The organism is Mesorhizobium sp. WSM4935 (assembly GCF_029625735.1).
In the GTDB taxonomy this organism is placed as follows: Bacteria; Pseudomonadota; Alphaproteobacteria; order Rhizobiales; family Rhizobiaceae; genus Mesorhizobium.
This window is the reverse complement of the sequence record NZ_JARTVR010000020.1, coordinates 1-55573: the sequence shown is the minus strand read 5'-3', so window position 1 is coordinate 55573 and position 55573 is coordinate 1. Positions and strand designations below refer to the sequence as shown.

Sequence of the window (55573 nt, the reverse complement as noted above, 5' to 3'; positions counted from 1 at the left end):
CCGAGCGACAGCAGCGCGACGCCCGCCGGGAAAAGCAGGCAGGGCAGGGTGGCGCGGCCGAGGCGGGCCCTCTGTTGTTTGCGCGCGGCGCCGGAACCGACGCGGGCATAGCGCTCTTCGCCGCGGATCATCACCTCGAGAGCGAGCAGGAAAAGGCAGCACACCACCAGCACGGCGGCCAGCATGTTGGCGGCCGGACCGTTGAAGGTCGACTGGAACTGGTCGACGATCGCGGTGGTGAACGTGTCGAAGCGGATGAAGACATAGAGGCCGTATTCGGCCAAGAGATGCAGGCCGACCAGCAGCGAGCCGCCGCAGATGGCGAGCCTGAGCTGCGGCAGCACGACGCGCGCGAAAACCCGCCACGGGCCAAGGCCAAGCGCTGCGGCCGCATCTTCCAGCGCCGGGTCGAGCCGGCGCAGCGCGGCCGCGATCGGCAGATAGAGAAACGGGAAATAAGCGATGACGGAGACCAGCACGCCGGCCCAGAGCCCGTGCAGGCCCGGAATGAAGCTGATCCAGGCATAGGAGTGCACGAAAGCCGGGATGGCGAGCGGCGCGACCGAAAGCCAGGACCACCAACGGTTGCCCGGCAGGTCGCTGCGCTCCGTCAGCCAGGCCAGCGCCACCGAGAGCACGATGGCGATCGGCACGGCGACAGCGACGAGGAGCGCGGTGTTGACCAGCAAATCACCGACGCGCGGGCGGAAGATCAGCGCCACCACCGTGTCCCAGCCGGTCTGGATCGCGACCCAGACGATGAAGGCGAGCGGCAGCAGCGCGATGAGCGAGATGAGAGCGGCGGCGAGCGTGATCCACGACGTGGACCGCCGCTTCTTCATCCCGGACGCCGGCAGTCTTGCCGGGGTCATGTCGATCGCCGACTGCATCAGGCGCGCCACCATGTCGCCGACGCCGCATGGCGGAAGCGATCTGACAGGCCGCGTAAGCGGCTCGAAGCGCAGCCGATCGTCATTCGACGAAGCGATCTCCAAATAAAAACGCTCCCGCGGAAGGCGAATTGCCGCGGGAGCACGGTCGTTCGCCCTTTTAGGACGAACGCGAACTAAAGCAAGCCGGCTTGCGTCATCAGGTCGATGACCTTCTTGGAATTCAGCTTTGCCGGATCGACTTTCGGCGCCTGCAGATCGACCAGCGGCACCAGCTTCGGGTTGGACTGGGCATCCTTGCCGACCGCATATTCGTAGGACGTACCGTTCTTCAGCACGTCCTGGCCGCCCTTGCCGGTCACCCACTTCAAGAACGCCTGGGCTTCCTTCGGATGCTTGCTCGAAGCCAGCACGCCGCCGCCGGAGATCGAGACGAAGGCGCCCGGGTCCTGGTTCTTGAAATAGTGCAGGCCGACATTCTTGCTGTTCTCGCCGGTCTTGGCCTGATCGCCGATGTAGTAATAGTGGTAGATCACGCCGCCATCGATCTCGCCGGCATTGACCGCCTTCATCACCGTCGAGTTGCCCTTGTAGGCGGTGAAGTTCTCCTTCATCGCCTTCAGCCAGTCGGCGGTGGCGGCTTCGCCCTTGAGCTCGAGCAGCGCGCTGACAATGGCCTGGAAGTCGGCGCCGGACGGCGAGGCGGCCCAGCGGCCTTTCCAGCTCGGATCGGCGAGATCGAGCAGCGACTTCGGCAGCTGGTCTTCCTTGAGCTTGTCCTTGTTGTAGGCGAAGACCGTGCTGCGGGCGGCGACCCCGACCCATTTTCCGCTCGAAGGCTGGTATTCCTGCGGAACCTGAGCCAGCGTATCGGCGTCGACCGGCGCAAACAGGCCGGCAGCCTCGACCAGGGCCATGGCCGGCGAATTCTCGGTCAGGAAGACGTCGGCCGGCGAAGCCGCGCCCTCGGCGACGATCTGGTTGGAGAAGTCGCTATCGCCGCCATTGCGCAGCGTGACCTTGATGCCGGTTTCCTTGGTGAAGCCTTTCGCCCATTCCTTGGCGAGGCTCTCATGCTGCGCGTTGTAGACGACGATGCCTTGATCCTCGGCCATGGCCGGGCCGGCGATCAGGCCGAGCGCCAGCACGGCGCCGGCAAGCGTGGAAAGGGCAATTTTCATGGGCATCGTCCTCAAAATTGGTGACAAGGGTTCGGGCACGGCTGCACCTACCAATACCTGATTGTTGTAGTCAACATTGTGACCCTGCTTCAAACGGTCGCCGCGCCGCAAACTTTCGTGATTTTGCGGCAGTTTGGCTTGGACATTATTTCGCCGGCCACGTAACAAACCAGGGCCGAAGCACGAAATCGGGGGAGTGGACTCTGTGACCGGCAAGGACGAGGCCGAGCTCTCAGGGCTGTTCAGGGCTGCGATCGCGGGCGATGAAAGGGCCTATGCCGACTTTCTGCACCGGATTGCCGCTCTCATTCGCGGCTTTGTCCGGCGCAAGATCGTACAGGGCGGGGTCGACCCCGAGGATGTCGTGCAGGAAACCTTGCTGGCCATTCACGTCAAACGCCACACCTGGCGCGAGGATGCGCCGGTGCTGCCCTGGGTCTATGCGATTGCCCGCTTCAAGCTGATCGACGCGTTCCGCCGGCGCGGACGGCGCATCGAGGTCGAGATCGACGAGATCGCCGAAACCTTCGCCGAGCCGGAGGCGGAAACGGCGAGCCAACGCGACATCAACCGGGCGCTCGACGGCCTGCCGCCGGCGCAGCGCTCGGTGGTGTCCTCGATCTCGGTCGACGGTCATTCGATCGGCGAGACGGCGGTGAAGCTCGGCATCAGCGAGACGGCGGTGCGCGTGTCGCTGCATCGCGGCCTCGCCGCGATCGCCAAACGATTTGGACGACAGTGATATGAGGACAGAGGATCTCATCAAAGCGCTCGACGCCGACGCCCGGGACAAGGCGATGCCGCTCGGCAAGGCCTGGTGGCTGGCGGTGGGCGTGGCCGTGGTGATCGCTGGGGCAGTCTTCTTTGCGACCATCGGGCCGCGCCCCGACATCATGCCCGCCATGCACACGATGCGCTTCATGTCGAAATTCGTGTTCACGCTGGTTCTCGCGGCCAGCGCCTTCGCGCTGATCCGCGCGCTGTCGGTGCCGGGCGCTTCGACGAGGCGGAGGATGGCCTGGATGCTCGCCGCGCCGCTTCTGGTCGCGCTGGCGGTGGTTCTGGAGCTCTTCGTCGTGCCTGAGGCCGATTGGGGCAAGCGGCTTATCGGTTCGAACATGATGATCTGTATGAGCTTCATCCCGCTTATCGGCATCGGTCCGCTGGCGGTCTTCCTCGGCATGCTGCGCTACGGCGCGCCGACGCGGCCGGTGTTGGCGGGCGCGGTGGCCGGCCTGCTCGCGGGTGGGCTCGCGGCAACCTTCTATGCCGCGCATTGCTTCGACGATTCGCCGCTTTTCGTCGCCACCTGGTATACGATCGCCATCGCCTTCCTGACGCTGCTCGGCGCCATCGGCGGGCGGCTGTTCGTGCGCTGGTAGGCACCGCAGCGATCCTTCGGTACAGTTTTGGAAACAGTACCTTAATCATGCCGGCAATTGTTTGCCGGTTAGCGGAGCGGTCGCCGCCGCTCGCTGCGGCGAGGTCGACGAGATCATCGCCCGGGCCGACGCCGCCTGCTATGCCGTCAAGACGGCCGGTCGCGGCTGCGTTCCGCCGCGCCCGACGAAGCTTCGCCTGACGATGTTTCGAAAGACGGCGTGCGCCTTTGCCGCTCGCAGCGGCATCCTGAGCCGCTGCGAGGACGTTCAAGCGGAAAAATCAGCGCGTCGGCACCGGATGGTCGCCGCGATAGTCGTAGAAGCCGCGGCTGGTCTTACGGCCGAGCCAGCCGGCTTCGACATATTTCACCAGCAGCGGGCAGGGGCGGTATTTCGAATCCGACAGGCCCTCATGCAGAACCTGCATGATCGACAGGCAGGTGTCGAGGCCGATGAAATCGGCGAGCTGCAGCGGCCCCATCGGGTGGTTGGCCCCCAACCGCATGGCGGTATCGATGGCATCGACGGTGCCGACGCCTTCGTAGAGCGTGTAGATCGCCTCGTTGATCATCGGCAAAAGGATGCGGTTGACGATGAAGGCCGGGAAATCCTCCGAGACGGTGATCGTCTTGTCGAGGTGCTTCACATAGGTCTTGGCCGCCTCGAAGGTCTGATCCTCCGTCGCAATGCCGCGCACCAGCTCGACCAGCTTCATCACCGGCACCGGGTTCATGAAGTGAATGCCAATGAAGCGCTCGGGGCGGTCGGTCTGGGCGGCAAGCCGGGTGATCGAAATCGACGAGGTGTTGGTGGCGAGAATCGCTTCCGGATTGAGCTGCGGACAGAGCTGCGCGTAGATTTTGCGCTTGACCGTCTCGTCCTCGGTCGCCGCTTCGATCACGAGGTCGGCGGCGGCAAGATCAGCCATGTCCGGGGCGGCCGAGATGCGCGCCATCGCTTCATTGCGCGCCTTTTCATCGAGCTTGCCGGAGCCGACCTGGCGGGCCATGTTGCCACTGATGGTGGCGATGCCTTTCTCGATCCGGTCGGCCGATATGTCGTGGATCAGGACCTTGTAGCCGCCCAACGCCGAAACATGGGCGATACCGCCACCCATCTGGCCCGCGCCGACAATGCCGATCGTCTCGATCTTGCTCATGACCCCAATCCCGTCCGGAGCAATTCCGCTTGAACGCTCCTGCTTGTTTGTTCCTAGCAATTCCGATGCAAACCGCCGGAATGGCTCAGACCTTGGCGGCCTGCTTTTTGTGCAGTGCAAACTAAAAGGGCGGGGCGACTTCGTCTACCCCACCCTTCGGATTTTAATATGCCAGAACTGACCGCGTCAAAGCGCCTTTTGCAGCTCCGGCAGGATGACGAAGAGATCGCCGACCAGACCGTAGTCGGCAACCTGGAAGATCGGCGCTTCCTCGTCCTTGTTGATGGCGACGATGACCTTCGAATCCTTCATGCCGGCGAGGTGCTGGATGGCGCCGGAGATGCCGACGGCGATGTAGAGGTCGGGCGCAACCACCTTGCCGGTCTGGCCGACCTGCCAGTCGTTCGGCGCATAGCCGGCGTCGACCGCGGCGCGCGAGGCGCCGACCGCGGCGCCGAGCTTGTCGGCGACCGGCAGGATGACTTCCTGGAACTTCTCCGAGGAGCCCAGCGCGCGGCCGCCGGAGATGATGATCTTGGCCGAAGTCAGCTCCGGACGGTCGTTCTCGGAAAGCTTGTTCTCGACGAAAGAGGACAGGCCGGGATTGGCCGCGGCGCCGACCGTCTCGACCGAGGCGGAACCGCCTTCCGGCGCCGCCGAGAAGGACGCCGTGCGCACGGTTATGACCTTCTTGGCGTCGGTCGACTGCACGGTCTGGATGGCGTTGCCGGCATAGATCGGCCGCTTGAAGGTATCCGGCGAGACCACCTCGATGATTTCCGACACCTGGGCGACGTCGAGCAGCGCCGCCACGCGCGGGGCGATATTCTTGCCGGCGGAGGTCGCCGGCGCGATAATCGTGTCGTAACCACCCGCAAGCGACACCACGAGAGCCGCGGTCGGCTCGGCTAGGCGCTCGGCGAGCTCGTCGGCTTCGGCGAGCAGCACTTTGCGAACACCTTTCAGCTTGGCGGCGGCATCGGCCGCGCCCTTGGCGCCCTTGCCGGCGACCAGCACGTCGACATCCGAGCCGATCTGGAGCGCGGCCGACAGCGCCTTGGCGGTCTGGTCGGAAAGGCTTGCATTGTCGTGTTCGGCGATAAGCAGAATTGCCATTGTTTTATCCCTGACTTTCGTCTTCAAGGCTCCCTGAAATCCGGTCAGGCCGAGCCGAAAACGGTTGGTTTCGAGAACCGGAGCGGAGCGTACATCTATACGTGAGCACCGGAAGCGCAGAAGCCAGCCGTATGCAGGCTGGCCTCATCGGATTTCCTCAGAGCACGCCGGCTTCGTTCTTCAGCTTCTCGACGAGCTCGGCCACCGACTTCACCTTGACGCCCGCCTTACGGCCGCCCGGCTCCTCGGTCTTGATCACCTTGAGGCGCGGCTTGACGTCGGCGCCGTAGTCGGCCGGGCTTTTCTCGTCGAGCGGCTTCTTCTTGGCCTTCATGATGTTGGGCAACGAGGCATAACGCGGCTGGTTGAGGCGAAGGTCGGCGGTCACGATCGCCGGCATCTTCAGCTCGACGGTCTGCAGGCCGCCATCGACTTCGCGCGTCACCTTGGCCTTGTCACCGGCCAGCTCCACCTTGGAGGCGAAGGTGCCCTGCGACCAGCCGAGGAGTGCGGCCAGCATCTGGCCGGTCTGGTTGGAATCGTCATCGATCGCCTGCTTGCCAAGGATGACGAGGCCGGGCTTCTCGGCCTCGACCACGCCCTTCAGCACCTTGGCGACGCCGAGCGGCTCGGTCTGCTCGTCGGTCTTGACCAGGATGGCACGGTCGGCGCCCATGGCGAGCGCGGTGCGCAGCGTCTCCTGCGCCTGCTGCGGACCGATCGAGACGACGACGATCTCTTCGGCCTTGCCGGCTTCCTTGATGCGGATCGCTTCCTCGACGGCAATCTCGTCGAACGGGTTCATCGCCATCTTGACGTTGGCAAGCTCCACGCCCAGTCCGTCGGCTTTCACCCGGACCTTGACGTTGGCGTCCACAACCCGCTTCACGGGCACAAGGATCTTCATTTTCCTGTCACCTCTCCTGAGATAGTCGGGGCGCTATAGCAGCGTGCGCCCTGTCAGAGTTGTCGAAAGCCGACATTATGGGCGGAATATCCGCCCAGCGGTGCCGTTTCCGTAGTGGCGGTAAACCGGCGCGTCAATATCCCACGAAGCACCCAAATCGGTTCAGTCCCGGGGCGTCGCTGCTCCACGGCCCCATTGCGAGGCCGGCTGCGCCGGATCGCCCGCAGCCGGCTCGACGGGGACAGGCGGCTGCTGGATCTTCGGCGTGGGGTCCGGCTCTCCGTCGGCGCCGGCCAGCAGCGGCACGCCGCGGCTGCGCAGTACCAGAACCAGGATCGATCCGGCGATGATGCCGCCGATATGGCAAGCCCAGGAGACCTGGTCCTCGTCGCCGCCCACAGCGGCTCGCGCAAACATCACGACCTGGAACAGGATCCACAGGATCAGCGGAATGAAGGCCGGGATGCGCAACGGAATGCGGGCAAAGGCCAGCACCCAGACTTTCACCCGGGGATAGAGGATCAGATAGGCGGCGACGACGCCGGCGATGGCCCCCGAGGCACCGATCAGCGGCACTTGCGAGTCCCAGGCCACCAACCCCTGGAAGAAGGCGCCGGCGACGGCGCAGGCCAGGTAGAAGATCAGATAGCGGAGGTGGCCGAGCGCATCCTCGACATTGTCGCCGAACACCCAGAGAAACAGCATGTTGCCGCCGAGATGGAAGATGTCGGCATGCAGGAACGAATAAGTGAGGTAGCTGAGGCTCTCGGGGATGACGACGAATTCGGGCGACAGCTCGACCTTGTCGTGAACCACCGATGGGATGAAGCCGAGACCGAGAACGGCGGCATTGGTGAAGTTCTCACCGCCAAGCGTGGTCGCCAGATAGACCAGCGCATTCGCCACGATCAGGCCGATGGTGACATATTGCAGGCGGATATGGCGCAGCCTGTTGGTGTCGTAAAGCGGGATGAACATCGGGCCTCCCCCGCCTCCGGATTCAGCGGTTCTTGCCGGGAACCCATAGCACGTCGGCCATTCCATTGTCATTGACCGCACGGGCGGCGACGAACAGGAAATCCGAGACGCGGTTCATGTATTTGAGCGCCTCGCGGTTGACATGCTCGGCCGGATCCTGCGCCAGCGCCACCATCAGGCGCTCGGCGCGGCGCGCCACGGTGCGGGCAAGGTGGAGCGCGGCCGCGGCCGGCGTGCCGCCGTTCAGCACGAAGGATTTCAGCGGCTGCAGTTCCTTGTTGAGCGCGTCGATGTCCTGTTCGACGCGATCGGTCTGGACGGCGACGATGCGCAGCGGCTCGAAGTCCAGGGGCTTGCCGTCGTCCGGCACGGCAAGATCGGCTCCCAGATCGAACAGATCGTTCTGGATACGCGACAGCATGGCGTCGATCGCGGGATGTTCGGTGGCGGTGTGGATGCGGGCCATGCCGATGCAGGCATTGGCCTCGTCGACGGTGCCGTAGGCGTCGACGCGCAGGTCGGATTTCAGCCGCCGCTCGCCGGTGCCGAGCCCTGTCGTGCCGTCGTCGCCGGAGCGGGTGTAGATCTTGTTGAGCTTGACCACGCCATCCTCCTTAAGCGACTTTCCTGATACGATTGCGGCCGGAAAACCGTCTGCACCTTCTCCTGGAGTCGCTGAGCCCGCGCTATTTGCGCGTGAAATAGACCACCAGCAACAGCAACGCCAAGGCCACGGCCTGCAGCATGATGCGCGCCTGCATCAGCTTGTTCGAGGTGATGCCCGAGCCGCCGCGCATCATGTTGATTAGGCCGCGGACCAGCACGATCACCACGGCGGCCATCGCTACGATGGCAAGGATCTTGAAGACGATGAGCATCTGGCTGGCTCCGGTTCGGGTTCGGTCAGGCGCGCCTGGCGAGCACGCGATAGAGCAAGGACGCCGGCAGGATGCGCTTCAGCGCCACGCCGATCCTGGCCGGCAGCGTTACCACATAATGCGGGCGCGGGCGCTGTGAAAGAAGCGCGTGGCGCAGTGCTGCGTGCACGATCTCCGGCCCAGGCTTCAGCTTCGACACGCTGCCGCCGGCCTGAAGCCTGGCGAGTTGCGCCTGATAGTCGGCGCGGTGGACGGAATTCTCGACATCGATGTTTTTCAAGAACCAGGCGAGGCCATTGCTGGCGATCTTCGACGTCACCGGTCCCGGCTCGATGAGCGAGAGGTGGATGCCGCTGCCTTCGAGCTCCTGGCGCATGCACAGCATCAGCCCCTCGATCGCGTGCTTGGAGGCCGAATAGGCGCCTCTGAAGCGGACCGGCGCCAGCCCGAGGATCGAGGAGCAGTGGACGAGGCGGCCGTGCCCCTGGCGGCGCATGACCGGCACGATGCGCCGGGTCAGGTCGTGCCAGCCGAAGAAATTGGCCTCGAACTGCTCGCGAAGCGCCGCGACCGGCAGGTCCTCGACGGCGCCGGGCTGGGCGTAGGCGCCGTTGTTGAACAGCGCGTCGAGCCGGCCGCCGGTGCGCTCCAGCACTCCCTCGACCAATGCCGCGATGGATTGGGGCTCACGATAGTCGAGATAGAAGGCCTCGATGCCGTCGGCCTCGAGCGCGGCGATATCGCCCGGCTTGCGCGCCGTGGCGAAGACCCGCCAGCCTTCCGCCTTCAGCGCCCGCGCGCAATAGGCGCCGATGCCGGAGGAGGCCCCGCTGACGATGACGGTGCGCAACTCTTCGGCGGCGGGGCGCGTTGTGGGACCTGGGGTTGCCATTTGCCGCAATCACTTCCCATATTCGCGGCGTTGACACAATCGAGCGGAGCGCGGGCCCTTGCTGCGGAATATCGTCGCCCTCAAGCGCGTGCTCTACGATGCGATCGGCCATTTCACCACCGATGACGGCTGGGCGATGGCCAGCCATCTGGCGATCACCTCGCTGATGGCGCTGTTTCCGTTCCTGATCTTCGCCACCACGCTTGCCAGCTTCCTGGGCGCGCGCGCCTTCGCCGACACGGCCGTGCACCTGGTCTTCGACACATGGCCGGAGCAGATCGCCAAGCCGATCGCGCATGAGGTGCAGAATGTGCTCACTGTCCGGCGCACCGACCTTCTGACCTATGGCGTGCTGCTTGCGGCCTATTTCGCATCCAACGGCATCGAGGCGCTGCGCACCTCGCTCAACCGGGCCTACCGGGTCACCGAGACGCGCGGTATAATCCACCGCCGCGTGCAAAGCATCATCTTCGTCCTGATCGCCACCGCCTGCTTTCTCGCCATCAGCGTGCTTCTGGTGTTCGCGCCGCTGCTTGCGCGGCTTGCGGAAGCGCATCTGGAATGGATCAAGCCCTATATGGGCACGATCACCATCTGGCGTTACGTGATCGCCTCGACAGTGATCGTCATAGGGCTGTTCTCGGTGCATATCTGGCTGCCGGCCGGCAAGCGCCGGTTCGTTTCGATCATTCCCGGCATCGTCTTCACGCTGATTGCATGGCTGGTCGGGTCAACGATCTTCGCCACCTATCTCGACCATTTCTCGTCCTATGTGACGACCTATGCCGGCCTCGCATCGATCATGATCGCGGTCGTCTTCCTCTACATCGTATCGGCGATCTTCATCCTCGGCGGCGAGCTCAACGCCGCGATCAGCCGGTATCTGGAGGCGCGGGCGAGGGTCGGGTGAGTCCATATCGGCCGGATTGGGGAATAGAGGAAATGAAGAATTGAAGAATTGAAGAATTGAAGAAATGAAGAATTGAATAACTGAAGAAATGAAGAATTGAAGAAAAAACACAGCGCAAGTTATCGTCGCCTTCCTCAGTTCCTCAGTTCTTCAATTCCTCAATTCCTCAATTCCTCAATTCCTCTTCCCTTCCCCTGCCCCGCCGTCGCCAGCGCGACGCCAAGCGTCGCGATCGCCATGCCGGCGATCTGCACCAGGTTGAGCTGCTCATTGAAAAGCACCCAGGCGATGACAGCGGTTACGGCCGGCACCAGGTAGAACAGCGAGGCCACCTTCGACATCTCGCCGTCCCTGATCATCACCATCAACAGGAATATGGCGCCGACCGACAGCACCAGGACCAGCCAGGCCAGGGCGAAGATCAGTTCGCCATTGACGGTGACGGCGCGCGTCTCGAAGAGGAGCGAGCCGACGATCATCACGGCGGAGCCGCCGACATACTGCCACATCGTCGCCGACACGAGATCGCCGCCGGAGGCATAGCGCTTCTGCCAGATGGTGCCGGCGCTCATGCCTAGCACCGAGACGAGCGAGGCGGTCAGCGTCGCGGGCGTGACGCCGCCGCCTAGCATGCCGAGCTTCGGCCAGAGCACGATGATGACGCCGAGCAGGCCCACGGCAAGGCCTGCCCAATGGCGCGGCAGGATCGCTTCGCCCAGGAATTTTCCGGCGAGCACGGCGGTGATCAGCGGCTGCAGGCCGACGATCAGCGCCGAAAGGCCGGCCGGCATGCCCCGGTGAATCGCCCAGAAGACGGCGCCGAGATAGATGCCGTGCATGAGGATGCCGGCCACCGTCGCGTGCAGCGCCTCATCGCGCGTCGCCTTGCGTGAGCCGAGCAGAACGGTGAGGCCGGCAAACAGGATCGCCGCGATCACGAAGCGGATGGCAAGGAAGGTGAAGGGTTCCGCCCAGGGCATGGCGTAGCGCGCGCCGATGAAGCCTGTCGCCCACAGAACGACGAAGGAGGCGGGAATGAACCGCTTGATGCTCTGCATTGAGGGGAGGCTGCCGGGGGTGAACGGTTGATGACGGCAATTGCTCTAATGCCGATCAATCCCGCAAGCAAAACGAAACGGTTGATCCATAAGCTAAGTCGAATTCAACAAACCGTGCCAACTGGGGCATGGCGCATCGCCGCGCCATGGTGAGGCATGTTTTTGCATCTGGACACGACCTGGCTGTTGTTCGGCTTCGCGATCATAGCCGGCTTCGGCTTCTTCTTCGGCACGGCGCTCGACGCGATCATGAAGGAGAGCGGCTTCGGCCCGACCGGCAATACGCTGCTGTTCATCTTCGGCTTTTTTGCCGCGGTGGTGATAGCCAACAAGCATGGCATCAGCCTGAGCGATCTCAAGCTGGCGGTTGCCTGGGGGCTGGGCGGCGCCTTTTCCTTCATCAGCGTGCTGGCGCTGATCAAGGCCGGGGTAGCGCGCCTCTAGCCAACGCGCCGATATTCAGGTGAGGCCGGCCTGCGAATAGTGGCCTCCTGCGCTTCCGGTGCTCACGTACCTCAACTACGCTCCGCTCCGGTCCTCGGGAAGTCACCGCTCTCGGCCCGGCCTGACCTGAATCTCAGCGCGTTGGGGCCAGCTCAGAACCAAGCAAGCGCCTGACGTCCTGCGGCGACATGCCCGCGTCTCGAAGCGCGGCAAGCCCGGTGTCCTTGAAGCTCTTGGATAGTTTCCGGCCATCCGGCCCAGGAATCAGGCGGTGGTGGAAATAGCGCGGCGGCGAGAGGCCGAGCAGTTCCTGCAGCAGACGCTGCACCCCGGTCGCCGCATAGAGATCCTGGCCGCGCACGACATGGCTGACGCCCTGCAGCGCGTCGTCGACGACGACGGCGAGATGGTAGCTGGTCGGGATGTCGCGGCGGGCGATGATGACGTCGCCCCAGGCCTGCGGTTGCGCCTCGATCGCCCGCGTCGCGGACATCGTCTCGTCGTTGAACTCCGTCCATGACAGGCCGGCCGTGACGCGCGCCATTGCCGCCTCGACGTCGAGCCGCCAGGCGAAGGGCATGTTCTCGGCGATCCGCCGCTTGCGCTCCCCGGCCGGCAGAGCCTTGTCGAGCGGCGGGTAAAGCGGCACGCCGTCCGGATCGCGCGGCCAGTCGCGGCCGCCGGTCTCGGCGATGAAGGCACGGATCTCGCCCCGGCTCATGAAGGCCGGATAGACCAATTCCTCGGCGATCAGCCGGTCGAGCACCGCCCGGTATTCGGCAAAATGTTCCGACTGGCGGCGCACAGGTTCTTCCCAGCGCAATCCCAGCCATTCGAGGTCGCGGAAAATGCCGGCTTCGAATCGCGGCGTGCAGCGGGTGATGTCGATATCCTCGATGCGCAGCAGCAAGCGTCCGCCCGCTTGCGCTGCCATCTGTTGGTTCAGCAGGGCCGAGTAGGCATGGCCGAGATGCAATTCGCCGTTGGGGCTCGGCGCGAAGCGGAATGTCAGGAGCGTCATCTTTCAGGCGGCATTCGGGTTGAAAGGCGCTTTTGCCAATTGGTACTAAGCCATCAATTGCCACTTCGCAGGCGCCCTGGGAACAAGAACGTGCAACGCATCGCCTCGCTCGACGATATTGCGGCAGGGCTCGACGCCCTCTGCCGGATCGATCCGCGGCTGGAGACGGTGCGCGGCAAGGCGGGCGAGGTGCCGCTCCGGCTGTCGGAACCGGGGTTCAGAAGCCTTGCTTCCATCATCGTGTCGCAGCAAGTTTCCCGCGCCAGCGCTGACGCCATTTTCGGCCGACTGGTCAAGCTGGTCGATCCGCTGACGCCGCAGGCAATCCTCGCCGCCGGCGAGGACGTGTTTCGCGAGGCCGGGCTGTCGCGGCCGAAGCAGCGCGGCCTGCTCGCCGTCGCCGAAGCGGTGGCCGGGGGGCTCGATCTCGATCACCTGTGCACCCTGGACGCCGGCGAGGCGATCGCCGCGATGACGGCCGTGCCCGGCATCGGCCCATGGACGGCCGAATGCTATCTGCTGTTCGCCGCCGGCCATCCGGATGTGTTCCCCGCGCGCGACGTCGCGCTGCAGACGGCGGTCGGTCACGCGCTCGGCATCGACCCGCGTCCGCCGGAAAAAATGCTTATCCGGCTGGCCGAATCATGGAGCCCCTGGCGGGGTGTCGCGTCGCGGCTTTTTTGGGCCTACTACCGTGAGCTGAAGGGCAGGGACGCGGCGCCTCCCGTCGAAATGGCCGAAAAAGCATGAAAATCATGCGTTTTTGAGAGTCTCGGCGAGAGACAATCCGCTTCACATCCCTGTCATGTCGGGCTTACAGTATCCGCGCCGTTCGGTTTAGAACGAAGGAGGCGAAGGACGTGACGGTTGCCGTATCTCCGGATGGGCTTCCCGCGCTGGTGCTGAATGCGGACTACCGCCCGCTCAGCTATTACCCCCTGTCGCTCTGGTCGTGGCAGGATGCCATCAAGGCTGTGTTCCTCGACCGGGTCAACATCGTCGCCGAATACGAGCACGCCGTCTCCTCGCCGACCTTCTCGATGAAGCTGCCGAGCGTGGTCAGCCTGAAAGCCTATGTGAAGCCGTCGCGCCATCCGGCCTTCACCCGCTTCAACGTGTTCCTGCGCGACCGCTTCCAGTGCCAATATTGCGGCACGCCGGAGGATCTGACGTTCGACCATGTCATCCCGCGCCATCGCGGCGGGGCGACGACCTGGGAGAATGTCGTGGCCGCCTGCTCGCCCTGCAATCTTCGCAAGGGCGGCATGATGCCGGCACAGGCCAAGATGTGGCCGCTGCAGAAACCCTATCAGCCGACGGTGCACGACCTGCATAACAACGGCCGCCTGTTCCCGCCCAACCATCTGCATGAAAGCTGGATGGATTATCTGTACTGGGATGTCGAACTGGAGCCTTGAGATCGTTCGAGAATTCGGGAGGCAGGCCGCCTGAAGCAAGTGTCTCCGCTTCCGGTGCTCACGTGCTTTAAGCACGCTCCGCTCCGGTTCTCGACGCTCGCTTCATCCGACTCAGCCTGCCGAATTCTTTGAACGATCTCGCGCTGGCGCTTTGGTCCTGGCTCAATCCCGCGCGAGCGCGCTGCGGAAGGCGACGGCGGCGAGGACCAGGCTGGCGATGGCATTCCAGCCGGCGAGCGACAGGCCCAGGATGCGAAGCGCCGCCTTGTCGCAGGAGGGCGGCACGAATTTGTCGAGCGCGTCGAGCACGCCCTTGCCGCCGGTATCGACCGGGCCGGCGCCGGCGGTGCAGTCGGCCGGCCCCGGCCACCACGCCCATTCGACGCCGGAATGGTAGACGCCGAGATAGAGGCCGTAGAGCATCAGCAAGCCGCCGATCCCGAGCAGCCCGCGCGTCACCCAGGCCGGCGCGCTGAGCATCGAGGCGATCGCCGCCATCGCCATCAGCGGCACGCCGATATAGTAGGGCGTGCGCTGCTCGAGGCAGAGATGGCAGGGGATGTAGCCGCCGATATATTGGAATGCGAGCGCCGAGCCGACGGTCGCGGCCATGGCGACGGCGAGAAAGAGCGCCGCGCGCGTGCGCTGGCGTCCGGTGTCGGCATTCATGGTCGCGGTCATCGATCGGATCCGTTGTTGCGTCGCTATCCGTGGGCGTATCTGACGAGAATATAGAGCAAAATCAGGGCAGCGGCGCCGGCGCCGACAATCAATCCCAAGCGCTTTTCGATGAACTCTCTGATCTCTTCGCCATAGCGGCGCAGCAGCCAGGCAAGCAGCAGGAAACGCGCGCCGCGCGCCAGGATGGCCGAGACGATGAAGACCAAAAGATTGACGTGAAGCGCCCCGGCCAGAATGGTGACCACCTTGATCGGCGGCAGGTGCGCGGCGCCGGATGTGACGAGCAGCACCAGCATCAACCCGGCGCCTGACGACTGCCACCTCTCGAACGTGGCAAGGCCGCCGAAATGCTCCAGGATCGGGCGGGCTATCGTATCGTAGGCATAGTAGCCGATCAGCCAGCCGGCAATACCGCCCAGCACGGACGCAGCCGTGGCGGTCAGCGCGTAGCGATAGGCGCGTTTGGGGGCCGCCAACGCCATGGGCAGGAACAGCACGTCGGCCGGTATGAAGAACACCGAGCTTTCGACGAAGGCGATGAAGGCCAGCCACCATTCGGCGGATTTGCGCGCCGCCAGCGACAGGGTCCAGTCGTAAAGTCGGCGAAGCATCGGCTCTCCTAATGCAGTTGGCGCAATTCCTGACGGAAAACCGCAGCGCACTTTGCTCTAATCAATGGCACCCGAGACGCCTGGCGGTTTTGGGCAACGGCAGGCAGGAAGACAAGGACCCAAAGCGCCGCATCCAGCTTCCGGATGCGAGGCGCTCGAGGCTTCGCCTGTCTAGAAAGATTTTCCGCAACGCACAATGTCTGCGTCGCCACGAGGCCGAAGGGCGGGGTAATGCCGTCGGCTGCGCGTGCAAATCCGCAACAGCCCAGTTGACGAACACCCATCCGCCCGTATAGTCCGCGCCCATCCAGGCCGCCCGGCCTGAGCCCCTATGGCGGAATTGGTAGACGCGCTCGACTCAAAATCGAGTTCCGCAAGGAGTGCTGGTTCGATCCCGGCTAGGGGCACCATTCTTCGCTCTGCGAGCTTCGGGTGGCAGGCCGCCCTTCGCGAGCTTCGGGTGGCACGCAGAAGCGCCCTACCGCATATTCCCCGTATGCCCCTGCGAGTAGCGCCCGGGCTGCGGCCACACGGTGAGGCCATGCGGCTCGGCGCCGACGCGGATCTTGGTCACCGCGCCGCTCACCGTGTCGATCATATAGACCTCGCTGTCGAAGCGGCCGGAGAGCCATAGCTGCCTGCCGTCGGCGCTGACATTGCCCATGTCGGGGCTGCCGCCGCCGGGGATAGGCCACTGCGCGACCACTGAGCGGGTGGCGAAGTCGATCACGGTCACGCTGCCCGGGCCCTTGGCCTTGCCCTGTTCCATCTTGTGCGAGCCACGGTTCGAGACGTAGAGGCGCTTGCCGTCGCGGCTGACGACGAAGCCATGCGTCCCGATGCCGGTCGGGATGAAGCCAATTTCCCGAAAACTGTCGCCGTCGACCAGGAACACGCCGTCATTCATCATGTCGGCCACGTAGAAGACCTTGCCGTCGGGCGAGAGCCGGATGTCCTGCGGCATGCCCATCCTGGAGAGGTCGAGATGGCCGAGCACCTTCTGGTTCTTCAGGTCGATCTTGGCCAGGCCGCCGTCGCCATACTCGCAGGTGAAGATCGCATAGGAGCCGTCGACAGAGAAATCGGCATGGTTGATGCCGGGGCAGGTCGGCGTCGGCAGGCTCGATTTCAACGCCATGGTGTGCGGGTCGCGGAAATCGAGCTGCTTCATCGCCTCGTCGACGACGATTGCGGCGCTGCCGTCCGGCATGAAATACAGATTGTAGGGGTCGTCGACCGGAATCTGCTGGCCGGGCTTGGCGGTCATCGGGTCGATCGGCGTCAGACTGCCGTTCCTGCCGGTGCCGTTGTTGGCGACCCACAGCGTCTTCAAGTCCCAGGACGGCACGACGTGCTGCGGCTTGCTGCCGACCGGGAAGCGGCTGACCTCCTTCAAGGTGACGGTGTCGATCACCGAGACGGAGTTGGACGATCGGTTCGGCACATAGACACGCGGCAGCGCGCCGGCCGTGGCGGGGTTCAGATGGCCGGCAGTGGTCTGGCTGTAGAGGTTGACCGGGGCGGGCGGCGGGTCTGAGCAATCCTCCGGGCAGGTGTTGGCCAGGGCTCGAGCCGGAAGCATGGCGAGCAGGACAAGCGGCGCACAAAAGCGGGCGAGGCGCAGGACGATATCGATCATCTGGAAGTGCTTTGTGGTGAGGGCCGGCCGGGTCCGGGCGCCGCTAGCCATAGCCGGTGTTTTGCCGCCCATCTAGCGTCTTTTCAGCAGGCTCCGCATGCGGTTGCGCAGGATGCGCGCCATGTTGCGGGTCTCGCGGTAGAGGTGCAGTTGCGAGGCGGCCTGACGGACCGGCCGGTCGGCGTCCGGCGTCAGCCCGATCACCAGCGTGCCCATCGGCTTGCGCTCCGCCCACAGGCGGCTCATCACCGGATGGTCCGGAACCGCGCAGGAATCGGTCATGACGATGTTGGGGTCATCGAGATGCTGCTTGGTCACCTCGATCATCAAAAGCGTGCCCGGCGAATAGGCGGAGAGCGTTTCGTCATAGGCCGTCTTCCACGTATAGGCGACACCGGCCTCGACGAAGACGATCAGGCAGGCGATGGTGCGGCCGTCGAGCGTCAAGAGGTGGATGCGGCACATGTCCTGCTCGGCCAGCCTGTGCACAGCCTCGCGGGCGAAGGCGGCGCGGTAGCGGTCGATCGCCATTGCGGTGCGTTCGCGGCCTTTCCAGCCGGCCGCTTCCAGTGTCAGGAAGCTTTCGATGGCATGGCGGATCTCGTCCGGCCCGCGCGCCACGATGTGCTCGAGCCTGCCTTGATCGGCAAGGCGCCGCTTCAGGCGGCGGAATTCGCGATAGTGATGCGCGCGCAGCGACGCCTTGAGGTAGTCCTCGCCGTCGGCGTCGCTCTCGAGCACCGGGCGTTCGACCTTGCCGGTGGTCACCAGGGTCAGGCCGCGGCTGTCGGCAAAGGAGGTGAGCAGGCTCGCCACCGGACCGTCCAGGCGCATATCGGGCAGCACGAAAACCCTGGGCAGCTTGAGATGCGGCCTCGACAGCATCGAGAAGAAATCCTCGATGACGCCGATCGGATCGTCGCGGTCGACCAGCGGCGTGCCGAGCGGGCCGAACGGGCTCGCCCAGGTGCGCATCACCGGAATGCCGAGCGGGATCGCCGGCCGCTCGACCGAGAACGGCACCAGAAGGCGCAGCCGGTTGCGGTACTCGTCGCCGTCGCGGATGACGGCCAGCCGCACCTCGCGGTCTTCCAGCCGCGGCATCGCCGGCGCCAGGAAGCGCGGGTTGAAGAAGACATTGGGCTCGATCGTGCGGGCGCTGAGATAGTCCAGCTCCTCGACGAGGTCGAAGCCGGCCGAGGCCGGATAGATGGCGAGCTTGCGTTCCGGCCTGTTGCTGGCGAAGAGCTCGATATGGGCCGGGTCGGCCTCTCGCGCCAGGCCGGCAAGGTTGGAGACCATGGCGCCGGCAGGGCCGCCGCTGGTCTCTTCGAGCAATGGGACGGCGGCCATCAGGCAATTTCCTTCTTTGCAGGCACGAAGATCGCCATCACGATGCCGAGCTTGCGCCAGACGGTGAAGGAGAGCGCGCTGGCCTCGAACACCATGGCGAGGCTGGTGGCGATCGCCGCGCCCCAGAGGCCGAAGAGCGGGATGAGGATCACGTTGAGGCCGATGTTGAGCGCAAGCGTCATGGCGTAGACGGCGGCGCAGATGTTCTGGTTGCCGCTCATGGTGAGCAGGCTCTCGCAGGGGCCGACGGCGGCGCGCGCGACGACCCCCAGCACCAGCAGGAAGAGCAGCGGATAGCCGGCGGTGAATTCAGGACCGAACAGCACCAGCATCGGCTCGCCCAGCGCCAGCACCAGCAGCGCCATCAGCAGCGAAGGCCAGAACGTCCAGGAGACGGTCTCGCGGGCGAAGGCGGCGAGCCGGTGCGGCTCGCCATGGGTGAACTGGGCGTAGCGCTGGGCAACGCCGGCCTTGACAGCGAAGTAGACGAAATGCACCAGCGCCAGTGTCTTCACCGTGGCGAAGTAGACGGCGACGTCATTGGGATTGAGATAGGCGCCCACCATCAGCACGTCGGCGTTGGTGAGCAGGAAGAAGAAGCCCTCGACCAGGAAGATCGGCAGCGAGACGAGGATCCAGTGGCCGAAATGCACGGTCCTCGGTCCGGTCGGCACTTTCTTGTCCATGCGCGAGGTGACGGCCATCAGCTGGCCGAGCGTGGTGACATAGGTTGCGGCGATCGAAGCGAAGATCGCGGTCTTGGCGTCAGGCACGTAGTGCAGGCCAAGCAACAGCGCCATGAACAGCAGGATCAGCACCGGGCGCACCAGATAAGTGGGCGACAGCGCCAGCAGCGCCCAGGAATTGGCGCGCGCCAGCCCTTGGAGCAGATCGCCGAGCGCGATCATCGGCAGGCAGATGACGCCGAGGATGAAGGGGATGATGTAGTAGTTCTCGATCCAATTCGAGGCGAGCCACACGCCAAGCGCGCCGAGGCCCGCAACCAGGGTCGAGGCGGCGAGCACGAAAAGGCGGCTCGCCTGCACGATGCCGCGCAGCTCGGCCAGCATGCCACGCTCGCGATATTCGGGAATGAAGCGGATGACCGAGGTGTGGAAGCCGAGGCAGGCGAGATTGCCGACGATGACCATCGTCACCCAGACCAGCACCGAGATGCCGTATTCGAACGATCCCATCCAGCGCGCCATCAGCACCTGGCTGACAAAGGCGATCAAGGCACTGATGATGCGGATGGAAAAGGCGATCAGCGACATGCGCCCGGCTTCACCGCGCTCGTCGGCGGTGAACAGCACGGCGTCGATGCGGCCAAGCAACGGCCGCATGCGCAGCGCCCAGCGCTGCGGCAGGAACCGCCCGGCAGTCGTCGCCGCGGAAAAGCGCACCCAAAACTCTCCGTTTTCCGCCTCTTTCCAGGGTTTCGATCTATCGGAAACACCTTAAGAAACGGTTGGGTGGAGAGCTTCCCTTCTCCCCGTCGCTATACGGGGAGAAGGTGCCGGCAGGCGGATGAGGGGCGGAGCCGGCTTTCGAAGTTAGCGTGGGAGCACTCCTTTGCGGAAGGATTCCTTCTCGACAGAAAAGCACCCCTCCTCGCGCGCGAGCGGCGGCCAGTCGCAATCGCAGGCGCCGCCCTCATCCGGCCCTTCGGGCCACCTTCTCCCCGTGAAACGGGGAGAAGGAAGGGCGCTTCTCATCAGCGGTGATGCCACCAATAGTCCCAGTATTCGCTCGGGCGCTCTTCCAGGCCGATATCGCGTCTCAGGTAATCGTCCTGAGGCGGCAGAAGGCGGCGCCGGTTCCGCAGGGGCGAAAGCAGCGCCGACAGGGCCCGTCGCATGTAGCCGCGCCGTGGCGGGACGATATCCGCCGCGGCGGATACAGCCTCGTCCTCTGGCACGGCGTCAGGTCCGCCGGCGACGGGACTGATCTGCCCGACATGGTCTGTCCGGTCAGCGATAAAAGTAGGGGTCGAGGACCCGCACCTCCGTGATCTTGTCGACGGGCAGCGAATTCTTCTGCGCCGTGCTGCGGATCGCCTCCGGCGAGGGCGCGTCGTAGATGCAGAAGCTCTTCGACTTGTCTGGCGAGACGAAGGATTGCACCCAGGTGACGCCTTTTTCCGCATTGCGGGCGATGACGCCGCCCATCGCTGTGGCGCCGGCATCGTTCATGGGTACGTTCAGGCCTTCCGGAAATATGCGTTCAACCAGATAACGTGGCACGATCGTCGTTCCTTTCGTGATTGGATTCCAAGTCTCCACGCAATTCCGGACGGGCGGCTATAGCGAAGTCGCCGAGCCCAACCGCTGCGCATTTTCCCGGAATTGCCCTGTGCTCGTTTCGAGCAAGGCCGATCCCACCATGTCCGCAAACACCGCGCATCGGAGCCATTCCCTATATTGGGCGGGACGATTCCCTATCTTTGGAACGTTTTATGTGGAAGATGGCACCCTAATGTGTGGAAAGTCACATTTCTGTGCCGTTTCCCAAGCTATCGCGGCGGCGGCCCGCCACGATGGAATTCCGATTTCGCGAGAGAGCGATGATGCTTCTGGAACGGCAGCCGCAGCTGCAGCAGATGGACGCCTTGCTGGCGGAAGCAACAGCGGGCCGCGGCCGCGTCGTGGTCGTTTCGGGTGAGGCCGGCGCCGGCAAGACGGCGCTGGTCGAAGCGTTCGCGAGCCGGCTGGACGATGGCCTGACCGTGCTTCGCAGCGCCTGCGAGGACCTGTCCATTCCGGACCCGCTGGGGCCGCTTTACGATCTGGCGCGCAACGGGCAGTGGGAATTGCCGCGGGACGACCGCCAGGTACAACGGCTGCCGCTGTTTTCGGAGGCGCTCGACGTCTTCGAGGCCAAAGCCCCATGCCTGCTCGTCATCGAAGACCTGCATTGGGCCGATGACGCGACGCTCGACTTCGTCCGCTTTCTCGGACGGCGTATCGCGAACAGCCACATATTGCTTCTCATCACGGCCAGAACCGATCGCAGCGAAGGACAAATGCGCGTGCGCCGGGCGCTCGGCGAGATCCCGGCCGGCAATGTCGTGCGCATCGACGTTCCGCTGCTCAGCGAAAGCGCGGTGCTCTCGCTGGCCGAAGCGGCCGAGCGCGACGGCAACGCAATCTACCGGGCGAGCGCCGGCAACGCCTTCTTCGTAACCGAGCTGCTCGCTGCCGAAGGCGATGGCGCGTTGCCGGCAAGCGTGCGCGACGCCGTGCTGGCGCGCGCCGAGAAACTGTCGCCGGGCGCCCGCTCGATGCTCGACGCGGTGTCGGTGTTTCCGCGCCGCGCCGACGCCTGGGCGCTCAGCGGCCTATGCGGAATTGCCGCGGCGGGCCAACTGGCCGAATGTGTCTCCCATGGACTGCTCGAGGATTTCGGCGACGGCTATGCCTTCAGGCACGAGATCGCCCGCACGGCCATCGAGATGGCGCTGACGCCAAGCAAACGGCGCGAATACAATGAGCGCGCCCTGGCAGCCTTGCGGGACAATCCGCAAGTCGCCACCGCGAGGCTGGTGCATCATGCTGTGGAAGCGCAAAACCTGGACGTGGTGCGCGAACTCGCGCCGGTCGCCGCGCGCGAGGCTTCCCGCGTCGGCGCGCATCGCGATGCGGCGGGCTATTACGAGGTCGCCCTGCGCCATGCGGATGTTTTGCCGATGGACAAGCGGGCGGAGCTTTACGAAGGCCATGCCTTCGAATGCCACCTGATCGGCCGTGTCGACGCGGCGATGGAAGCGCAAGACCGGGCGCGCGTGCTGCGCCAGGCGCTGGGCGACCGGCTCAAGGAAGGCGATAGCCTCAGGTGCCTGTCGCGCTTCGCCTATCTGCTCGGCGATCGCGAATCGGCCGACCGTTTCGGCGAGCAGGCCGTGGAGCTTCTGGAGACTGCCCCCGGCAGCGCCGAACTGGCGATGGCCTATTCGAACCTCTCGCAGCTGGCGATGCTCGCCGAGCGGCTCGACGACACGCTTTTCCTCGGCGGCAAGGCGGTCGAGTTGGCGGAGCGGCTCAACCGGCCGGATATCCTCTGTCACGCGCTGAACAATGTCGGCGCCGCGGGACAATGGCTGGATTTTGCCAAAGGGCGGCGCGATCTCGCCCGCAGTCTGGGAATCGCATTGTCGGGCAATTTCCAGGAGCATGCGGCGCGCGCCTTCACGAACTGCGCCTGCGTCGAGATGAACAGGCTCAACTTCAAGGAGGCGGCATCGTTCCTGGATCGCGGCATCGGCTATTGCGTCGAGAACGATCTCGCGACATGGCGCGATTACATGCGCGGCGTGCAGGCGCAGCTTTTGCTCCGCCGCGGCCTTTGGAACGATGCCGCGACAGTGGCACATGAGGTGGTCGACGACGATGCAACGACGCCGCTCGTGCGCTATCCGTCGCTGGTGGCCCTGGCAAGATTGCGCATCCGCCGCGGCGACCCGTCGGCCGAGCCGATCGTCGAAGAGATGAGGCGGTTTCTGGACAAGGGCATGGAGCTGCAGCGCCTGGCGGCCTTTGCCGGGGTGCTGGCCGAATTGGCCTGGCTCGGGCAAGCCGACAGGCAGGAAGCCCTGCGCCTGGTCGCGGTTGCCGAAAGCCTCGCGCCGACGCCGGCCGTGTTCGGCGAACTCGCAGTCTGGCGGGAGCTGTTGTCGCCTGGTTCGGATCCCGCCGACACGGACGGCATGGCGGAGCCGCATCGCCTGCAATTGACCGGCAACTGGCGCGCGGCCGCCGCGCTGTGGGCTGAAATGGGCGCGCCTTTCGAACAGGCGATGGCCTTGCTGCGCGGCGACGAAGCGGCGCAGCGCCAGGCGCTCGCCATTTTCGAGGATCTCGGCGCGAGGGCGGTCGCGCAGCATGCGCGCAGCCTTATGCGCGAAAGCGGCGTCAGTCACATAGCGAGAGGACCGCGACAGGCGACGCGTGCCAACCAGGCCGGCCTCACGCAGCGCCAGATGGAAGTCCTGGAGCTTCTCGAGCGGGGTTTTTCCAACAAGAAGATCGCCGCGCATCTGACCATTTCGCCCAAGACGGTCGATCACCACGTCTCGGCAGTGCTGGAGAAGCTGGAAGTCATCTCGCGGGGCGAGGCGGCGGCCGCGGCGCGCGCGTCGAGGCTGGTGTGACGGTTAGTCTAGAATGACGATCGCGATGAGGGTTTCGGCCAATCCCGCAGGCATGCCGCCTGCCAACGCAAACAGAGCCGACCGGTCAAAATCCCTGTGCTGACTGGTTGCTAGGAAAGCCTAACCCGACGTTCTGCCGTGATCGCGGGAACGCCGGCGCTGCCCCTCATCCGCCCTTCTCCCCGTAGAACGGGGAGAAGGAAAAGGCCTCAGGCGAAGGCGCCGTGGCAGTGCTTGTACTTCTTGCCGGAGCCGCAGGGGCAGAGCTCGTTTCGGCCAACCTTGCCCCAGCTTGCTGGGTTCTTCGGGTCGCGATTTTCCGGCGCGACGACAGCGCTGGTGTCCTGGCGCATCAGAAGCGCAGTCTCGCCGCCCTGGAAATCGTCCTCGCCGGTGGAGCCATCGATATGGCTGCCGAACATCTCCGGCGCTTCGGGCGGCGGCGCGTCGGCCGCCTGGCGCACCAGCTCGACGCGCATCAGCTGCGCGGTGACGGCCTGGCGCAGATTGCCGAGCATGGCTTGGAACAGCTCGAAAGCTTCGCCCTTGTATTCCTGCAGCGGGTCGCGCTGGGCGTAGCCGCGGAAGCCGACGACGGAGCGCAGGTGGTCGAGGTTGACGATGTGCTCGCGCCACAAATGGTCGAGCGTCTGCAGCACCACCGAACGTTCGACATAGTTCATCACATCCGGGCCGAAGCGGTCGGCGCGCTCCTTGGCGGCGGCGTCGGCCGCGGCCGTGATGCGCTCGCGGATGTCGTCCTCGGCGATGCCCTCTTCCTTGACCCATTCCTCGATCGGCAGGTCGAGATTGAGATACTGCGCCACCTCCTCCTTGAGGCCCGCGACGTTCCACTGCTCGGCATAGGCGTTTTCGGGAATGTTCTTGGCGACGATCTCCTCGATGACGCCTTCGCGCATCTCGGCGATCGTCTCGGACAGGCCTTCGCCGTCCATCAGCTCGAGACGCTGCTCGAATACCACCTTGCGCTGGTCGTTCGAGACGTCGTCATATTTCAGGAGGTTCTTGCGGATGTCGAAGTTGCGCGCCTCGACCTTCTTCTGCGCTTTCTCGAGAGCCTTGTTGATCCAGGGGTGGATGATCGCTTCGTCTTCCTTGAGGCCGAGCTTCTGCAGCATGCCGTCCATGCGCTCGGAGCCGAAGATGCGCATCAAATCGTCCTGCAGCGACAGGAAGAATTTCGAGCGGCCCGGATCGCCCTGTCGGCCGGAGCGGCCGCGCAGCTGGTTGTCGATGCGGCGCGATTCGTGGCGTTCCGTGGCCAGAACGTAAAGGCCGCCGGCGGCCAGCGCCTTTTCCTTCAGGCGCTCGACATCGTCATTGATCTCTTTTTCCCGAGCCTCGCGCTCGGGTCCGGGCGGCATGTCGCCAAGCTCCTCGGCGATGCGCATTTCGGCATTGCCGCCGAGCTTGATGTCGGTGCCGCGGCCGGCCATGTTGGTGGCGATGGTGATGGCGCCGGGCTTGCCGGCCTGGGCGACGATGGACGCCTCCCGCTCGTGGTGACGGGCGTTCAGCACCTCGAAGTCCTTGATGCCTTCCTTGCGCAGGCGCTCGGCCAGCAGCTCGGATTTCTCGATCGATGTGGTGCCGACCAGGATCGGCTGGCCACGATCGCGGGCGTCGCGGATCTCCTTGACGATCGCCTTGTATTTCTCGTCGACCGTCCGGTAGACCTCGTCATCCTCGTCCTTGCGAGCGACCGGAAGGTTGGTCGGGATCTCGGTGACTTCGAGATTGTAGATGTTGGCGAATTCCTCGGCCTCGGTCAGCGCCGTGCCGGTCATGCCGGCAAGCTTCTTGTAGAGGCGGAAATAGTTCTGGAAGGTGACGGAGGCCAGCGTCTGGTTCTCCGGCTGGATCTGCACATGCTCCTTGGCCTCGAGCGCCTGGTGCAGGCCTTCCGAATAGCGGCGTCCGGGCATCATGCGGCCGGTGAACTCGTCGATGATGACGATCTCGCCGTTGCGCACGATGTAGTCCCTGTCCTTCTGGAACAACAGATGCGCCTTCAGCGCGTTGTTGACGTGATGGACGATGGCGACGTTCTCGACGTCGTAGAGCGACTCGCCCTTCAACAGGCCTGCGTCGCGCAGCATATTTTCCAGCTTCTCGGTGCCGTCCTCGGTGAAGATCGTCGTCTTCTGCTTCTCGTCGACCTCGTAATCGGCCGGGCCGAGCTTCAGCATGAAGGCGTCGATGGTGTTGTACATTTCCGAACGGTCCTCGAGCGGACCGGAAATGATCAGCGGCGTGCGCGCTTCGTCGACCAGGATGGAATCGACCTCGTCGACGATGGCGTAGGAATGTCCGCGCTGCACCATCTGCGAGCGCTCGTACTTCATGTTGTCGCGCAGATAGTCGAAGCCGAGCTCGTTGTTGGTGGCATAGGTAACGTCGGAGGCGTAGGCCTCGCGGCGCTCATCGTCGGAAAGGCCATGGACAATGATGCCGACGGTCAGGCCGAGGAATTTGTAGACGCGGCCCATCCATTCGGCGTCGCGCTTGGCAAGATAGTCATTGACGGTGACGACATGCACGCCCTTGCCGGCGAGCGCATTGAGGTAGACGGGCAAGGTGGCGACCAGGGTCTTGCCCTCGCCGGTGCGCATCTCGGCGATGCCGCCATTGTGAAGCACCATGCCGCCGATCAGCTGGACGTCGAAAGGCCGCATGCCGAGCACGCGGCGGGCCGCTTCGCGTACCGTGGCGAAGGCCGGAACCAGGAGATCGTCGAGCGAAGCGCCGTTGGCGAGATCCTGGCGGAACTTTTCAGTGCGCCCAGCAAGCTCGGCGTCGGAAAGCGCCCGCATCTCGTTTTCCATGGCGTTGATGGCTTCGACCCTGGGCCGGGTCGCCTTGACGCGACGATCGTTGGAAGAACCGAAAACCTTACGGGCGAGACCGCCTAGACTGACCATCCAATGGTCCTTTCGATAGCAATTTTAGCCGTTTGCGACAGGCACCGGGCGGGCCCATCAAATCCGCGTGAATGCGGACAAACGCAAAAAGCGCCCGGAAAACGGTTCTGGACGCCAAGTCGTTGGACAGATAAGAGGGGGCTCAATCGATGTCAACGCCGCGTTAGCCCTATGGGTAGCGCCAAATTCCGCCACAATCCGACTGATCAGGAACCCTTTCGCTCACGCGATCCTTATTGGCAATCCCCATTGGAGTTTATCTCGATGTCCCTGTCGTTCCGCCGCGTCTCGCTCGCCAGCCTCGGTCTGGCCTTCGGGCTCTCGGCTCTTTGCCTGTCGCCGCTGATGGCACAGGAGACCAAGCCCGCGGATGCCGCCGCGCCTGCCGCCGCTCCCGCGAAGCCGGTCGACCCCAATGCCGTGGTCGCCACCATCAATGGCGAGAAGCTGACCGAGGCCGATCTTCAGCTCGCCGAAGGCGAACTGTCGCAACAATTCGCGCAACTGCCGCCCGACCAGCGCCGCGCGGCGGCCCTTTCGGCGGCCATCGAAATCCGCGTCATGGCCAAGAAGGCGGTCGACAGCGGCCTCGACAAGGATGCTGACTTCCAGCGCCGCATGGCTTTCCTGCAGGCGCGTGCCCTGCATGGCGAGGTCGTCGAGAAGGAAGTGGTCGACAAGGTGACGGACGCCGAGGTGCGCGCCCGCTACGACCAGGAGATCGCCAACACGCCGCCGGTCAACGAAGTGCATGCGCGTCACATCCTTGTGAAGACGAAGGAAGAGGCCGAGGCGATCATCAAGCAGCTCGACGGCGGCGCCGACTTCCAGAAGCTCGCCAACGAACACACCAACGACCCTTCAGGCAAAACCAATGGCGGCGATCTCGGCTGGTTCGGCCCCGGCCAGATGGTGCCGGAATTCGACAAGGCGGCCTTCGCGCTCGACGTCGGCAAATACACCAAGGAGCCGGTGCAGACGCAGTTCGGCTGGCACGTCATCAAGCTCGAAGACAAGCGCGCCAAGCAGCCGCCGGCCTTCGACGACGTCAAGGACCAGGCCAAGCAGGCGGTGATCCGCGACAAGTATTTCGCCATGGTCAAGGACCTGCGCGCGGCCGCCAAGGTCGAGATCCCGGACCAAAAGCTCAAGAAGGACGTCGATACGCTGGAAGGTGGCAAGTAACCGCATCCGCCGGATGGTTCTGCAAAGGGCGCCTTGAAGGCGCCCTTTCGCTTTCCGGGGGTCAGGCGGTCGTTATCCCCCGCGTGAGGTAGCGCACGGCGGCGCGGATCGCCGCCTCGTTTTCGTCGAGGCGGTCGGTCAGCAGATGCCGCCAGGCGTAGGACGCTATCAGGTCGGCGACGATCCCGGCATCGACATCGGCCGCCACCTCGCCCCGCATCTTGGCGCGCTCGATCATCCGGCCGGTATGGCTGCGGCGTCCCTTCGAATATTCGGCAAGCGCTGCGGCGGCTGTCTCGTCCGACTGCGCCTCGGCGATCAGCGAGCGGAATATGTTGCCCGACGGGGTGTCGCGCCAATGCGCGAAGAGATTTTCCAAGAAGCCCACCAGATCGTCCTCGATGTTTCCGGTGTCGGGCGTCTCGACGCGCTTCTGGCGCTGGTAGACCTCGATCAGCAGCGCCGCCTTGCTCGGCCACCAGCGATAGATGGTCGGCTTTCCCGCCCGCGCCCGCCGGGCCACGGCCTCGATCGAGAAGCCGGCATAGCCGGCCTCCCGCAACACCGCCTCGGCGGCCCTGACGATGGCATCGGCACTCTCGGGATTGCGTTTCGCGCCGATCGACTTGCGCCCGCGAGCGGCGGCTTCGCCCATCGAGGTCTCCTTAGCCGGTGAATCTGCCGCCGATCATATCGGCTTCGGCGACGAAACGAAACGACGCGTGTCCGATTGCAGAGCCGCCGCCAAGCCGGGACGGCGCGGCCAGAACGCCCCTTGCGCCGGGGCGCGCTATCGGGCAAACCGGCCTTCCTTTTGTGTTCTTGCCGCACCGGGGTCCCGATGTCCGCTACGATTTCGCCGCTCGCGCCGAAGAAATATCCGAAGATGCCGGTCATCGAGGGTGTGCGGATCGCGACCGCCGAAGCCGGCATCAAATACAAGAATAGGACCGACCTGCTCGCCATGGTCTTCGATCCGGGCACGGCGGTCGCTGGCGTGTTCACCAGGTCGAAATGTCCGTCTGCGCCGGTCGACTTCTGCCGCCAGAACCTGCCTGCCGGCAAGGCGCGCGTGCTGGTGGTCAATTCCGGCAATGCCAATGCCTTCACCGGCAAGAAGGGCAAGGCTTCGACGGCGTTGAGCGGCGAAGCGGCAGCAAAGGCCGCGGGATGTTCCGGGAGCGAAGTGTTCCTGGCCTCGACCGGCGTCATCGGCGAGCCGCTCGACACCACGAAATTCAGCCATCTGCTGGCCGGCCTGGTCAAGGACGGCAAGCCGGATCTGTGGACCGAGGCGGCCAAGGCGATCATGACCACGGATACCTATCCGAAGGTGGCGACCCAGACGGTCAAGCTCGGTGACGCGGACGTGACCATCAACGGCATCGCCAAGGGCGCCGGCATGATCGCGCCCGACATGGCGACGATGCTCTCCTTCATCGCCACCGACGCGCCGATCGCTGCCCCTGTGCTGCAGGACCTGCTGTCGCGCGGCACGGCCAAGACCTTCAATGCGGTGACCGTCGACAGCGACACCTCGACCAGTGACACGCTGCTTTTCTTCGCCACCGGCAAGGCGGCCGCGCGCGGGGCGCCGGCGATCAGCGATCCGAAGGACGCGCGACTCGGCGCGTTCCGGCGGGCGCTCGGCAAGGTGCTGAAGTCGCTGGCGCTGCAAGTGGTGCGTGACGGCGAGGGCGCGCGCAAGCAGGTTGAGGTCACCGTCACCGGCGCCAAATCGGCGCGTTCGGCCAAGCGCATTGCGCTTTCGATCGCCAATTCGCCGCTGGTCAAGACGGCGGTCGCTGGCGAAGACGCTAATTGGGGCCGCGTCGTCATGGCCGTCGGCAAGGCCGGCGAGCCGGCGGATCGCGACCGGCTGTCGATCTGGTTCGGCGACCACCGCCTGGCGCATGAGGGCGAGCGCGATCCGGCCTATTCGGAGGAAGCGACCTCGGCCTATATGAAGCGCGACGACATCCGCATCCGCGCCGATCTCGGCATCGGCCGCGGCAAGGCGACGGTGTGGACCTGCGACCTCACCAAGGAATATGTCGCCATCAACGGCGATTACCGGAGCTGATGGCGCCGGTGTCCAGGCATCCGGCTAGCGTGCTGGCAATCGTGCGCCGCTACGAGGCGGCGGGTTTTCGCGCCTGGCCGGCGGCCGCCGTCCATTATGACGGGACCTGGGTGGTGCGGCTCACGGCCGGGCACCCCGCCAAGCGCCTCAACTCGGTCAATCCGCTCGATCCGGGCGATACGCACGCCATCGAGGAGCGCATCGGCCGCGCCGCAAGGCGCTTCGACGCCTATGGCAGGCCACTGACCTTCCGCATGTCGCCGCTGTCGGGACAGGTCTTGTCCACGCATCTCGACAAGGCCGGCTGGAACAGGTTCGACGAATCCCTGGTCATGCGGCTGCCGCTGAAGGACCTCGAGCTTGGCGCGGCCATGGACCAGATACCGCTCAAGGACATCAGCCGCTTCATCGGCGCGTCGCTCAGGACGAGCGGCTCGGACGTCTCGCTGCGGCCCGGCCTGTCCGAGGTTATCGGCGCCATCCAGCCGGAGGCGGGGCTGTTCGCGCTGGAGGACGGCAACGAGGCGCTGGCGACGCTGATCTGCGTCCATGACGGCGACCTCGCCGGCCTGTTCGAGGTCGCCACCGAAAAGTCCGCGCGCAAACAGGGCCACGGCCGCAACCTCATTCTCTCCGCGCTCAAATGGGCGCGGCTGCGCGGCGCGCGCGAGGCCTGGCTGCAGGTCGAGGCCAGCAATCTACCGGCGCTCTCGCTCTACCGGTCGCTCGGCTTCGAAGAAGTCTATCGCTATCACTATCGACGGCCGCCAGGCGCATGAGCGAGATCAAACCAACCGGAAAGCGCCTGCTCCTGGTCGCCGCCTGCGCGCTGGTCGACGCCGACCGGCGCGTGCTCCTGGCTCAGCGCCCCGAGGGCAAGCAACTCGCAGGGCTGTGGGAGTTTCCAGGCGGCAAGGTCGAGCCCGGCGAGACGCCGGAGGAGTGCCTGGTCCGCGAGTTGCACGAGGAGCTCGGCATCGAGACGGAGATTCCGTGCCTGGCGCCGCTTACCTTCGCCAGCCACTCCTATGACGATTTCCATCTGCTGATGCCGCTCTATATCTGCCGCCGCTTCCGCGGGATCGCGCAGCCCAGGGAAGGGCAGGGGCTCAAATGGGTCAGGCCGCGGCAGATGCGCGACTATCCGATGCCGCCGGCCGACGCGCCGCTGATCCAGTTCCTCATCGATCTTTTGTGATTTCGCGGCCTGCCTTTGCGGCAGCCAACCGTTTCCGGAAGATCGCGAATGTTTCCTCATGTTTTCCCGGAGCCGCTTTAGCCAGCGTTAATGGAAGATTTATCTCGAGGTGAAAAATTGCACGAAGCCGTTCGCGCGGCGAGATCTCGATGATTGGGAAATACGGCATGAGCCTTGAAAGAGACTGGGACTCGATCCGGCCCAATCGAGGCTTCCGCGCGGCGGACGCCGGCATGGGCATCCTGCGGATCACGCTTCTCTTCGGTTCGGCCGCGGTGGCGCTGGCGCTGATCGCGACGCCTTTCCTGGACAACCAGACCCGGCCGCAAAGCGCCCGCGACGGCTTCCCCGGCGGGCTCGACATGACGGCGACCGGATCGATCGGTCATCGCCTCAACACATATACCGTGCGCCGCAGCGTGCTGCAGCCAATGCCCGGTTCAATCTGCGTCATCCGCAACGACGGCAGCCGCAGCGGCGAGTGCTGACGTGGTTAATAAATTCAGCGAGAAGCGGCTGTTTCACCCGCTGTTAAGCTTTTGCTGTTAACCTTTCTTAACGGGTAGGGACTATGGTTGCCGGCAAGAGGGATCGATGACCATGAAAAACCTGCTGCAGCAATTCATAGAAGATGAATCGGGTGCCACGGCTGTTGAATATGGTCTGATCCTCACCGTGCTGTCGCTTGTCATCATTGGCGGCATCGGCAAGGCCGCGGATGCGCTCCAGTGGCTATTTTCAGACAACAACAGCAGACTGGTCAACGCCTTCGCTCATTAGACGTCGGAATCAGCCCTTGGACGGGCTCTCCAAGATCGTCTTCAGCGAGACCTTGGCGGATCCCGGCTTGAGCGGCTTCTGCTGCGAAGCGTCGGGAGCCCAGCCGGACATCCAGACGATCGGAAAGCTTGCTCGGATACGGCCGTCCGGATCCGAGAACCGCTCGGCATAGATTTCGGCGGCGCGGGCAAACAGGCGTCTGCCGGCCGGCCGGCGGCTGCGAGCGAGAAGAGCGTTGGTTTCGCCCATGGCGCGCAAATCGGCGGCGAGATCGAACAGCGTATCGTAACGCACCGCGACCGTTTCTACATCGGCAACGGGCAATGCAAGGCCGGCGCGCTGCAGCAGCGCGCCCGCGTCGCGCACGTCGGTGAAGGGAAGGATGCGCGGGCTTGCGCCGCCATAAAGCTCCGTCTCCGCCGCAAGCATGCTCTCGCGCAATTCCGCCAATGTGCCAGCGCCGGCGAGAGCGCCGAGGAACAGGCCGTCCGGCCGCAGCGCCCGGCGGATTTGCGCCAGCACACCGGGAATGTCGTTCATCGCGTGCAGCGAGAGCAGGCAGACCACGAGATCGAGGCTGTTCTCCTCGAACGGCACGGTTTCCGGCGGCGCCACCAGGCCGGGATTGCCGGCGAGAAGCGCTTCGTCCATCTCGACGCGCAGGATTTCGCCGACCTTGCCGCTGTCGGCAAGCACCTGTGCCGCCGCCGATGTCTGACAGAACAGTGCGGCCGCCTTGCCGAAGCGGCGTTCGACGGCACCCAGCCGGTCAGCAAGATCCTCCGCGGCGCGGCGCATCAGGAAATCGGCGCCTTCGACGGGGCGGGCGAGAGCTCGGCGCTTGCGCGTGAGCCAGAGCGCGGTGTCGATCAAGGGCTGCAATGAAAGCTTCCTGTTGTCCGCGCGTGCCGGAGTGGTGTTAAGGTGACGCGGGGTTTCTTTTCACGTGGCCGATCCGGTGCACAAGATCAAGAGCATAGCGATCCAGGATATGACGCGGCAGGCGCTTGCCTGGCCGGCGCGGCTGTTGTTTCCGCCGGTTTGCGCCGGCTGCCGTCGCCATGTGTCGCAGCCCGGCGTCTTGTGCGGCGCCTGCTGGCCGAAGCTGAGGCTTTTGGAAAAACCCTGGTGCCCGGTGATGGGCACACCCTTCACCCACGACATGGGCGAGGGGTTTCTTTCGGCCGAGGCGATCGCCGATCCGCCGCCCTTCCAACGGGCTCGGGCAGCCGTCATCTATTCGGGCGTCGCGCGGCAGATGGTGCAGGGGTTGAAATATCAGGATCGAACCGACCTCGCGCCCTGGATGGCGAAGTGGATGATGCGTGCCGGCGCGGAGCTGATCGCGGAGGCCGACCTGGTGGTGCCGGTGCCGTTGCATTGGCGGCGCTTCTTCCGGCGTCAGTTCAACCAGTCGGCGGAGCTCGGACGGGCCGTTGCAAAGCTCGGCGGGCTGCCCTTCTCGCCGTCCGCAGTCAGGCGCGTCAAGCTGACGCGCCAGCAGGTCGGGCTCGAACGGCACGAGCGCGAGGAGAATGTGCGCGCCGCTTTCCGTGTACCACCGGACGCCGAAATCGAGATAGCGGGGCGCCGGGTGCTGGTCGTCGACGATGTCTACACCACCGGCGCCACGGTGCGGGCGGTTGCCAAGGCGTTGAAGAGAGGCGGCGCCGGGGCGGTCGACGTCCTCACTTTCGCCCGCGTGCTGCCGGGGGACTTTCGGCCCGATGAGTCTGCAACTATATAGTGCTTAAGTTGTTGTTTTGGTGCATGTCGTTCTCGCATGACTGTTGGGCGATATGCGCAGGCAGGATTGCTGATCGATGGTCGATGTGACGATCTATACGCGGATGATGTGCGGTTATTGCACGGCCGCAAAGCGGTTGCTCGAGCGCAAGGGTGTGGCCTATACCGAGCATGACGCTTCATTCTCGCCGGAATTGCGCCAGGAAATGATTTCGCGGGCGCATGGGCGCACCACTTTTCCGCAGATATTCATCGGCGACACACATGTCGGCGGCTGCGACGATCTCCATGAATTGGAGTCACAGGGCCGGCTTGACGTGCTGCTTGCCAACGGAGCGAGGGCTTGATCATGGGGGTTTTCAAGGCGGCGGCGGTGCAGATGCGTTCGGGGACCAGCCCGGAGCGCAACGCAAAGGATATGGAGGTTCTGGTTCGGCAGGCCGCCGGCCAGGGCGCCACCTACGTCCAGACACCCGAAATGACCGGCGCGCTGATCCGCGACAAGCAGGCGGGAGCAGCCGCCTTCACCACCGAGGACAAGGACGTGGTCGTCGCCACCGCGCGCAGGCTGGCGAAGGAGCTCGGCGTCTATCTGCATATCGGCTCGACGGCGATCCTGCGCGCCGACGGCAAGCTCGCCAACCGCGCGTTCCTGTTTTCGCCCGACGGCACCCTGATCGCCGGCTACGACAAGATCCATATGTTCGATGTCGATCTCGACAATGGCGAGAGCTGGCGTGAATCCGCGTCCTACGAACCGGGAACGGAAGCGGCCGTGACCGACATCAACGGAACGAGGCTGGGCTTTGCCGTCTGCTACGACCTGCGCTTTCCGCAGCTGTTCCGCGCCGAGGCGGTTGCAGGAGCCGAGGTGTTGACTGTGCCCGCCGCCTTCACCCGCCAGACCGGCGAGGCGCATTGGCATGTGCTGCTGCGCGCCCGCGCCATCGAGAACGGCGCCTATGTGATTGCGGCCGCGCAAGGCGGCCTGCATGAGGACGGGCGCGAGACCTATGGTCATTCGCTGATCGTCGACCCGTGGGGGCGCATCGTCGCCGAGGCCGCGCATGACGAGCCCGGCGTGATCGTCGCCGAAATCGATCCGGCCCAGTCGCTTGCCGCGCGCCGCAAGATCCCCAATCTCAGGAATGCGCGAGATTTCACCGTCAATGCCGGGACAAGCGAGGCGCCGCGTCTGAGGGGTGCTGCCTCTTGATCCGCTTTTCCCTGATCTGCGAACGCGAGCACGAATTCGAAGCCTGGTTCCGCAGCAATGACGACTTCGACACCCAGAAGAAGCGCGGCTTCGTCGATTGCCCGACCTGCGGCTCGCACAAGGTCGAGAAGGCGCTGATGGCGCCGGCCGTTTCGACCTCGCGCAAGCAGGAGAAGGTGGCTTTGGCCATGGGCGAGGCTCAAAAACAGGCGCTCGCGCAGCTCAAGGCGCTGGCCGAGAAGATACGCGAGAATGCCGACTATGTCGGCGACAAGTTCGCCGAGGAAGCGCGCAAGATCCATTTCGGGGAGACCGATCCGCGCGGCATCTATGGCGAGGCAACACCGGAAGAGGCACAAAGCCTCATAGAAGACGGCGTCGAGTTCATGCCGATCCCGAGCTTTCCCGACGACCGGAACTAAGACGGCGAGCTTAAGCTTCCGATCAGTTTTTCCAGCAATTTCGCCAGCATGTCCCGCTCCTCGCGCGTCAGGCCGGCGAGGATTTCATGCTCGTTGGCCACATGGGCGGTGAGCGCGTCGTCGGTGAGCTCGTGGCCTTTCGCGGTAAGCTGCACGACAACGCCGCGCCTGTCGCTGGGGTGTGGGGCGCGCTGGATCAGTTCGGCCTTTTCCAGACGGTCGAGCCGGGCGGTCATCGCGCCCGACGTCACCATCGTCGCCTCGTAGAGCTCCGTCGGCGTCAGCGCGTAGGGCGCGCCGGAACGGCGCAACGTCGCTAGCACGTCGAATTCGCCCATCTGCAGTCCGAAGCGGGCGAAGACCGGGGAGAGCCGGTCGCGCGCGATCAGCGCCGACGCCTCGTTCAGGCGCCCGATGACGCCCATGGGCGACACGTCGAGATCCGGCCGCTCCCGCCGCCACTGTTCCATGGCCCTGCCCGCTCGATCCATATGGCTCACCGCAAAGTATCTTGACATAAAGAATCTTTGCGCTATCTTACCGCAGAATAAACCGGCCGCCAAGCGGTCGCGCAGCGACAGGACAGTCCGATGAGATTTCTCTGGGATTCGGCGATCGGCCTTCTGGTGGTGACGGGCGGCCTGCTCGGCATGACGCTGCCGTTCGGCAAGCTTGCGACCGCGGCTGGAGTGCCGGCGACGGTGTGGGCCTTCGTCATTTCGCTGGGCGCCGGCGGCGTGCTGCTCTTGGCGCTTCTGCTGCGCGGCGAGCGCATCCGGCTGACGCCGCACAAGCTGCGCTACTTCTTCGTCACTGCGGCGATTTCCTATGCCATTCCCAATCTTTTAATGTTCTCGGCGATCCCGCATCTCGGCGCCGGCTACACCGGCATCATGTTCACGCTATCGCCGGTCGTTACGCTGGTGTTCTCGATCCTGCTCGGCGTCAGACGCCCCAATCTGCTCGGCGTCATCGGTATCGCCGTCGGCTTCGTCGGCGCGGTGATGGTCGCGCTGACGCGTGGCGAGGCCGGCCAGCCGGCCGATTATTTCTGGGTGGCGATCGGCCTGCTCATCCCGGTCAGCCTTGCCGCCGGCAACATCTACCGCACCGTCGACTGGCCGGAGAGCACCGGGCCCATCGAGCTTGCCGTCGGCAGCCATCTGGCCTCGGCCACGCTCCTGGTCATCGGCATTCTGGCGCTTCTGGGCGGACAGGCCTTCGTCCCGCTCGGCGGCGTGCCGCTGGTGGTGGTCGGCCAAGTGGCGTCGGCCTCGGCGATGTTCGCCTTCTTCTTCCGGCTGCAGGCGGTCGGCGGCCCGGTCTATCTCAGCCAAATCGGCTATGTGGCGGCGGCTGTCGGCCTTTTCGCCGGCACGATCTTCCTCGGCGAGCATTACCGCCTGCTGACCTGGCTGGGCGCCGCCATCATCACCACCGGCGTCTTCATCACGACCAAGGCACAGGGGTCGACAAGCACTCGGATGCAAGGCCAGGCGGCGTAAGAGCGAACGCTTCGGCTGCGCAACTCAGACCGAGGCTTTCTCCGCCAGCATCATGTAATTGACGTCCATGTCCCTGGACTTCTGCCAGCGGTCGGCCAGCGGATGATAGATAACGCCGGTGCGGTCGATCACCGTGAGGCCTGCGGCGCCCAGCGCTTTTGCCAGTTCCTCCGGCCGGACCAGCTTGCCGAACTGATGGGTGCCGCGCGGCAGCCAGCGCAGGACATATTCGGCGCCGATGATGGCAAGGCCGAGCGCTTTCAGCGTGCGGTTAATGGTGGCGACGAACATGATGCCGCCGGGGCGGACCATCTGACCGCATTTGGCGACGAAGAGGTCGACATCGGCGACATGCTCGACCACTTCCATGTTGAGGATGACGTCGAAGGTCTCGCCGGCTTCGGCCAACGCCTCGGCGGTCGTGACGCGGTAATCGACGTTGACGCCGGCCTCCGCCGCGTGCAGCTTGGCCACTTCGATGTTGGTGGCGGAAGCGTCGGCGCCGACTACTTCGGCGCCAAGCCTGGCCATCGGCTCGCACAGCAAGCCGCCGCCGCAACCGATATCGAGGAAGCGCAGGCCTTCGAACGGCCTAGCCGCGCGCGGATCGCGGCCGAAACGCGTCGCCACCTGGTCGCGGATATAGGCAAGCCGCACCGGATTGAACTTGTGCAGCGGACGGAACTTGCCGTTCGGGTTCCACCATTCGGCGGCAAGGGCGGAGAAGCGCTCGACTTCTCCTGCATCGATGGTCGATCGGCGGGGTTCTGGCATAGTAGGCCTCCTCGGACGTTAGGAAGTCGGGTGCGGGGGAGGGAATGTCAAGGCAGGTTTTTTCAGCTGTTGCCAAGCTCTCCCACTGTCAGCACGTGGCAGCTTGGTCGGACTGATGGTGAAACGGGACTGCGACTTCGCACGAATGGGACGGCATAGACTGTCGAAAAGGAACCCGATCATGCAGCCCTCGATCCTCTGGCGCCGGCTTGACCTTGAAGGCCATGATGGCTGCATGCTTTGCGCGACCGAGAGCGGTTGGCGTCTCCAGGGGCATGCGCTTTTCCTCCATGACGGCCAGCCCTGCAGCCTTGCCTATGCGGTGGATTGCGATGCCGGCTGGAGTACGCGCTTCGCGCGCGTCAAGGGCTTTGCCGGCGTGAAGGAGTTGCATTACGAGGTCGAGCGGCGAGCCGATGGTCAATGGATGCTGAACGGCGTGGGCCAGGCCGAAGCCGCGGGTCTCGTCGATGTCGACCTTGGCTTCACGCCGGCCACGAACCTCTTGGTGGTCCGTCGCTTCAACCTTGTTGTCGGCATGGCGACGCCGGCTCCTGCCGCCTACCTGGCTTTTCCCGAGCTCAGGCTCACGCGTCTCGACCAGACCTATAAGCGACTGGACGAAAACCGCTACGCCTATGCCGCGCCGGCCTTCGGCTATGAGGCCGTCCTGACGGTCTCGTCGGCCGGTTTCGTTCTCGATTATCCGGGCCTGTGGCAAAGCGCTGCCTGAGCCGTTTGCCCGGCGGAAGATGTGGGCTTGTGCCGGACCTAGCGCGACAGCGCAACCTCGGCATGGCTCATGGTGACGCTGGCCGGCTCTATTGCCTGCACGGCCTCGCTGTCGCCGATTTCGGCCATGATGCGGTCAGCTGCCGCCTGGGCCTGATCCAGGTTCTGCCAGCGCACGACGTCCACCCAGCTTCCATCCTCGCGCCTGCCGAGATGCCGGCTGAGAAAGCCCGGCTGCCGGGCGAGCCAGTCGGTCATGATCCCGTTATTGGCGACAAAGCCGGCTTCGGTGCCGGGCTTGAGCCGGAAGGTGACGATTTCAAGTGTCTCGGTCATGAGAATCTCCATCGGGCCGTTTCGGCGATTTTATGGCATGATCGGCGACAGGATTCTGTCAGGATAGACGGTGCCGGGCTGCTTATGGCCGCGCTCGCTTGCGAAGCCTTGCTGTTTTGGCTAAGGAGGCCGCGCATTCCCGCGCCGGGCGTACCCAGGCGTTTCCACCCGTTCCGGCCTTGAGCCGGCTTCAGTCAAAGGCATTTCGCTTCCATGGCGCGTATCGTGATGAAATTCGGCGGAACCTCGGTCGCCGACATCGCCCGCATCCGCAATGTGGCGCGCCATGTCAAACGCGAGGTCGATGCCGGCCACGATATTGCCGTAGTGGTCTCGGCCATGGCCGGCAAGACCAACGAGCTGGTCGCCTGGACGCGCGAAGCATCGCCCATGCATGATGCGCGCGAATATGACGCCGTTGTCGCATCGGGCGAGCAGGTTACCGCCGGTCTTCTGGCGATCACGCTGCAGAACATGGGCGTCCATGCACGGTCCTGGCAGGGCTGGCAGATCCCGATCAAGACCGACAACGCGCATGGCGCGGCGCGTATCCTCGACATCGATGGCGCCTTCCTGATCAAGCGGTTCGGCGAGGGCCAGGTGGCGGTGATCGCCGGTTTCCAGGGCATCGGACCGGACAACCGCATCTCGACGCTTGGCCGCGGCGGCTCCGACACCAGCGCCGTGGCGATCGCCGCGGCGGTCAAGGCCGACCGCTGCGACATCTACACCGATGTCGACGGCGTCTACACGACCGATCCGCGCATTGAGCCGAAAGCCCGGCGTCTCGCCAAGATTTCGTTCGAGGAAATGCTCGAAATGGCCTCGCTCGGCGCCAAAGTGCTGCAGGTGCGCTCGGTCGAGCTTGCCATGGTACATAGGGTGCGTACCTTCGTGCGGTCGTCCTTCGACGATCCCGACGCGCCCGGAATGGGGGATTTGCTCAATCCGCCCGGAACGCTCATTTGCGACGAGGAAGAGATCGTGGAACAGCAGGTCGTCACCGGAATTGCCTACGCCAAGGACGAAGCGCAGATTTCGCTGCGCCGCGTCGGCGACCGCCCAGGCGTTGCCGCCGGCATCTTCGGCCCGCTGGCTGAGGCCAACATCAATGTCGACATGATCGTCCAGAATATCTCCGAGGACGGCAAGTTCACCGACATGACCTTCACCGTGCCGTCCGGCGACGTCGACAAGGCGCTTGCCGTGCTGGAGAAGCTGAAGCCGGAAGTCGGCTACGATGTCGTGCAGTCGGAGGCCGGCATGTCGAAGGTCTCGGTCATCGGCATCGGCATGAGGAGCCACGCCGGCGTCGCGGCCACCGCCTTCAAGGCGCTGGCCGACAAGGCGATCAATATCCGCGCCATCACCACGTCCGAGATCAAAATCTCGATATTGATCGACGGTCCCTATACGGAACTGGCGGTTCGCACTTTGCATTCCGTCTACGGTCTGGATAAGCAATAGCAAGAACTGAGTCAGTTGTTGCGTGAACGCCGGCCGCGGGAGAAACTGCGGCGGGCGAAATGCCCATTGGAGAACAAGCCGCGATGCGTGATACGGCCAGTGGCCCGCGCGTTCTGCTCAAACGGCTTCGCGAGCTCATGCAGGAGCCGCTGGAGCCGCAGGAGCGGCTCGACCGCATCGTGCGCGACATCGCCTCCAACATGGTCGCCGAAGTCTGCTCGCTTTACGTGCTGCGCGCGGACTCGGTGCTCGAACTCTACGCCACCGAGGGTCTGAACCCCAACGCCGTCCACCTGGCGCAGCTCAGGCTGGGGCAGGGCCTGGTCGGCACGATCGCCGCCAGCGCGCGGCCGCTCAACCTTTCCAACGCGCAGGAGCATCCCGCCTTCGCCTATCTGCCGGAGACGGGCGAAGAGATCTACAATTCCTTCCTCGGCGTGCCGGTGCTGAGGGCAGGGCGCACGCTGGGCGTGCTGGTGGTGCAGAACAAGACCATGCGCCATTACCGCGACGACGAGGTCGAGGCGCTGGAAACCACGGCGATGGTGATCGCCGAGATGATCGCCACCGGCGATCTTGCGCGCCTCACCCGGCCCGGGCTGGAGCTCGACCTGCGCCGGCCAGTGAGCTTCACCGGTCTTTCCTTCAACGAAGGCGTCGGGCTCGGCCATGTCGTGCTGCACGAGCCGCGCATCGTCGTCACCAACCTCTTCAACGAGGACAGCGAGGAGGAGATCCGCCGGCTGCAATCCTCGCTCGGCTCGCTCCGGCTCTCCATCGACGACATGCTGGAGCGGCGCGAGGTCGCCTTCGAGGGCGAGCACCGCGAGGTGCTCGAGGCCTATCGCATGTTCGCCAATGACAGCGGTTGGGTGCGCCGGCTGGAAGAGGCGATCCGCAACGGCCTGACGGCGGAAGCGGCGGTGGAGAAGGTGCAGAGCGACATGCGCGCCCGCATGCTGCATATGACCGACCCTTATCTGCGCGAGCGGATGAGCGATTTCGACGACCTCGCCAATCGGCTCCTGCGCCAGCTGATGGGGCGCGGCCCGGAAGACGTCGCGGCCTCGCTGCCCAAGGACGCCATCATCGTCGCCCGCTCGATGGGCGCGGCCGAACTGCTCGACTATCCGCGCGACAAGCTGCGCGGCCTGGTGCTGGAGGACGGCGCTGCGACCAGCCACGTCGTCATCGTCGCGCGCGCCATGGGCATTCCGGTGGCCGGCCAGATGAAGGGCGCCGTTTCCATGGCGGAAAACGGCGACGCCATCATCGTCGACGGCGAGGAAGGCACCATCCATCTTCGGCCACAATCCGACCTGGAAGCCGCTTACGCCGAAAAAGTCCGATTCCGGGCGCGGCGCCAGGAGGTGTACAGGGAACTGCGCAAGAAGCCGTCGCTGACCAAGGACGGCGTACCGGTCGATCTCCTGATCAATGCGGGTCTTGCCGTCGACCTGCCGCAGCTGAGCGAGTCGGGCGCCGCCGGCATCGGGCTCTTCCGCACCGAATTGCAGTTCATGGTCGCCTCGACCTTCCCGCGCGCGGAGGCGCAGGAGCGGCTTTACCGCGACGTGCTCGAGGCCGCGCGCGGCAAGCCGGTCACCTTCCGCACCATCGACATCGGCGGCGACAAGGTGCTGCCCTATTTCAAAGGGGCGGTGCAGGAAGAGAACCCGGCGCTCGGCTGGCGGGCAATCCGGCTGACGCTCGATCGCCCAGGCCTGCTCAGGACGCAGATCCGGGCGCTGCTGAAGGCCTGCGGCGGCCGTGAGCTGAAGCTGATGCTGCCGATGGTGACCGAGCTGTCGGAGATCGCGCAGGCGCGCGAGATCATCGATCGCGAGGTCCGGCATCTGTCGCGCTTTGCCCATCATCTGCCCACCAGCCTCAAGCTCGGCGCGATGCTTGAAGTGCCCTCGCTCTTGTTCCAGCTCGACGAATTGATGAAGGCGGTGGACTTCGTCTCGGTCGGCTCCAACGACCTCTTCCAGTTCGTCATGGCCGTCGATCGCGGCAACACCCAGCTCGCCGACCGCTTCGACACGCTTTCGGCGCCGTTCCTGCGGGTGCTGAAGACGATTGCCGATGCCGGCGTGCGCAACAACACGCCAGTGACGCTCTGCGGCGAACTTGCCGGCAAGCCGATCTCGGCCATGGCGCTGATCGGCCTGGGCTTCCGCTCGATCTCGATGTCGCCGGCCTCGATCGGCCCGGTCAAGGCGATGCTGACGGAGCTGCCGCTGCAGGAGCTGAAAGACTTCTTCAAGGACAACCTGATGGCGCCCAGCCAGGGGACGCCGATGCGGGCCTTGCTTCAGGCCTTCGCCGACGACCGTTCGATTCCGCTATAGCCCTCCATCATGATCAACCTGCCCCGCGACCGTATGGATCAAGTCGTCAAGCGTTTCGACATGCTCGAAGCGCAGATGTCGGCCGGACCCGCCGCCGATCAATATGTCAAGATGGCGTCCGAATATGCCGACATCCAGGAGATGGTGGGCAAGATCCGGGCGTTGCGCGCCGCCGAGCAGGAGCAGGCGGATCTCGAGGCGATGCTGGCCGACAGGACGACCGACGCCGACATGCGGGCGCTAGCCGAGGCGGACCTGCCGGAGGTCGAGAGCCGCATCGAGGCGCTGCAGAAGGACATCCAGATCCTGCTTCTGCCCAAGGATGCGGCCGACGAGAGGAACGCCATCCTTGAAATCCGCGCCGGAACCGGCGGCGACGAGGCGGCGCTGTTCGCCGGCGATCTGTTCCGCATGTATGAGCGCTACGCCGCCTCGCGCGGCTGGCGTTTCGAGGTAGTGTCGGCGAGCGAAGGCGAGGTCGGCGGCTACAAGGAAATCATCGCCTCGGTATCGGGCAAGGGCGTGTTCGCGCATCTGAAGTTCGAATCCGGCGTGCACCGTGTCCAGCGCGTGCCGGAGACCGAAGCCGGCGGGCGCATCCACACCTCGGCGGCGACGGTCGCCGTCCTGCCCGAGGCAGAGGAGGTCGATATCGAGATCCGGCCCGAGGACATCCGCATCGACACGATGCGCGCCTCAGGCTCCGGCGGCCAGCACGTCAACACCACCGACTCGGCGGTGCGCATCACCCATCTGCCGACCGGCATCATGGTGGTGCAGGCGGAGAAGTCGCAGCACCAGAACCGGGCGCGCGCCATGCAGATCCTGCGCGCGCGCCTCTATGACCTGGAGCGCAGCCGGGCCGACGAAGAACGCTCGGAGTCGCGCAAATCGCAGGTCGGCTCGGGCGACCGTTCAGAGCGCATCCGCACCTATAACTTCCCGCAGGGGCGCGTCACCGACCACCGCATCAACCTCACGCTCTACAAGCTCGACCGGGTGATGATGGGCGAGCTTGAGGAGGTGATCGACGCGCTGATTGCCGATCATCAGTCGAAGCTGCTTGCCGATATGAGCCTCGATGGCTGATCGACTGCCCGCCGCGCTCGGGCCGCTGCTCAGGGCGGCGCGCGAGCGTCTCGCCGCCGCCGGCATCGACGATGCGGCACTCGATTCCCGGCTGATCGTCGAGCATTTCTGCGGCACGACCCGCACCCAGGCGATCGCCGAGCCGGGGTACGAGGTGGGTTCGGCGGCGCTTTCGGCCGTTGAAGCGGCGCTGAGCCGTCGCGTCGCAGGCGAACCGGTGCACCGCATCTTCGGCTACCGCGAATTCTACGGTTTGCGCCTGTCGCTTTCACCGGAGACGCTGGAGCCCCGGCCTGACACCGAGACGCTGGTCGACGCCGTCCTGCCCTTCGCCCGGGCAACGGCCGAAAGGCTTGGCGAATGCCGTATTCTCGATCTCGGCACCGGCACCGGCGCCATCGCGCTGGCCCTGCTAGGCGCTGTCCCGGCGGCGACCGCGACGGGCGTCGACATTTCGCCCGACGCATTGGCGACTGCCGCCCGAAACGCCCGGAATCTGGGGCTTGGCGAGCGCTTCAAAGCCTTGCATTCCAACTGGTTCGAAAAAGTTTCGGGCCGCTACCATGTAATTGCCTCGAACCCTCCCTATATACCCAGTCGAGACATCGGAAATCTGCAGGACGAGGTCCGCGATTTCGACCCGCACCGGGCCCTGGACGGCGGCGCGGATGGTTTGGATCCCTATAGGGTCATCGCCGCCGAGGCGGCGGGATTTCTGGAAACGCAAGGCAAGGTAGCGGTCGAGATCGGCCACACGCAGAAAAACGAGGTCACCGGGATTTTCGCGGCAGCCGGCTACCGGCTTGCCGGAGCCTACCCGGACCTCGGCGGCAACGACAGAGTTCTGGTGTTCGAGCGTTGGAAGCCCTGATGCAGTGCGAAAAAACCGCTTGGCAATACCGGGGAATGCAGTTAGGGTCCGGCTCAACCGGATGAGACGAAGCAGGCAGTGCTCCCAGCGATTCGGTTTTCCTTGGAAATAGCTGCCTTCTTGCGCAAACGACGCCCAAGCTTCGTGCGGGAATCATCCGGCAAGTGACGTAACCGGAACAGGATGGCACGTGGCGCCAACGCAATTGATGCGGGCGAACGCCGGTGAAGAAACGAAACGGCTGGCTGCATGAGCGCCTCCGTTCGTAAAGAGCTTTTCGAAAATTCACTATGAAGAGAGTCTAATGAGGCCACAACAGCAGAACAGGCGCATGCGCGGTCGCAACAATAATGGCGGCGGTGGCAACAACAACAACCGCAAGGGGCCGAATCCCCTGACCCGCACTTACGAGAGCAACGGCCCGGACGTGAAGATCCGCGGATCGGCTCAACAGATCGCCGAAAAATACGCCGCACTCGCCCGTGACGCGCAAAGCTCCGGCGACAGGGTGATGGCCGAGAACTATCTCCAGCACGCCGAACACTACAATCGCATCATTGCCGCCGCACAGGCGCAGATGCCGATCCAGAACGTTTCGCAGAACCGCGAAGAGTTCGATGACGATCTCGATGAGGACCGCGACGAGTTCGACAACGCCGGCAACGGCGCCGGGGCGCCGGCGAACGGCTCCGGGCCGCAGCCGGTGATCGAAGGCACGCCGGCGGAACTCGCCTACAACCAGGAAAACGCACGCGATAACAGCAATCGCCGCGACAACAATGGTCGCGACCGGCATCGCGACCGCCGCAACGGCGGCTATGGCCAGAACGGCCAGCGCGGTGAAAATAGCCAGCGTGGCGAGCAGGGCGGCCAGCAGTTCGATCAGAACCGCCGCAATGAGGCGCTGCCCGAGACAGCCGGCGAGGCCGGCTCCCAGGGTGAGCAGGCGCCGCAGTTCGACGGTTTCTCGCCGGCCGCGCTTGCGGCCCAGGCCGAGCTCAACGAGGCCGCCATGGACAATGGCGGTGGCGGCCGTCGGCCCCGGCGCCCGCGGCGCCCGCGCGGCAATTATGCCGATCAGGCCGGCAATGGCCAGCAGGGCGACCAGCAGGAGGGCTTGAGCCCCGAAGCTGCCGGCTCCGAAAGTTCAGGCGAAACGCGCAGCGCGGTGGGCAATGGCGATCACGCCAGCGCCAAGCCGGCCGAGGAAGCGGACCGGGCGATCGAGCCGGTCGCCAACGAGCCGGCGCCCGTTGCCAGCGAAGCCCCCGGCGAGCCTGTCGCCGCCGACGCGAACAACTGATCCGGACGCCATTCCAGGCATTGCAGACGGCGGAGAGCAATCTCCGCCGTTTTCGTTCGTGCGCAGCTGGAATATTCTGCTTTGATCGACGTCAAGGCTTCTTGAGGGACCGCACCCCATACACCATATCTCGGCTGAACAGGGCTCGGCTCTTATGGGCGGGTCCGTCACCGCAATCTGATCCGGTGCCGCAAAGCGGGCCGGTGACGGAAGGAGACAGATATGAATCTTGAGAAATACTCGGAGCGCGTGCGCGGTTTCATCCAGTCCGCGCAGACCATGGCGCTCTCGCGCAACCACCAGCAATTTACCCCCGAACATATTCTGAAGGTGCTCGTCGACGATGACGAGGGCCTTGCCGCGTCCCTGATCGAACGCGCCGGCGGCAGCGCCCGTGACGTCAAGCTCGGCGTCGAGGCCGCGCTCGAAGCCATGCCCAAGGTCGAGGGCGGCAATGGCCAGCTTTATCTGGCCCAACCTCTCGCCAAGGTGTTTTCGACCGCCGAGGACCTGGCCAAGAAGGCCGGCGACAGCTTCGTCACCGTCGAGCGGCTGCTGCAGGCGCTTGTCATGGAGAAGTCGGCCAAGACCGCCGACATCCTGTCCAAGGCGGGCGTCACCGCGCAGGTGCTCAACCAGGCCATCAACGATATCCGCAAGGGCCGCACCGCCGACTCGGCCAGCGCCGAGCAAGGCTATGACGCGCTGAAGAAATACGCGCGCGACCTGACCGCCGACGCCCGCTCCGGCAAGCTCGACCCGGTCATCGGCCGCGACGACGAGATCCGCCGCACCATCCAGGTGCTGTCGCGGCGCACCAAGAACAACCCTGTGCTGATCGGCGAGCCGGGCGTCGGCAAGACGGCGATCGCCGAAGGCCTGGCGCTGCGCATCGTCAATGGCGACGTGCCGGAATCGCTGAAGGACAAGCAGTTGATGGCGCTCGACATGGGCGCGCTGATTGCCGGCGCCAAATATCGCGGCGAGTTCGAGGAGCGGCTGAAGGCCGTGCTCAACGAGGTCACCTCGGCCAACGGCAACATAATCCTGTTCATTGATGAGATGCACACGCTGGTCGGCGCCGGCAAGGCCGACGGCGCGATGGATGCGTCGAACCTTTTGAAGCCCGCGCTGGCGCGCGGCGAACTGCACTGCGTCGGCGCGACCACGCTCGACGAATACCGCAAGCATGTCGAGAAGGACCCGGCCCTTGCCCGCCGTTTCCAGCCCGTCTTCGTCGACGAGCCGACTGTGGAGGACACGGTCTCGATCCTGCGTGGCCTGAAGGAGAAATACGAGCAGCATCACAAGGTGCGCATCTCCGATTCCGCGCTGGTGTCGGCGGCGACGCTTTCCAACCGCTACATCGCCGACCGCTTCCTGCCGGACAAGGCGATCGATCTGGTCGATGAGGCGGCCTCTAGGCTGCGCATGCAGGTCGATTCCAAGCCCGAGGCGCTGGACGAGATCGATCGCCGCATCATGCAGCTCAAGATCGAGCGTGAGGCGCTGAAGGTCGAGAAGGACGAGGCCTCGAAGGACCGGCTTGCCCGGCTTGAGAAGGAGCTTGCCGACCTCGAGGAAGAATCGAGCGAGCTGACCACGAAGTGGCAGGCTGAAAAGCAGAAGCTTGGCCTTGCCGCCGACCTGAAGAAGCAGCTCGACGAGTCGCGCAACGAACTGGCGATCGCGCAGCGCAAGGGCGAGTTCCAGCGTGCCGGCGAGCTTGCCTATGGCAAGATTCCGGAGCTCGAGAAGAAGCTCAAGGAAGCCGAGGCGCAGGACGGCAAGACCGGCATGGTGGAAGAGGTGGTCACGCCCGACCATGTCGCGCATGTCGTGTCGCGCTGGACCGGCATTCCGGTCGACAAGATGCTGGAAGGCCAGCGCGAGAAGCTCTTGCGCATGGAAGACGAGATCGGCAAGCGGGTCGTCGGCCAGGGCGAAGCCGTGCAGGCGGTGTCCAAGGCCGTGCGCCGCGCCCGCGCCGGACTGCAGGATCCGAACCGGCCGATCGGCTCGTTCATGTTCCTCGGACCGACCGGCGTCGGCAAGACCGAGCTCACCAAGGCGTTGGCCAGCTTCCTGTTCGACGACGAGACCGCGCTGGTGCGCATCGACATGTCGGAGTTCATGGAGAAGCACTCCGTCGCCCGGCTGATCGGCGCGCCTCCCGGCTATGTCGGCTATGAGGAAGGCGGCGCGCTGACAGAAGCGGTGCGGCGCCGGCCCTATCAGGTCGTGCTGTTCGACGAGATCGAGAAGGCGCATCCGGACGTGTTCAACGTGCTCCTGCAGGTGCTCGACGACGGCCGGCTGACCGATGGTCAGGGCCGCACGGTCGACTTCCGCAACACGCTGATCATCATGACATCGAATCTTGGGGCCGAATATCTGGTCAATCTCGGCGACGACCAGGATGTCGATGCCGTGCGCGACGAGGTGATGGCCGTGGTGAAGGCCTCGTTCCGGCCGGAGTTCCTCAACCGCGTCGACGAGGTGATCCTGTTCCACCGGCTGCGTCGTCAAGACATGGACCGCATCGTCGAGATCCAGCTCAGGCGGCTGGAGAACCTGCTCACCGACCGCAAGATCACGCTGTCGCTGGATCATGACGCGATCGAGTGGCTGGCATCGAAGGGCTACGACCCGGCCTATGGCGCCAGGCCGCTGAAGCGGGTGATGCAGAAGGAGCTGCAGGATCCGCTGGCGGAGAAGATCCTGCTCGGCGAGATCCTCGACGGTTCGACCGTCAAGGTTACGGCGGGCTCCGACCGGTTGAACTTCCGCTCGAAGCCGACCGTGGTGGCGACCGAAGCTGCCGCCTGATCTTGATCGAACTTGAATGAACGCGAAGCGCGCCGCACCGGACCGGTACGGTGGCTGCGCATAATCGGCTGCCGATTCGAATGGCTGGAAGGACTCGATGACGCTCGACGATTACAACGGCTTCTGCGCTTCGCTGCCCGCCACGACGCATGTGGTTCAGTGGGGCGGCGCCCATGTCTGGAAGGTCGGCGGCAAGGTGTTTGCGATCGGCGGCTGGAACGAGGGCGGGCAGCTTTTCGTCACCTTCAAATGTTCCGAGATGGCTTATGATGTGCTGAAGGACCAGCCGGGCTGCCGGCCGGCGCCCTATCTTGCCTCGCGCGGCATGAAATGGATCCAGCGTCAGACAAGCCAAAGCATGGATGATGCGGCGCTCAAGGACTATCTGCGCGAGAGCCATCGCCTGGTCGGCCTCAAACTGACCAAACAGGCACGCAAGGAATTGGGCCTTGCCGCGTCCTGAAGCGTGCCGCGAATCTTTCAGATTCCATGCGTTTCGGGTTTTTGATTTGCGCGTGTCTTTGCCTCGAAACCGGTTCGCTTTCGGGAGACATGCTTTAAGGATTCTATGCATGTTGTCCTCGCAAAGCCGCGGCACGGTTTTTGCGCGACATGCGTTCACCGATATTCCTCCAGGCAACGGAGAACCGCCATCTTCATGCCCGGTTCATATTGGAACCTTAATTTGGATAACTGGTTTGCTGGCGAAGATTCGCCCGCCAGGAGCCCAGTCGACCGGAGAGCTAGAACCCCATGCTGCGCTTGATCTTTTCCCTTTCGGCACTCGCGGCCGGGCTGGTGGCCTCCAGTGCGTTCGCCACACCGAGCGTGGATGGTGCGTCGCAGGCGACACGGCCCGCCCAGCGCGGCGCGTTGATGCTGGCCCAGGAAGGCAATATCGACATCTATTACGACGCAAGGGGCAACCGCGTGCTGGTCGATGCCGACACCGGCAAGGTGATCGCCATCCAGCCGCCGGGAAGCAGGCTCGACCGCCGCGCGCTGCGCCGGCAGATGCGGATGCAGGAGCTCGGTCGCGCGCCGGCCGAGGACGACCGCTATTATCTCGACGACCCCGAGGACATGGCCCGTTTCCGCCGGCGGCAATTGGAGGAGAACGGCCGCGTCATCCCGCCGCCGGTCGACGAATATGACGACAATTCCGTCGATGCCTATCCGCCGGCGCTCGACAATGACGAAGGCTACGCCACCACCTATCCGGAGCCGCCGAGGTCCAACACCATCAAGCGCCAGCCGCTGAACGAGGCGTCGATCGATCCGGAGCAGCAGGGCCAGGGCGAAGTGATCCAGACCAATCCGGACGTCCAGCCGCCGCCGAACACCGGCGGCAAGGCCACAGTCGATCCGTCGCTGTCGCTCGGGGTGCGCCAGGACGTCGCCGCGCTGCAGGTCCTGCTCGATCGCGGCGGTGCTTCGCCCGGCGTGATCGACGGGCGCTTCGGCTCGAATGTCGACAAGGCGCTGGCCGCCTACAACGAAATAAACGGCACCAATCTGAAATCGACCGATGCGGTCGCCATCCAGGCGGCGCTCGCCCAGTCGGGCGGCGACCCGTTTGCCAACTATACGATCACGCCGGAAGATGTGGCCGGCCCTTATGTGGCTTCGATTCCTGAGGATTACAGCCAGAAGGCCAAGCTCAACTGCATGTGCTACACCTCGGTCACCGAGGCGCTGGCCGAACGCTTCCACATGGACGAGACCTATCTGAAGTCGATCAACAAGGGCGTGGATTTCAATCGCTCCGGCACGATGATCAAGGTCGCCAATTTCGGCAAGCTGGTCTCGACGCCGGTAACGCGCATCGTCGCCGACAAGACCAAGAAGGAAGTCTACGCTTATGACGGCAGCGGCAAGCTGGTCGCGGCCTATCCGGCGACCATCGGCTCGGCCGACACGCCGTCGCCGACCGGCATCCATGCCGTCTCGCGCATCGCGCTCGACCCGAACTACACCTATAACCCGAACATCAATTTCAAGCAGGGCCAGAATGACAAGATCCTGACCATCCCGCCGGGGCCGAACGGTCCGGTCGGTTCGGTCTGGATCGCGCTCGACAAGCCGACCTACGGCATCCACGGCACGCCCGACCCCTCCAAGATCGGCAAGACCGAGAGCCATGGCTGCGTCCGACTGACCAACTGGGATGCACGCGAGCTCGCCAAGCTTGTGTCGCCGGGCGTCACGGTGGAGTTCGTCGGCGGAGCAACAATCGCGGAGGTCGGCGGGACCTCAACCGATGAGCTTACGCAGCAGTGAGCTGCGCGGCGCGGCGGCGTAAATAAGCTGCACCAGCAGGATGAAGACGATGCTGAGCAGCGGCGCGATCAGGCAAAGCGCCCCGCCCACCGCCCACAGAATTTGCGCCTTGACGATGCGATAGACGGTGCGCCGTGTCTCGGCGTCCACATCCTCGGCGACCATGCCGTTCCTGTCGGCATACCACCAGCTCGCGAACAGCGTGGCGCCAAGCATCAGCAGGTTCAGCCAGTAGACCAGCACCGCCATCCTGAATTCCAGGAAATCGGCCAGCAGGTCGGTCGAGAACGGCAGCAGCGCGATAAAAGCAAGGAAGCACAGGTTGAGCGTCGCCAGCCTGCGGTCCGCCTTGCGATCAGCCCATGCTGCGCCTGCTGGCCGAACCAGAAGATGGTGAGCGTCAGGAAACTCAGCGCATAGGTCAGGAATCGTGGCGCCAGCGCCAGGATCGCGGCAAGCAGCTCGCCCTCCGAATGCACCGCCTCATGGGACGGCACCCTGATCTCCAGCACGATGAAGGTCAGCGCGATGGCGAAGACACCGTCGGTTATGCCGACAATGCGTCCGCGTCCTTCCGCTGACGGTTCGAGCGGCCGCTTCATGGCTTCCCCCTCTCACGCATGATGATGGAACCTAGCACGCTGCCGGCGGTTTGCATCAGGATTGGCGCTCGTCTCCCGATGCGGCTCCGATCAAAGCGCAAAAAACCAATTCACAGTTTTCGGCATGACGCTCCAGCGTCATCTGGTTTCAAGAACAGCGATGCTCTGGCTTGTTGTTGCGCAACTGCCGGAGGGCTAAGCAGAGGTTCATGTCATCCGCGAACGAAATCACTGCCGATTTGCATTCGCCCACGCGGGCGAACGGCACGTTCTGTCCTCAGACGCAGCGAAAATTCGTGCTGGTGGCGGCGATCCTCGCCTCGGCGCTCGGCTTTATCGACGGCTCGATCCTGGCGATCGCGATGCCCGCATTGCGCGTTGACCTCGGCGCCAGCCTGGCCGAGGCGCAGTGGATTTCCAACGCCTATGCGCTGACGCTGTCGGCGCTGATCCTGGCGGGGGGCGCTGCCGGTGATCGGTTTGGCCTGCGGCGCGCCTTCGTGACCGGGATCGCGCTGTTCATCACCGCCTCGCTTGCCTGCGCGATGGCGCCCAACCCGGCCATATTGATCGTTTTCCGCGCCATCCAGGGCATCGGTGCCGCGATCATGGTGCCGGGCAGCCTCGCCATCATCGCCAAAGCCTATCCGAAGAAGGAACGCGGCCGGGCGATAGGCATCTGGGCCGCCGCATCGGCGTTGACCACGGCGCTCGGCCCCGTTCTGGGCGGCTTCGTTTTGACGACTTTCGGCAATGGGGTCTGGCGCGCGATCTTCGCCATCAACCTGCCGCTTGGACTGATCTCGATCTATCTGCTTCTGGCCAAGGTGCCGGCCGACCAGCCCACTGAAAAACGCAGCCTCGATCTTACGGGGGCGGCACTGGCGACGCTGGCGTTCGGATCATTGGCTTATGGATTGACGGCGATGAACGCCGAGGGCGGCGGGATGATGGCCGGGCCTGCGATCGTCGCCGGCGTCGTCCTGCTTTTCGTCTTCATTCTCTACGAGCGCTGGCAGCGCGAGCCGATGATCGATCTCGGCCTGTTTCGCATCGGCGCCTTCGCCGGCGCCAATCTGGCGACCTTCTTCCTCTATTTCGCGCTGTCGGCGAATCTCTTCTACCTGCCGATGGTTCTGATCGCTGGTTGGGGATTGAGCTCGGCCGAGGTCGGATTCATCTTCCTGCCGTTGTCGGCCTCGATCGCGTTGCTGTCGGGGCCGGTCGGCCAGTGGTCCGACAAGATCGGCCCGCGTCTGCCGATTGCCGCCGGCAGCTTCATCGTCGCCATCGCCTTTGCCGGGCTCGCCCTGCTCTCTCATGCCGGCATCCACAATTTCTGGACCGGCGCCTTTCCGCTGATGGCCTTGATGGGGCTTGGCATGGCGCTCGTTGTGTCGCCACTGTCGACGGCGGTCATGACCTCGGTCGACGACAAGGACACGGGGGCTGCATCAGGCATCAACAATGCCGTCTCGCGCGTCGGCGGGTTGATCGCGGTGGCTGCAATGGGCTCGCTGGCGGCTTTCGTCTATGCGCGACTGACCGGCAACCCTGCCGGTATGCCCGGTTTCGGCGAGCCGCCCGCGGCCGGGCTGGCGGCCAATCTCGACGCGGTGCGGATTACGGCAAGCGATTCGGCTTTCGCCGCGGTCGCCGCTGTCACGACATTGCTTTGCCTGTTGTCGTCGATCATTGCCTGGCTCACCGTGCCCGGGCAGGCGTCGCCCTGGCCGCGGCGAGGCGAGGGTTCGGGCAAATAATTCGCGCGACTAATTGGGAAGCTGCGAATCAGTCTTGGCGCTGGCGACCTTCAGCGCGTTGCCGTCTTCCTGCTTCAGAAGATCGTCGATGCGCTCGCGCTCGCGCTTGAAGGCGACGAGATCGTCGCCCTTCAGCACCTTGCCGACCGGCAGGCGCACGCGCATCGGGTCGACCTTGGTGCCGTTGACGATCAGCTCGTAGTGAAGATGCGGACCGGTGGCGAGGCCGGTCTGGCCGAGATAGCCGATCACCTGGCCCTGGCGCACGCGCATCCCCGGCTCGATGCCCTGGGCGAAAGCGCTCTGGTGATTGTAGGAGGTCTCATAGCCATTGGCGTGGCGGATGATGATCTGCTTGCCGTAGCCGCCGGCCCAGCCGACCTTCTCGACGACGCCGTTGCCGGCGGCGATGATCGGCGTGCCGATGGGCGCCGCCCAGTCCACACCGGTATGCATACGCACATAGCCCAGAATCGGGTGCCGCCGCGCGCCGAAGCCGGAGCGGAATTTGCCGGCGGGCAGCGGATTGCGCAGCAGGAATTGCTGGGCGCTCGAACCGTTTTCGTCGAAATAGTCGGTGCTGCCGTCCTGCATCTGGAAGCGGTAGAAATTCTTCGTCTGGCCGCCGAAGGTCGCCGATACATAAAGGAGCTCGGAATTGTCGGAGGTCTGGTCGTCGCCGTCGGGCTGCGAGAACAGGACCTCGAGGCGATCGGCCGGCGAGATCCGCGACTGGAAATCGACGTCGGAGGCGAGAAGCTTGATCAGCTTCTGCGTCATCGCCTTCGACATGCCGTAGGAATAGGCGGCGCGGTAGATGCCGTCATAGATATTGGGAAGATTGCCGCGCACCACGACGGGCTGCGAATCGTCGAACGCCGTCAAAAGCTCGGGATTGGGCTCCGGCTCTTGCGCCGGCACATACTGGCCGCGGTCGTTAAGCGCGATGGTGACGATATGCGTGGTCTTGTCATAGACGCTGGTGCGCACGACCTTGGCGATATCGCCGCGCACTTCCAGACCGACGCGCAGCACCGTTCCGGCCTTGAGCGCCGTGGCGTTCAACAGCTTGCCGATCGCTTCCGCCATGCCGGTGGCGTCGTCGCCGGTGTAGCCCGAATCGGCATAGGCCTCGGCGATATCGGTATCGTTGGTGAAGGGAATGATTTCCTCGGCGAAGGCCGGCGTCTGGTCGTCGGGGGTGGCACGCGGCGCCACCGAAACATTTTCCTGCGTGATCTTCACGTCGTAGGAGCCGGCCATCGATTCGGCGAAGGCGTCGCCAAATCGCTGCGGATCGACATAATGCAGCGCGGCGACCTGGACGGCGCCGTCGCTCAAACCGTTGCTGGCATCCCGCACCACCTTTTCCACCTCGTCGGCTGAAAGGTCGCTCTTTTCGTCGAAGGAAGCCGTCTCGACCGGAAAATCGACCGTCTTCAGGCTCATTTCGCTTTCGACTTTGGCGCCGTAGATCTGTCCGGCGGCCGCGGTCGCCGTTGCAGGCTGCGCATTGTCGTCGCTGTCGTCGCCGAACACCTGCATCGGGTCGAATGGCGGGTACGGGCGGTTGGTGGTGTGGCCGGCGGCCAAGGCCATCTTGATCTGCACGAAAGGCATGGTGTGGATGACGTCGCGGTCGCCGACCTTGGTGACCATCGACACTTCCATGCGGCGCCGGTCTTTTGCCCGGGCGATCTGGCGGGGCGCTACCAGCCTTGTGGTCTTTGCTTGCTCGCCGGAATCATCGCTGCCGCCGGCGAGGCTGATGAGCTCGGCGATTTCCGGCGGGGTCGCCAATTGCTGGCGGCCATCAAGGGCGGCGAACAAGGCCACGCCCATCAAAACACTCGATGTAACGCCGGTAAGGAATGTGCCCGACAGCCACCGTGCCGAAACCTCGCGGCGGTCAGGCGGACCGCTGCGGCCGTCCGCGATCAGCGGCGGCTCGTTGCCGAGTTCGGCTATGACCTCTTCGGTGTCTGGCATCCAGAAAGGCTGCTTCTTCCCCAGGCGAAACGGCTTGTCGTTGTCGTTGCGGCCATGACAATTGCCTGTCGCGGCGGTTGAAGTCAACGAAGCGGCAAGCCGGGGCCGATATCCCCAATCATACGCCCCTTGCGCGGGGCGCCCTGTCGTCTGTTGCGGTCGTCCGTTTTTGAGGGCGCCTCACATATGCGTGCGCGCCTTCCTTATGGGTCGGTTTCACGCCTCAATGCGGCGGCAATAGGGCCTCGCTGTGGATGACCCAAGAGCTGCCGCAAGGGCAGTCGGCTATCGAAAAAGCGGTTCGAAAAAATCGTCGCAAAAAATTCAAAAAAGTTCGAAATCGGTGTTGACGCGTCGAGCGAGCTCCGACTATATACGGCCCACGAACGAGGGCGGTGCGCCGCTGGCGGCAGAGAAGTTCGCTTCTATGTGTGCCCTGTTTG

General features: G+C 64.6%; 55 protein-coding genes, 1 tRNA gene and 1 pseudogene (1 of these 57 cut by a window edge). 30 read left to right on the top strand and 27 right to left on the bottom strand.

Going from position 1 to position 55573, the window contains the following annotated elements:
- Positions 1 to 890 carry the 5' portion of an ABC transporter permease gene (locus tag P9273_RS29330; RefSeq protein WP_278051982.1) on the bottom strand. The gene continues 685 nt to the left of window position 1, outside the view, so 890 of the gene's 1575 nt are visible here — the first part of the coding sequence; its start codon is at positions 888 to 890; its stop codon lies off the left edge, out of view.
- A 176-nt stretch (positions 891 to 1066) separates the two neighbouring features.
- Positions 1067 to 2071, bottom strand: coding sequence for an iron ABC transporter substrate-binding protein (locus P9273_RS29325; RefSeq protein WP_278051962.1), 1005 nt, complete (start codon positions 2069 to 2071; stop codon positions 1067 to 1069).
- 205 nt (positions 2072 to 2276) lie between these two features.
- On the opposite strand from P9273_RS29325, the gene P9273_RS29320 reads away from it, so the two are divergent.
- Together P9273_RS29320 and P9273_RS29315 are read left to right on the top strand one after the other, a co-directional pair.
- Positions 2277 to 2813, top strand: a complete 537-nt coding sequence (locus tag P9273_RS29320) for a sigma-70 family RNA polymerase sigma factor (protein WP_278051980.1) — start codon at positions 2277 to 2279, stop codon at positions 2811 to 2813.
- Between the two features lies 1 nt (position 2814).
- Positions 2815 to 3453 (top strand): NrsF family protein, encoded by a 639-nt coding sequence (locus P9273_RS29315; RefSeq protein ID WP_278051961.1) that lies wholly within the window; start codon positions 2815 to 2817, stop codon positions 3451 to 3453.
- A 280-nt stretch (positions 3454 to 3733) separates the two neighbouring features.
- Here the strand turns inward: P9273_RS29315 and P9273_RS29310 are convergent, their stop codons facing one another.
- From P9273_RS29310 to P9273_RS29280, 7 genes are all read right to left on the bottom strand, one after another.
- Positions 3734 to 4612, bottom strand: a complete 879-nt coding sequence (locus P9273_RS29310; protein ID WP_040998530.1) for a 3-hydroxybutyryl-CoA dehydrogenase — start codon at positions 4610 to 4612, stop codon at positions 3734 to 3736.
- A gap of 186 nt (positions 4613 to 4798) precedes the next feature.
- Complete coding sequence (locus tag P9273_RS29305; RefSeq protein WP_040998527.1) at positions 4799 to 5728, bottom strand: electron transfer flavoprotein subunit alpha/FixB family protein; 930 nt, start codon at positions 5726 to 5728, stop codon at positions 4799 to 4801.
- A gap of 157 nt (positions 5729 to 5885) precedes the next feature.
- The gene (locus P9273_RS29300; RefSeq protein WP_278051959.1) at positions 5886 to 6635 is read right to left on the bottom strand and encodes an electron transfer flavoprotein subunit beta/FixA family protein; all 750 of its coding nucleotides are present in this window, start codon (positions 6633 to 6635) and stop codon (positions 5886 to 5888) included.
- A gap of 162 nt (positions 6636 to 6797) precedes the next feature.
- The gene (locus tag P9273_RS29295; protein ID WP_278051957.1) at positions 6798 to 7613 is read right to left on the bottom strand and encodes a rhomboid family intramembrane serine protease; all 816 of its coding nucleotides are present in this window, start codon (positions 7611 to 7613) and stop codon (positions 6798 to 6800) included.
- A 22-nt stretch (positions 7614 to 7635) separates the two neighbouring features.
- A complete protein-coding gene (locus P9273_RS29290; RefSeq protein ID WP_278051956.1) occupies positions 7636 to 8217 on the bottom strand; it encodes a cob(I)yrinic acid a,c-diamide adenosyltransferase in 582 nt (193 codons plus the stop codon).
- Positions 8218 to 8299: 82 nt separating this feature from the next.
- Positions 8300 to 8491 (bottom strand): twin transmembrane helix small protein, encoded by a 192-nt coding sequence (locus P9273_RS29285; protein WP_040998521.1) that lies wholly within the window; start codon positions 8489 to 8491, stop codon positions 8300 to 8302.
- Positions 8492 to 8516: 25 nt separating this feature from the next.
- On the bottom strand, positions 8517 to 9383 hold the full coding sequence (locus P9273_RS29280; RefSeq protein ID WP_278051955.1) for an SDR family oxidoreductase: 867 nt from the start codon (positions 9381 to 9383) through the stop codon (positions 8517 to 8519).
- A 58-nt stretch (positions 9384 to 9441) separates the two neighbouring features.
- On the opposite strand from P9273_RS29280, the gene P9273_RS29275 reads away from it, so the two are divergent.
- Positions 9442 to 10293: a YihY/virulence factor BrkB family protein gene (locus P9273_RS29275; RefSeq protein WP_278051953.1), complete on the top strand. Its 852-nt coding sequence runs from the start codon at positions 9442 to 9444 to the stop codon at positions 10291 to 10293.
- Between the two features lie 158 nt (positions 10294 to 10451).
- Here the strand turns inward: P9273_RS29275 and P9273_RS29270 are convergent, their stop codons facing one another.
- A complete protein-coding gene (locus tag P9273_RS29270; RefSeq protein ID WP_278051951.1) occupies positions 10452 to 11351 on the bottom strand; it encodes a DMT family transporter in 900 nt (299 codons plus the stop codon).
- Positions 11352 to 11507: 156 nt separating this feature from the next.
- On the opposite strand from P9273_RS29270, the gene P9273_RS29265 reads away from it, so the two are divergent.
- Positions 11508 to 11795 (top strand): hypothetical protein, encoded by a 288-nt coding sequence (locus P9273_RS29265; RefSeq protein ID WP_278051950.1) that lies wholly within the window; start codon positions 11508 to 11510, stop codon positions 11793 to 11795.
- Between the two features lie 133 nt (positions 11796 to 11928).
- Here the strand turns inward: P9273_RS29265 and gluQRS are convergent, their stop codons facing one another.
- The gene (gluQRS, locus tag P9273_RS29260) at positions 11929 to 12816 is read right to left on the bottom strand and encodes a tRNA glutamyl-Q(34) synthetase GluQRS (protein WP_278051949.1); all 888 of its coding nucleotides are present in this window, start codon (positions 12814 to 12816) and stop codon (positions 11929 to 11931) included.
- Between the two features lie 90 nt (positions 12817 to 12906).
- On the opposite strand from gluQRS, the gene P9273_RS29255 reads away from it, so the two are divergent.
- Together P9273_RS29255 and P9273_RS29250 are read left to right on the top strand one after the other, a co-directional pair.
- On the top strand, positions 12907 to 13566 hold the full coding sequence (locus tag P9273_RS29255; protein ID WP_278051978.1) for a DNA-3-methyladenine glycosylase family protein: 660 nt from the start codon (positions 12907 to 12909) through the stop codon (positions 13564 to 13566).
- Positions 13567 to 13676: 110 nt separating this feature from the next.
- Positions 13677 to 14234, top strand: a complete 558-nt coding sequence (locus P9273_RS29250) for an HNH endonuclease (protein WP_027167440.1) — start codon at positions 13677 to 13679, stop codon at positions 14232 to 14234.
- A gap of 162 nt (positions 14235 to 14396) precedes the next feature.
- Here the strand turns inward: P9273_RS29250 and P9273_RS29245 are convergent, their stop codons facing one another.
- Both P9273_RS29245 and P9273_RS29240 read right to left on the bottom strand, forming a co-directional pair.
- Positions 14397 to 14915, bottom strand: a complete 519-nt coding sequence (locus P9273_RS29245) for a disulfide bond formation protein B (RefSeq protein WP_278051944.1) — start codon at positions 14913 to 14915, stop codon at positions 14397 to 14399.
- Between the two features lie 23 nt (positions 14916 to 14938).
- A complete protein-coding gene (locus tag P9273_RS29240; RefSeq protein WP_278051943.1) occupies positions 14939 to 15526 on the bottom strand; it encodes a YqaA family protein in 588 nt (195 codons plus the stop codon).
- Between the two features lie 325 nt (positions 15527 to 15851).
- On the opposite strand from P9273_RS29240, the gene P9273_RS29235 reads away from it, so the two are divergent.
- Positions 15852 to 15936 (top strand) — tRNA-Leu (locus tag P9273_RS29235).
- A 68-nt stretch (positions 15937 to 16004) separates the two neighbouring features.
- On the opposite strand, the gene P9273_RS29230 is transcribed toward P9273_RS29235, so the two are convergent.
- From P9273_RS29230 to P9273_RS29210, 5 genes are all read right to left on the bottom strand, one after another.
- Positions 16005 to 17165, bottom strand: coding sequence for a YncE family protein (locus P9273_RS29230; RefSeq protein ID WP_278051942.1), 1161 nt, complete (start codon positions 17163 to 17165; stop codon positions 16005 to 16007).
- 72 nt (positions 17166 to 17237) lie between these two features.
- Complete coding sequence (locus P9273_RS29225; protein ID WP_278051941.1) at positions 17238 to 18518, bottom strand: GNAT family N-acetyltransferase; 1281 nt, start codon at positions 18516 to 18518, stop codon at positions 17238 to 17240.
- Positions 18518 to 19921 (bottom strand): lipopolysaccharide biosynthesis protein, encoded by a 1404-nt coding sequence (locus tag P9273_RS29220; RefSeq protein WP_278051939.1) that lies wholly within the window; start codon positions 19919 to 19921, stop codon positions 18518 to 18520. The genes P9273_RS29225 and P9273_RS29220 overlap by 1 nt, the downstream gene beginning before the upstream one ends.
- A gap of 311 nt (positions 19922 to 20232) precedes the next feature.
- The gene (locus P9273_RS29215) at positions 20233 to 20376 is read right to left on the bottom strand and encodes a hypothetical protein (protein WP_278051938.1); all 144 of its coding nucleotides are present in this window, start codon (positions 20374 to 20376) and stop codon (positions 20233 to 20235) included.
- A gap of 112 nt (positions 20377 to 20488) precedes the next feature.
- Positions 20489 to 20761: a DUF4242 domain-containing protein gene (locus P9273_RS29210; protein ID WP_278051937.1), complete on the bottom strand. Its 273-nt coding sequence runs from the start codon at positions 20759 to 20761 to the stop codon at positions 20489 to 20491.
- A gap of 320 nt (positions 20762 to 21081) precedes the next feature.
- Here P9273_RS29210 and P9273_RS29205 point away from each other — a divergent pair, with 320 nt between their 5' ends.
- Positions 21082 to 23664, top strand: a complete 2583-nt coding sequence (locus P9273_RS29205; protein ID WP_278051935.1) for a helix-turn-helix transcriptional regulator — start codon at positions 21082 to 21084, stop codon at positions 23662 to 23664.
- Positions 23665 to 23873: 209 nt separating this feature from the next.
- Here P9273_RS29205 and secA read toward each other — a convergent pair whose 3' ends face one another.
- Positions 23874 to 26606, bottom strand: coding sequence for a preprotein translocase subunit SecA (gene secA, locus P9273_RS29200; RefSeq protein WP_278051933.1), 2733 nt, complete (start codon positions 26604 to 26606; stop codon positions 23874 to 23876).
- 264 nt (positions 26607 to 26870) lie between these two features.
- Between secA and P9273_RS29195 the strand changes: the two genes are divergently transcribed.
- Positions 26871 to 27791, top strand: coding sequence for a peptidylprolyl isomerase (locus P9273_RS29195; RefSeq protein ID WP_278051932.1), 921 nt, complete (start codon positions 26871 to 26873; stop codon positions 27789 to 27791).
- A 61-nt stretch (positions 27792 to 27852) separates the two neighbouring features.
- Here the strand turns inward: P9273_RS29195 and P9273_RS29190 are convergent, their stop codons facing one another.
- On the bottom strand, positions 27853 to 28446 hold the full coding sequence (locus P9273_RS29190; protein ID WP_278051931.1) for a TetR/AcrR family transcriptional regulator: 594 nt from the start codon (positions 28444 to 28446) through the stop codon (positions 27853 to 27855).
- A 186-nt stretch (positions 28447 to 28632) separates the two neighbouring features.
- Between P9273_RS29190 and argJ the strand changes: the two genes are divergently transcribed.
- The 5 genes from argJ (at position 28633) to P9273_RS29165 (ending at position 31852) form a co-directional block, all read left to right on the top strand.
- Positions 28633 to 29874 (top strand): bifunctional glutamate N-acetyltransferase/amino-acid acetyltransferase ArgJ, encoded by a 1242-nt coding sequence (argJ, locus tag P9273_RS29185; protein ID WP_278051929.1) that lies wholly within the window; start codon positions 28633 to 28635, stop codon positions 29872 to 29874.
- Positions 29874 to 30653 carry a GNAT family N-acetyltransferase gene (locus tag P9273_RS29180; RefSeq protein ID WP_278051927.1) on the top strand — a complete coding sequence of 260 codons (780 nt, stop codon included), beginning with the start codon at positions 29874 to 29876 and terminating at the stop codon, positions 30651 to 30653. The genes argJ and P9273_RS29180 overlap by 1 nt, the downstream gene beginning before the upstream one ends.
- Positions 30650 to 31072 (top strand): (deoxy)nucleoside triphosphate pyrophosphohydrolase, encoded by a 423-nt coding sequence (locus P9273_RS29175; RefSeq protein WP_040998478.1) that lies wholly within the window; start codon positions 30650 to 30652, stop codon positions 31070 to 31072. Before P9273_RS29180 ends, P9273_RS29175 begins: the two co-directional genes overlap by 4 nt.
- A gap of 167 nt (positions 31073 to 31239) precedes the next feature.
- Positions 31240 to 31560 carry a hypothetical protein gene (locus P9273_RS29170; RefSeq protein WP_278051926.1) on the top strand — a complete coding sequence of 107 codons (321 nt, stop codon included), beginning with the start codon at positions 31240 to 31242 and terminating at the stop codon, positions 31558 to 31560.
- Between the two features lie 106 nt (positions 31561 to 31666).
- Positions 31667 to 31852, top strand: a complete 186-nt coding sequence (locus P9273_RS29165) for a Flp family type IVb pilin (RefSeq protein WP_082045144.1) — start codon at positions 31667 to 31669, stop codon at positions 31850 to 31852.
- 9 nt (positions 31853 to 31861) lie between these two features.
- Here P9273_RS29165 and P9273_RS29160 read toward each other — a convergent pair whose 3' ends face one another.
- Positions 31862 to 32734: a methyltransferase domain-containing protein gene (locus tag P9273_RS29160; RefSeq protein WP_278051925.1), complete on the bottom strand. Its 873-nt coding sequence runs from the start codon at positions 32732 to 32734 to the stop codon at positions 31862 to 31864.
- Positions 32735 to 32798: 64 nt separating this feature from the next.
- Between P9273_RS29160 and P9273_RS29155 the strand changes: the two genes are divergently transcribed.
- From P9273_RS29155 to P9273_RS29140, 4 genes are all read left to right on the top strand, one after another.
- Positions 32799 to 33599 (top strand): ComF family protein, encoded by an 801-nt coding sequence (locus P9273_RS29155; protein WP_278051924.1) that lies wholly within the window; start codon positions 32799 to 32801, stop codon positions 33597 to 33599.
- Between the two features lie 76 nt (positions 33600 to 33675).
- Positions 33676 to 33945 (top strand): glutaredoxin 3, encoded by a 270-nt coding sequence (grxC, locus tag P9273_RS29150; RefSeq protein WP_040998470.1) that lies wholly within the window; start codon positions 33676 to 33678, stop codon positions 33943 to 33945.
- A gap of 2 nt (positions 33946 to 33947) precedes the next feature.
- A complete protein-coding gene (locus P9273_RS29145; protein ID WP_278051976.1) occupies positions 33948 to 34814 on the top strand; it encodes a carbon-nitrogen hydrolase family protein in 867 nt (288 codons plus the stop codon).
- On the top strand, positions 34811 to 35236 hold the full coding sequence (locus tag P9273_RS29140) for a DUF1178 family protein (protein WP_040998466.1): 426 nt from the start codon (positions 34811 to 34813) through the stop codon (positions 35234 to 35236). The genes P9273_RS29145 and P9273_RS29140 overlap by 4 nt, the downstream gene beginning before the upstream one ends.
- Here the strand turns inward: P9273_RS29140 and P9273_RS29135 are convergent.
- Complete coding sequence (locus P9273_RS29135) at positions 35233 to 35727, bottom strand: MarR family winged helix-turn-helix transcriptional regulator (RefSeq protein WP_278051923.1); 495 nt, start codon at positions 35725 to 35727, stop codon at positions 35233 to 35235. The two genes, P9273_RS29140 and P9273_RS29135, sit on opposite strands and share 4 nt — an antisense overlap.
- Before the next feature lie 99 nt (positions 35728 to 35826).
- Here P9273_RS29135 and P9273_RS29130 point away from each other — a divergent pair, with 99 nt between their 5' ends.
- On the top strand, positions 35827 to 36741 hold the full coding sequence (locus P9273_RS29130; RefSeq protein WP_278051921.1) for a DMT family transporter: 915 nt from the start codon (positions 35827 to 35829) through the stop codon (positions 36739 to 36741).
- Between the two features lie 24 nt (positions 36742 to 36765).
- Here the strand turns inward: P9273_RS29130 and ubiG are convergent, their stop codons facing one another.
- Positions 36766 to 37515, bottom strand: a complete 750-nt coding sequence (ubiG, locus tag P9273_RS29125; protein WP_278051920.1) for a bifunctional 2-polyprenyl-6-hydroxyphenol methylase/3-demethylubiquinol 3-O-methyltransferase UbiG — start codon at positions 37513 to 37515, stop codon at positions 36766 to 36768.
- A gap of 181 nt (positions 37516 to 37696) precedes the next feature.
- On the opposite strand from ubiG, the gene P9273_RS29120 reads away from it, so the two are divergent.
- Entirely contained in the window at positions 37697 to 38248 is a 552-nt protein-coding gene (locus tag P9273_RS29120) for a putative glycolipid-binding domain-containing protein (RefSeq protein WP_278051919.1), read from the top strand.
- Positions 38249 to 38286: 38 nt separating this feature from the next.
- Here the strand turns inward: P9273_RS29120 and P9273_RS29115 are convergent, their stop codons facing one another.
- Positions 38287 to 38583: an antibiotic biosynthesis monooxygenase family protein gene (locus tag P9273_RS29115; protein WP_278051918.1), complete on the bottom strand. Its 297-nt coding sequence runs from the start codon at positions 38581 to 38583 to the stop codon at positions 38287 to 38289.
- Between the two features lie 213 nt (positions 38584 to 38796).
- Between P9273_RS29115 and P9273_RS29110 the strand changes: the two genes are divergently transcribed.
- The 8 genes from P9273_RS29110 (at position 38797) to P9273_RS29075 (ending at position 50776) form a co-directional block, all read left to right on the top strand.
- Positions 38797 to 40050: an aspartate kinase gene (locus tag P9273_RS29110; RefSeq protein ID WP_278051917.1), complete on the top strand. Its 1254-nt coding sequence runs from the start codon at positions 38797 to 38799 to the stop codon at positions 40048 to 40050.
- A gap of 83 nt (positions 40051 to 40133) precedes the next feature.
- Complete coding sequence (gene ptsP / locus P9273_RS29105) at positions 40134 to 42404, top strand: phosphoenolpyruvate--protein phosphotransferase (RefSeq protein ID WP_040998460.1); 2271 nt, start codon at positions 40134 to 40136, stop codon at positions 42402 to 42404.
- Between the two features lie 9 nt (positions 42405 to 42413).
- A complete protein-coding gene (prfA, locus tag P9273_RS29100; protein WP_278051916.1) occupies positions 42414 to 43493 on the top strand; it encodes a peptide chain release factor 1 in 1080 nt (359 codons plus the stop codon).
- A complete protein-coding gene (prmC, locus tag P9273_RS29095; protein WP_278051915.1) occupies positions 43486 to 44364 on the top strand; it encodes a peptide chain release factor N(5)-glutamine methyltransferase in 879 nt (292 codons plus the stop codon). Before prfA ends, prmC begins: the two co-directional genes overlap by 8 nt.
- A 331-nt stretch (positions 44365 to 44695) precedes the next feature.
- Positions 44696 to 45667 (top strand): DUF4167 domain-containing protein, encoded by a 972-nt coding sequence (locus tag P9273_RS29090; protein ID WP_278051913.1) that lies wholly within the window; start codon positions 44696 to 44698, stop codon positions 45665 to 45667.
- 222 nt (positions 45668 to 45889) lie between these two features.
- Complete coding sequence (gene clpB, locus P9273_RS29085) at positions 45890 to 48496, top strand: ATP-dependent chaperone ClpB (protein WP_278051912.1); 2607 nt, start codon at positions 45890 to 45892, stop codon at positions 48494 to 48496.
- A gap of 97 nt (positions 48497 to 48593) precedes the next feature.
- Positions 48594 to 48959, top strand: a complete 366-nt coding sequence (locus P9273_RS29080) for an MmcQ/YjbR family DNA-binding protein (protein WP_040998456.1) — start codon at positions 48594 to 48596, stop codon at positions 48957 to 48959.
- A gap of 290 nt (positions 48960 to 49249) precedes the next feature.
- On the top strand, positions 49250 to 50776 hold the full coding sequence (locus P9273_RS29075) for a L,D-transpeptidase family protein (protein WP_278051911.1): 1527 nt from the start codon (positions 49250 to 49252) through the stop codon (positions 50774 to 50776).
- On the opposite strand, the gene P9273_RS29070 is transcribed toward P9273_RS29075, so the two are convergent.
- Both P9273_RS29070 and P9273_RS29065 read right to left on the bottom strand, forming a co-directional pair.
- The gene (locus P9273_RS29070) at positions 50750 to 51025 is read right to left on the bottom strand and encodes a hypothetical protein (protein ID WP_278051910.1); all 276 of its coding nucleotides are present in this window, start codon (positions 51023 to 51025) and stop codon (positions 50750 to 50752) included. The genes P9273_RS29075 and P9273_RS29070 overlap by 27 nt on opposite strands.
- Positions 51001 to 51378: a TMEM175 family protein gene (locus P9273_RS29065; protein ID WP_278051909.1), complete on the bottom strand. Its 378-nt coding sequence runs from the start codon at positions 51376 to 51378 to the stop codon at positions 51001 to 51003. The genes P9273_RS29070 and P9273_RS29065 overlap by 25 nt, the downstream gene beginning before the upstream one ends.
- A 209-nt stretch (positions 51379 to 51587) precedes the next feature.
- Here P9273_RS29065 and P9273_RS29060 point away from each other — a divergent pair, with 209 nt between their 5' ends.
- The gene (locus tag P9273_RS29060) at positions 51588 to 53141 is read left to right on the top strand and encodes an MFS transporter (protein WP_278051908.1); all 1554 of its coding nucleotides are present in this window, start codon (positions 51588 to 51590) and stop codon (positions 53139 to 53141) included.
- A 9-nt stretch (positions 53142 to 53150) separates the two neighbouring features.
- Here the strand turns inward: P9273_RS29060 and P9273_RS29055 are convergent, their stop codons facing one another.
- Entirely contained in the window at positions 53151 to 55130 is a 1980-nt protein-coding gene (locus P9273_RS29055) for a M23 family metallopeptidase (RefSeq protein ID WP_278051907.1), read from the bottom strand.
- Between the two features lie 250 nt (positions 55131 to 55380).
- On the opposite strand from P9273_RS29055, the pseudogene P9273_RS29050 reads away from it, so the two are divergent.
- Positions 55381 to 55573, top strand: a pseudogene (locus P9273_RS29050) (hypothetical protein); the annotation flags it as partial.

What these genes read in the sequence shown, in the direction of transcription:
- P9273_RS29325 (WP_278051962.1), bottom strand. Translation starts at nt 2,071, where the DNA reads ATGAAAATTGCCCTTTCCACGCTTGCCGGCGCCGTGCTGGCGCTCGGC.
- P9273_RS29315 (WP_278051961.1), top strand. Translation starts at nt 2,815, where the DNA reads ATGAGGACAGAGGATCTCATCAAAGCGCTCGACGCCGACGCCCGGGAC.
- P9273_RS29310 (WP_040998530.1), bottom strand. Translation starts at nt 4,612, where the DNA reads ATGAGCAAGATCGAGACGATCGGCATTGTCGGCGCGGGCCAGATGGGT.
- P9273_RS29305 (WP_040998527.1), bottom strand. Translation starts at nt 5,728, where the DNA reads ATGGCAATTCTGCTTATCGCCGAACACGACAATGCAAGCCTTTCCGAC.
- P9273_RS29300 (WP_278051959.1), bottom strand. Translation starts at nt 6,635, where the DNA reads ATGAAGATCCTTGTGCCCGTGAAGCGGGTTGTGGACGCCAACGTCAAG.
- P9273_RS29295 (WP_278051957.1), bottom strand. Translation starts at nt 7,613, where the DNA reads ATGTTCATCCCGCTTTACGACACCAACAGGCTGCGCCATATCCGCCTG.
- P9273_RS29285 (WP_040998521.1), bottom strand. Translation starts at nt 8,491, where the DNA reads ATGCTCATCGTCTTCAAGATCCTTGCCATCGTAGCGATGGCCGCCGTG.
- P9273_RS29280 (WP_278051955.1), bottom strand. Translation starts at nt 9,383, where the DNA reads ATGGCAACCCCAGGTCCCACAACGCGCCCCGCCGCCGAAGAGTTGCGC.
- P9273_RS29270 (WP_278051951.1), bottom strand. Translation starts at nt 11,351, where the DNA reads ATGCAGAGCATCAAGCGGTTCATTCCCGCCTCCTTCGTCGTTCTGTGG.
- P9273_RS29265 (WP_278051950.1), top strand. Translation starts at nt 11,508, where the DNA reads ATGTTTTTGCATCTGGACACGACCTGGCTGTTGTTCGGCTTCGCGATC.
- gluQRS (WP_278051949.1), bottom strand. Translation starts at nt 12,816, where the DNA reads ATGACGCTCCTGACATTCCGCTTCGCGCCGAGCCCCAACGGCGAATTG.
- P9273_RS29245 (WP_278051944.1), bottom strand. Translation starts at nt 14,915, where the DNA reads ATGACCGCGACCATGAATGCCGACACCGGACGCCAGCGCACGCGCGCG.
- P9273_RS29240 (WP_278051943.1), bottom strand. Translation starts at nt 15,526, where the DNA reads ATGCTTCGCCGACTTTACGACTGGACCCTGTCGCTGGCGGCGCGCAAA.
- P9273_RS29230 (WP_278051942.1), bottom strand. Translation starts at nt 17,165, where the DNA reads ATGATCGATATCGTCCTGCGCCTCGCCCGCTTTTGTGCGCCGCTTGTC.
- P9273_RS29225 (WP_278051941.1), bottom strand. Translation starts at nt 18,518, where the DNA reads ATGGCCGCCGTCCCATTGCTCGAAGAGACCAGCGGCGGCCCTGCCGGC.
- P9273_RS29215 (WP_278051938.1), bottom strand. Translation starts at nt 20,376, where the DNA reads ATGCGACGGGCCCTGTCGGCGCTGCTTTCGCCCCTGCGGAACCGGCGC.
- P9273_RS29205 (WP_278051935.1), top strand. Translation starts at nt 21,082, where the DNA reads ATGATGCTTCTGGAACGGCAGCCGCAGCTGCAGCAGATGGACGCCTTG.
- secA (WP_278051933.1), bottom strand. Translation starts at nt 26,606, where the DNA reads ATGGTCAGTCTAGGCGGTCTCGCCCGTAAGGTTTTCGGTTCTTCCAAC.
- P9273_RS29195 (WP_278051932.1), top strand. Translation starts at nt 26,871, where the DNA reads ATGTCCCTGTCGTTCCGCCGCGTCTCGCTCGCCAGCCTCGGTCTGGCC.
- P9273_RS29190 (WP_278051931.1), bottom strand. Translation starts at nt 28,446, where the DNA reads ATGGGCGAAGCCGCCGCTCGCGGGCGCAAGTCGATCGGCGCGAAACGC.
- argJ (WP_278051929.1), top strand. Translation starts at nt 28,633, where the DNA reads ATGTCCGCTACGATTTCGCCGCTCGCGCCGAAGAAATATCCGAAGATG.
- P9273_RS29180 (WP_278051927.1), top strand. Translation starts at nt 29,874, where the DNA reads ATGGCGCCGGTGTCCAGGCATCCGGCTAGCGTGCTGGCAATCGTGCGC.
- P9273_RS29175 (WP_040998478.1), top strand. Translation starts at nt 30,650, where the DNA reads ATGAGCGAGATCAAACCAACCGGAAAGCGCCTGCTCCTGGTCGCCGCC.
- P9273_RS29170 (WP_278051926.1), top strand. Translation starts at nt 31,240, where the DNA reads ATGAGCCTTGAAAGAGACTGGGACTCGATCCGGCCCAATCGAGGCTTC.
- P9273_RS29165 (WP_082045144.1), top strand. Translation starts at nt 31,667, where the DNA reads ATGACCATGAAAAACCTGCTGCAGCAATTCATAGAAGATGAATCGGGT.
- grxC (WP_040998470.1), top strand. Translation starts at nt 33,676, where the DNA reads ATGGTCGATGTGACGATCTATACGCGGATGATGTGCGGTTATTGCACG.
- P9273_RS29145 (WP_278051976.1), top strand. Translation starts at nt 33,948, where the DNA reads ATGGGGGTTTTCAAGGCGGCGGCGGTGCAGATGCGTTCGGGGACCAGC.
- P9273_RS29135 (WP_278051923.1), bottom strand. Translation starts at nt 35,727, where the DNA reads ATGGATCGAGCGGGCAGGGCCATGGAACAGTGGCGGCGGGAGCGGCCG.
- P9273_RS29130 (WP_278051921.1), top strand. Translation starts at nt 35,827, where the DNA reads ATGAGATTTCTCTGGGATTCGGCGATCGGCCTTCTGGTGGTGACGGGC.
- ubiG (WP_278051920.1), bottom strand. Translation starts at nt 37,515, where the DNA reads ATGCCAGAACCCCGCCGATCGACCATCGATGCAGGAGAAGTCGAGCGC.
- P9273_RS29120 (WP_278051919.1), top strand. Translation starts at nt 37,697, where the DNA reads ATGCAGCCCTCGATCCTCTGGCGCCGGCTTGACCTTGAAGGCCATGAT.
- P9273_RS29115 (WP_278051918.1), bottom strand. Translation starts at nt 38,583, where the DNA reads ATGACCGAGACACTTGAAATCGTCACCTTCCGGCTCAAGCCCGGCACC.
- P9273_RS29110 (WP_278051917.1), top strand. Translation starts at nt 38,797, where the DNA reads ATGGCGCGTATCGTGATGAAATTCGGCGGAACCTCGGTCGCCGACATC.
- ptsP (WP_040998460.1), top strand. Translation starts at nt 40,134, where the DNA reads ATGCGTGATACGGCCAGTGGCCCGCGCGTTCTGCTCAAACGGCTTCGC.
- prfA (WP_278051916.1), top strand. Translation starts at nt 42,414, where the DNA reads ATGATCAACCTGCCCCGCGACCGTATGGATCAAGTCGTCAAGCGTTTC.
- prmC (WP_278051915.1), top strand. Translation starts at nt 43,486, where the DNA reads ATGGCTGATCGACTGCCCGCCGCGCTCGGGCCGCTGCTCAGGGCGGCG.
- P9273_RS29090 (WP_278051913.1), top strand. Translation starts at nt 44,696, where the DNA reads ATGCGCGGTCGCAACAATAATGGCGGCGGTGGCAACAACAACAACCGC.
- clpB (WP_278051912.1), top strand. Translation starts at nt 45,890, where the DNA reads ATGAATCTTGAGAAATACTCGGAGCGCGTGCGCGGTTTCATCCAGTCC.
- P9273_RS29080 (WP_040998456.1), top strand. Translation starts at nt 48,594, where the DNA reads ATGACGCTCGACGATTACAACGGCTTCTGCGCTTCGCTGCCCGCCACG.
- P9273_RS29075 (WP_278051911.1), top strand. Translation starts at nt 49,250, where the DNA reads ATGCTGCGCTTGATCTTTTCCCTTTCGGCACTCGCGGCCGGGCTGGTG.
- P9273_RS29070 (WP_278051910.1), bottom strand. Translation starts at nt 51,025, where the DNA reads ATGGCGGTGCTGGTCTACTGGCTGAACCTGCTGATGCTTGGCGCCACG.
- P9273_RS29065 (WP_278051909.1), bottom strand. Translation starts at nt 51,378, where the DNA reads ATGAAGCGGCCGCTCGAACCGTCAGCGGAAGGACGCGGACGCATTGTC.
- P9273_RS29060 (WP_278051908.1), top strand. Translation starts at nt 51,588, where the DNA reads ATGTCATCCGCGAACGAAATCACTGCCGATTTGCATTCGCCCACGCGG.
- P9273_RS29055 (WP_278051907.1), bottom strand. Translation starts at nt 55,130, where the DNA reads ATGCCAGACACCGAAGAGGTCATAGCCGAACTCGGCAACGAGCCGCCG.